The organism is Rhodococcus zopfii NBRC 100606 = JCM 9919, assembly GCF_001895025.1.
GTDB classification, from domain to species: domain Bacteria; phylum Actinomycetota; class Actinomycetes; order Mycobacteriales; family Mycobacteriaceae; genus Rhodococcus; species Rhodococcus zopfii.
In genome coordinates, this window is record NZ_BCXI01000046.1 from 1 (window position 1) to 55801 (window position 55801).

Below are 55801 nucleotides of genomic sequence, written 5' to 3' on the forward strand. Positions count from 1 at the left end.
CTGCGCGATCACGTCGCGGTGGAGATCTCCCCGATCGCCAAGCCGCGGCAGATCTCCGTCGTGCCGGAACTGCCGAAGACCCGGTCCGGCAAGATCATGCGCCGCCTGCTGCGCGACGTCGCGGAAGGTCGCGAACTCGGCGACACGTCCACGCTGGTCGATCCCTCGGTCTTCGAGCCGATCCGCGTTCACCGCTCGCAGGGGTAGTCAGCTCTTGCCGCTTCACCCGATTACCGTGCGTGTCAAACCCTGCTGATGACGGTCGATCATCGATTGAATGGAGAGTCGGTATGCGGATTATCCTGATCGGGCCGCCAGGCGTCGGGAAGGGAACGCAGGCTCATCGGCTGGCAGACATCCTCAAGATTCCCCATATCTCGACCGGAGACCTCTTCCGCAGGCACATCGCGAACAGCAGCAGACTGGGTAAATCCGTCAAGTCGTACGCCGATGCAAGTGAGCTCATCCCGGATGTTGTCGCTGAACGTGTCGTCTCGGAACGACTGTCGAGAGGTGATGCCGCGGAAGGATTCATTCTCGACGGTTTTCCTCGCACACATGATCAAGCGCGTGTCCTCGACGCCATTCTCGAGACCAGGGGAGCCAAGGTCGATCACGCTGTCGAGTTCATACTCGACAATGCGGAACTGACGTCACGACTGCTGTCCCGTGGCCGTGGTGACGATACCGACGCCGTGATTCGGCATCGCCTCAATGTCTATGAGAAGGAACGGGACACGATACTCGGTCACTACGGGCCAGTCGTGGCTGAGCTGGATGCGTCCGGATCGGTTGAGGAGATCGGCGAGCGCCTACTCAGCACTCTGGGGGCTCGGGTCCTTCAAGTACTGGGAGTGCACGGCGCACGTTCGAGCCGGACAGCGGTTTAGTCTGCTCGTCCTCTCGGGTCGACTATTCCTTACCGAGCTTCACCCTTCCTGGGGTACACGTCGAAGGACGCTGAGTCCCCGTCTTTGCGAGCGCTGTTCCTGCGGGTGTTGGGATTTCGATCCGAGTAGTCTCGGCCTGCCGCGTGTCGGCTACCGAGCTGAGCAGCGGAGGAATCGTCAGCACCCACTGGAGCTGGGCTGTCCGTGGCCTTCCTGCCCGGACCCATCTGGAGCAGGAAGGCCACTCACCCCGTTACCGCGGCAGTCCCGGGTAGAGCGGGTACTTCTCTGCAAGTGCCTTGGTGCGGGTTCGTAGTGTGGGAATGTCCGGTTTTGGCTGAAGGGCGTGGGCGACGATGTCGGCTGTCTCGATGAAGTCGAGGGTTTCGAATCCACGGGTTGCGAGAGCAGGGGTACCGAGTCGAACGCCCGATGTCACCAAGGGCGGCCGGGGATCGAAAGGAATGCTGTTCCGGTTGGCGGTGATACCGACTTCGTGGAGGACTCGCTCGGCGGTGATGCCATCGATTTCGGAAGAACGAAGATCCGCAAGGATCAGGTGGACGTCCGTCCCTCCGGTGAGTACGTCGATACCGCTGGCTCGGGCATCCGGGGCTAGGAGCCGATCGGCCACGATACGAGCACCTTCCAAGGTTCGGCGCTGTCTGTCTGCGAAGGGTTCCGTACCGGCAAGCAGGAACGCGGTGGCCTTCGCCGCGATGATATGCATGAGTGGCCCGCCCTGCTGCCCAGGGAACACATTCCGGTTCAGGCTCTTGGCGTAGGTGTCATCCCTGCTGAGGATGAATCCGCCGCGTGGGCCACCGAGAGTCTTGTGGCTGGTGGACGAGACGATATCGGCCACGGGCACAGGATTCGGGTGCAATCCGGCGGCCACCAGTCCAGCGAAGTGTGCCATGTCGACCCACAGGAGTGCTCCGACCTCATCCGCGATCTCGCGAAAGGCCGCGAAGTCGAGATACCTTGGGTAAGCGGACCATCCGGCGATAATGACCTTCGGTCGGTGTGCGAGAGCGAGGTCGCGCACCTGATCCATCTCGATGAGGGACGAGTTTCGATCAAGCCCGTAGGTGACGACGTTGTAGAGTTTGCCGGAGAAGTTCAGTGGCATCCCGTGGGTGAGATGTCCGCCGTGATCGAGCCGGAGTCCGAGGATCGTGTCCCCGGGTTGCGCGATGGCGGACAGTACCGCGGCATTCGCGGTCGCACCCGAGTGGGGTTGAACGTTCGCATACTCCGCTCCGAAGAGCGCCTTTGCGCGTTCGATCGCCAGTTCTTCGGCCACGTCGACAGGCCCGCAGCCGGCGTAGTAGCGGCGGCCCGGATATCCCTCGGCGTATTTGTTGGTCAGCACGCTACCCGCCGATTCCAACACCGATATCGGAGCGAAGTTCTCCGAGGCAATCATCTCCAAGTACGAGCGTTCGCGATCGAGCTCGTCGTCGAGAACCGCTTGGATTGCGGGGTCGATGTGAGCCAATGAGACGTTGAGGTGGTCATTCATGTGAGGCCTTCTTCTGTTGTTGCACAAGTGGTTCACCGTGAACAGCCGGACAGGATGGAGTGGTAGGCGGGCAGGTCGAGTTGCCCGTGCCCCGAGAGACCGATGACAACGGTCTCTTCTCGGCTGGTTCTGTCCAGATACGCAAAGGCTGCGGCCAGCGCGTGAGTGGACTCCGGGGCCGGAACCAAACCCTCGGTGCGGGCCAGGAGAACTCCGGCATGGAATGCCGCATCCTGATGGATCGCAACGGGTTCGACCAGACCCAGGTTCACGACATGACTCAGTGCGGGTGCCATGCCGTGATAGCGGAGCCCGCCGGCATGGATCGGGTCGGGGACGAAGTCGTTGCCGAGTGTGTGCATCTTCATCAGCGGGGTCAGGCCGGAGAAGTCCCCGTGGTCGTATCGGTACTCACCCCGGGTCAGCGAGGGACAGGCGGAAGGCTCCGCTGCAATCACACGTGTCGACGCATCGGCGGTCAACACCTCTCGGAGAAACGGGAAGGAGAGTCCGGCCAGATTCGACCCGCCTCCGGCACAGCCGATCACGACATCTGCGGTAGCTTCCCCTTGCTCGCGGAGCTGGGCGATAGCCTCCTGCCCGATCACCGACTGGTGCAGAACAACGTGATTGAGCACGCTTCCCAATGCGTACCGCACTCGAGGTTCGGCGAGCGCCACCTCGACAGCTTCGCTGACCGCCATGCCGAGGCTGCCTGGCGTGTTCGGGTCGTCGCTCAGAATCGCTCGGCCGGTTGCAGTCTGCGAGGACGGACTCGAATGCACCCGCCCGCCGTACAGTTCCATCAGGTATCGCCGGTAGGGCTTCGACTCGTACGAGGCCCGCACCTGCCAAACCTCGACGTTCAGGTCGAACATCGCCCCCGCGAACGCGAGAGCGCTGCCCCACTGGCCTGCGCCAGTCTCGGTCGTGAGCTTGTCCACTCCTGCCTTCTGGTTGTAATACGCCTGCGCAACAGCCGAGTTGGGCTTGTGACTTCCGACAGGGCTCGCGCCTTCATACTTCAAATAGATGCGTGCACGGGTGTTCAGTGCACGTTCCAGACGTGAGGCGCGCAGCAGTGGGGTAACCCTCCATGACTTGTAGACGTCGCGGATCGGCTCGGGGATCAGGATGAACCTGTCCGTGCTGAGTTCCTGCGCCGCCAATGCCGCCGGAAAGAGGTTCTCGAGTTCGGCGGCGGTCACAGGATCGCCGGTGGCGGGATTCAGATGTGGGGGAATCGGTTCCGGAAGGTCGGCGGCGATGTTGTACCAGTGCGTCGGCACGGCTGCGGCGTCCGGTCGGGCGGGACTGCTTCCGGTGCGATACACGCCGCCGCCCGCCTGCGGTAACGATACCGGTAGGGTGGGAGTAACGTTATCCAAACTCTTCATATATAATGGTAACAGGTGGGTGGGCGTTCCAAATCGCTCTCTCGGGTTCGGACGACCGGCTGTGGCCTTCGACGGAGTTGCCGCTCACTTCCGCTGCTGCTGCTTCCGTAGGCAGTCACCCCGGCGCACGTCGAGGAACGTACTACCGGACGAGGCGGAACAGCGGATCATCCGGTTCGATGCGACGAACCGCGCAGCGCGAGTGCACCATCCGAGTGAGCAGGGTGTCGAGGCCGTCACGGCTTCTCAGCTGGATACCAACCAACGCCGGGCCGGTTTCCCGATTGTTGCGTTTGACGTATTCGAACATAGTGATGTCGTCTTCGGGTCCCAGCACGTCGGCGAGGAAGCGGCGCAGTGCTCCGGGTTGCTGTGGGAAATCGACGAGAAAGTAGTGCTTGAGACCCTCGTGCACCAGCGCGCGTTCGAGGATCTCGCGGTAGCGGCTGACGTCGTTGTTTCCCCCGGATACGACGCAGACCGTCAGCTCTCCACGTTCGGGTGCGACCGAATCCCCAAGGCAGGCGGTGGCGAGGGCCCCGGCGGGTTCGACGATGATTCCGTCGTGCTGATACATGGCCAGCATCTCGGAACAAACACGGCCTTCGTCGACAGTCGTCACTCGTGCAACGTGGTCGCGGATCAGCGGAAAAGTGTGCGAACCCACGGTTCGTACGGCCGCGCCGTCGACGAACGTGTCGACCGATTCCAGTGCCACAGGGCGTCCCGCGCACAGCGCCGCTGTCATCGACGCGGCCCCTGCCGCCTCCACTCCGATCAGTTGTGTCTCGGGAGCATTTTCGGCAGACCATGCCGCTATCCCTGCCAGTAGCCCACCTCCGCCGATCGGAACGATTATCCGATCCGGTAGCTCGCCGAGCTGTTCGACGATCTCACGAGCGATGGTTCCCTGCCCCGCGATGGTGGGCGGCGCATCGAATGCCGGCACCAGCATTGCGCCGCTCGCCCGAGCATGCGCACATGCCGCCTGATACGCCTGGTCGTATGTCTCGCCAGTCACCATGATCTCGACCGCGACACCGCCGAGGATTCGGATGCGTTCGCGCTTCTGACGTGGCGTGTTGCGCGGCACGTAGATTCGGCTGGATAGGCCGAGACGATTGCACGCCCAGGCGACACCTTGAGCATGATTGCCTGCGCTGGCGCAGACCACTCCGACATCCCGGACCTCGTCCTGGATCTGCACTATGAAGTTGTAGGCGCCGCGCAGCTTGTACGAACGCACTACCTGTAGGTCTTCCCTCTTCAGCCAGACTTCCGACCCCGTCATATCCGACAACCGGGCATTTCGCTCGAGTGGAGTACGCCGGATGATTCCCTCGAGGCGCGTTCCCGCTTCATCAACGGCACTGGCGGCAACTGCGAGCATGTGATCATCACGCCTTCGCGTAGGGAGTTCGGGGCGGTTGGGAGGCGTCGTCGTAGTCGGACGATGTCGACACCTCATCTGCACGTATGGACGTCGGCCAGCGTTGCGAGTGCCGGAACGAGTGTTTCGAGTGCGCGGGCCCGGTGCGAATGCCGGTACCTTTCCTCGGTGTCCCACTCGGCGACGGTGCACTCGTGACCGGGCCTTTGGCCGTCCGGGATGAAGATGGAGTCGTAGGGGAATCCGTCGTCGCCTGCCGGCGTCAGGGCCAACCGGCCCGGCCAATGGTCCTCGGCTACGAATTCGGTACCACGAGGATCGACCAATGCGAGTGCTGAAGTGAATTGTGCCGTGCGGTAGGGGTCGGCGACGTCGGAGAGCTGGTCGAGAAGCAGATTCCGGTTGGCGATGAGGTCCTTCCGGTGTCCGGCCCAGTAGGCGGAGAATACTCCGGGGGCGCCGCCGAGTACGTCCACGCATAGTCCGGAATCATCGGCAACAGCCGGCAGGCCGGAATGCGCGGCGGCAATGCGTGCCTTGATGAGCGCGTTGTCACGGAAGCTGAGCCCGTCCTCGACCGGCTCGGGACCATCGTAGGCAACCGGTGTCCACCCCGGCAGGACCAATCCGGTGATGTAGCGGTATTCGGCGACTTTGGTTGCGTTGTGCGTCGCGAGAACGAATGTGTTGTGCTCGGTCATGTACGATTTCCATTGGTCGACAACGAATCTGGACTTGTCTCGGGCTGCTTTGCGACGCGACCCGAGCATGCGGTGCGGTGCCCTGTCGAGGTGGGGGCGGCGGCTCAGTCGTGTCGATTCAGCGCGTCGTCGATCACGGTGAGCGCGTACTCGAGGAGATCGTCGGTGACGTCGAGAGTCGGCAGGAACCGGATGACGTTGCCGTCGCTGCCTGCGGTGATCAGGACCACGCCACGGCGGGCCGCGTGCTCGCTGATCGCCGCGGCGCTACCGGGCAGCGGTTGAGTCGTTCCCGGCCGGGTCAACTCGAAAGCGATCATCGCACCATGCCCGCGGACGTCGCCGATGACGGGGTGGTGTTCGGCGATCCGACGCAGGCCGTCGGTGAGGGTGTTGCCGATTCGGCGAGCAGCGGCGAACTGCTCCTCGTCTTCCAGAAGGTCGAGGACGGCGTGCGCGGCGGCGATCGACACCGGATTTCCACCGAAGGTACCGCCGAGGCCGCCGGTTGCCGCAGCATCCATGATTTCTGCTCGTCCGGTGACCCCGGCCAACGGGAGGCCGGCGGCGATCTGCTTCGCGGTGAGCACCACGTCGGGAACGACGCCGAACAGATCGCTGGCGAACCAAGTCCCGGTCCGCCCGAGCCCGCACTGGATCTCGTCGGCGACGAGGACGACGCCGTTTCGGTTGGTCCATTCCTGCAGGGCAGGTAGGTACCCTTCTGCGGGCACGATGAATCCGCCCTCGCCCTGGATGGGTTCGACAACGAGAGCGGCGAGGTCCGCGGAGCCGACGCGTTCTTCCAGGTACGCAATCGTCCGATCTGCAGCCTGCCGGCCCGTGAGCCCGTCCCGGAACGGATAGGAGTTCGGAACCCGGTGGATATCAGGCGCGAACGGCCCGAAACCGGTCGCGTACGGGACCGCCCGGTGATTCATCGCGAGAGTGAGATTGGTGCGGCCGTGGAACCCGTGGTCCAAGGACGCAACTGCTCGCCGACCCGTATACGCCCGGGCGACCTTGACGGCGTTCTCGACTGCTTCGGCGCCGGAGTTGACGAACATGGTCTTCTTCGCGTGCGACCCGGGTGTCTTCTCGGACAGGCGTTCGGCGAGGCGCACGTATCCCTCGTACGGCGTGATGCCGAACAGGGTGTGGGTGACCCGGTTCAGTTGCGCAGCCGCCGCATCGATGATGCTCTGCTGGTGGTGGCCGACCATGTTGACGCCGGCGCCGCAACCCAAGTCCAGAAACCTGTTGCCATCGACGTCGACGAGCCACGGCCCTTCTGCGTGATCGATATAGATCGGCAGTGCGCTCCCGATTCCGCGCGGCACCGCCGCCGTCTTGCGGCTGTGGAGCTCGCGGCTTTTCGGCCCCGGAACCTCGGTGATCAGCGCAGGTCCTGTCGAGGCGGATGCGGTGCGAAGTGTTTCGGTCATGCGCGTCCTTTCGTGTCTCGGTTCGGCGTTTCGTAGACCTCACGCCGCTGGTCGGTGTGGGTGTTGCCGGTAGCCGGTGAGAAACCGGGCGAAACGGTCCATGGCGTCGGCGAGTACCGGTGGGTGTGGAAGGAAGGCGATGCGTAGGTGGTCGGGGCGAGTCCAGTTGAACGCACGTCCGTGGACGAGCAGGACGTGCTCGGCGTCGAGGAAGTCGAGCACGAGTTGTTCGTCGTCGACGATTCCGTGCACGTGAGGATCGATGCGAGGGAAGGCATACAGACCGCCTCCGGGTTCGTGGCAGGTCACTCCGGGAATCTCCTGCAATAGTCGGACCGCCAGCGCGCGCTGTTCGTAGAGCCGTCCTCCCGGACTCCGGAGCGCGGCGATCGTATCGTCGTGCCGCAACGCCGCGGTGATCGCATGCTGTGCGGGAACGGAGGCGCACATGCGCATCGAGGCCAGTAGGCGCAGTCCTGCAAGGTACCCGTCGTCGGGACTGAACCCGGTAGCGACAACCCATCCGGCTCGATAGCCGGCGACGCGTGAGGTCTTGGACAGTCCCGAGAAGGTGATGCAGGGATGCATGGGCGCAACCTGAGCAGTGCTGATGTGGACGTGCCCGGGGTAGACGATCCGGTCGTAGATCTCGTCGGAGAGCAGGAGGAGCCCGTGCCGGTCAGCGACAGCGGCGATGGCGTCGAGCGTGCGCCGTGAGTACACCGCACCTGTGGGGTTGTTGGGGTTGATGATGACGATCGCCCGGGTGCGGGACGTCACCATGCGTCCCAATTCCTCTGTGTCGGGAGCCCATCCGGCTGTTTCGTCGCACGGGTAGTGTCGGGGTACTCCGCCGGCAAGCACGGTCGACGCCGTCCACAAGGGGTAGTCCGGAGAGGGGATCAGCACCTCGTCACCGGGTTCGAGGAGAGCCTGCAGGGTGAGGGTTACCAGCTCCGAGACGCCGTTGCCGATCAGAATGTCGTCGATACCCGCAGCCGGGAACCCGGGCCGGGCAGCATAGTGGTCCCGGATCGCTTCTCGGGCAGAGCCGAGCCCTTGCGACTCGGAGTAGCCGTGTGCATGGGGAAGCGTGTCCCGGAGTGCGTCGACCACGACCTCGGGCGCCTCGAACCCGAATGGAGCCGGGTTCCCGATGTTCAGGCGCAGGACTTCTTGGCCGCGCCGCTCCAGTTCGGCGGCGCGGTCGTGTACCGGTCCCCGCAGGTCATAGAGGACTCCGTTCAGCCTCGACGACGAGTTCACGATCACTGGGCTATCGGGGGGTGTCACGTGTGTTGTCACAGTCCTGCTCCTGTGTGTGCGGCTGCCACGGCCTTGGCGAGAGCATCGGCCAGCATCTCGGAGGCGTCCGTGTCGAGTTCGTGGACCGTCAGTCGAATGCGTTCGGCACCCGACTCGGTGCCGAGGGCGAAGCTGTCTCCGGTGCGGACTATCCAGCCGCGACGCATCAGCTGCCCGGCGACGGCATGCGCGTCGGCACCGGTACTCACCCAGATATTGAGTCCATCGCCACCGGTGGCGGTGATTCCGCGGTCGCGTAGAAGTTCGACGAATCGTGTGTTCTCTCGGTGATAGTGAACGGCGGCGGCGTGGATTCGGTCCTGCACCGTCTCGTCGGTGAGCAGCGCCTGCACGGTGCGCTGGAGAAGATGGCTCACCCACTTGGTTCCGCCACTGATCTGTACGGCGAACCGATCCGCGGTACCCGGATCGCTCGCCACCAGGGCGACGCGTAGGTCGGGACCGAGGAACTTCGATACCGACCGCACCAGCGCCCACCGCTGATGGGTGCCCGAGACGATGCTGTGGTAGCGGGCCTGGGAAAGGAGTGAGAAGTGGTCGTCCTCGATGACCAGCACGTGCGGATGGTCGGCGAGTGCGTCCTGTAGTTCCGCAGCCCGTGACGGGGTGAGGCTCACTCCGGTGGGATTGTGGGCGCGGGGTGTGCATACGACGGCGCGGGCGCCTGCCTCCAGTGCGGAACGCAATCCGCCGGCGGTCATCCCCTCGTCGTCGACCGGGACGGGAACAGGTCGGTAGCCGGCCCGCCGAACGGCGTTGATGCTGGTGAGGAAGCAGGGATCCTCCAGGGCGACCGCATCGCCATGGCTGAGCGCCTGGGACAGCAGCTTCTCGATCGCGTCGACAGCGCCGCTGGTAACCGTCAGGCGGAACTCGCGCGGCTGATCAGCGGCAAACTGCGACATTGCCCACGCGCCCAGCCCCGGGTCGACTGTGGACTCGCCGTACAGTACCGGTGGAGACGAGGACAGTTGCACCATCGAGGGATCGGGCAGAAGGTTCCGGTCCGGATTCCCGTGGCTGACATCGCGCAGAACTGTGTCCGGCGCAAAGCCTTCCTCGACAAACGTCGGGGGCGGAGCGATCGATGTTCCCGCGCCCCGGTTGGTGATCGCGACACCCGCGACGGCCAGTTGACGATAGGCGGCGACCACGGTGTTGCGGTTCACGCCGAGCGACTTCGCCAGCTCGCGGACCGGAGGCAGTCCGTCACCGGCGTGCAGCGAGCCGGAGTCCACCAGCGCACGCACGCTGCCGGCGATCTCGGCCGCCGTTCTGCCCTCGATTCGCGTCACTTCGAATGTCCTTCCGCCACACCGATCATCGATTTAGCCTAGACCATGTACTGTTTGACCTATGCCAAGTATATCCGATGCGTCGAGTGGGCCCGGGTACCCGCGGGCGGCAACGATCGACGACTTTGTGCGCAACATCGCTTCGGTGCGGGCCCGTATCGCCGCGGCCGCCGAGCGATCGGGTCGCGACACGTCCGACATCCGTTTGCTGCCGGTGAGCAAGACCGTCGGCGAGGACAGAATCCGTCTGGCGGTGCAGGCGGGATGTCGTGAACTCGGTGAGAACAAGGTGCAGGAAGCCAAACGCAAGCAGGGGAACCTTGCCGACCTCGACGTTCGATGGTCGGTCATCGGGCACCTGCAGACCAACAAGGCGCGCGATGTCGCCGCCTTCGCGGCCGAATTCCAAGCCTTGGACAGCCTGCGTGTGGCCGAGGTACTCGACCGCCGTCTCCAGGGGGTTGGGCGCTACCTCGACGTCTATGTGCAGGTCAACACCTCGGCGGAAGAGTCCAAGTACGGACTGGAACCGGCCGACGTGCCGGCTTTCCTCGCCGCACTGCCGCGCTATACGGCGCTGAGGGTCCGAGGTTTCATGACATTGGCCCTGTTCACCGCCGACACGCCCCGGGTCCGTGAGTGCTTTCGGCTTCTGCGCACCCTCCGCGACCGCGCCCGGGACGCCGATCCCGCCCTCATCGGTCCGGGGGAACTGTCGATGGGCATGTCCGGCGACTACGAGGTTGCCATCGAGGAAGGCGCGGACTGTGTTCGTGTGGGTCAGGCGATCTTCGGAGCTCGAGCCACCGCGAACGACCACTACTGGCCCACGTCCACGGAGTGACGATCGCGAGTACCGATCGGGCGATCGATGTCCGCGCCGGCAGTGTGGACGCCCGGCACCTCCGGAAACCCGATCGGCGGACAGGAAGGCCTCGACCACCCGTCGACGATCCCGAGCTCGACCGGACCCGCTGCGTCGCGCCGGACGCGCGGTGCGGAGAATGCGGGGCATGGGACGTACGGAACACGGATATTTCACGGAGGTCGACGGCCGGTTCGTGCCGACCGAGATCGCGATCAGTCCTTGGTCGCCCGACATGATCGTCGGACCGTGCGTGTGCGGGCTGTTCGCCCGGGAACTCGAGAACCGGCACGCGGTCGAGAACTGGGTGCCGTCGCGGCTCACCGTCGACCTGTTCAAACCGGTGCGCACCGACCCGGTGACGGTCGAGACCACGCTCGTGCGCGACGGCAACCGCATCCGGGTGGCCGACGCGCAGATGCTGCAGGGCGACGACGTGGTCGCACGCGCGACCGTCGTGTACCTGCGTCCGTCGGAGCAGCCGCCCGGAACGGTGTGGACCCGCGACGAGCATCCGACGCCACCGCCGGGTCACGCGGACACCACGGCCGGTTTCGCGCCGACCTGGTTCGGCAGCGACGGCCATCCCGACGGCTGGTCGCGGAAACGGTCCGAACATCAGAACTCGAGCCGTAAACGCATGTGGGCAAGACAGTTCCCGGTCATCCTCGGCGAGGAGACGTCGCCGTTCGTGCGAACCGCCATCGTCGGTGAGGGCACGAGCCTGGTCACCAACTGGAGCGAGCGGGGCGTCGGATTCATCAACGCCGACCTCACGCTGACCCTGTCGCGGCTGCCGGTCGGCGCCGAGGTCGGGGTCGAGGCGGATCACCACATCGGTGCGGACGGTGTCGCCGTCGGCACGTCGGTGCTGTTCGACAGTCTCGGTCCGTTCGGCGCCGGCATGGTGGTGGCCCTGGCGAACACCCATCGGCAGGTCGACTTCGGCTGACGGAGTGCCGTACCGACGGGACCCGCCGAGTAGCGGTGGCCTGTGCCTACCCGTCTTCGCCCGCAGCATCCTCGATCGCGACGGTCGCCGCGTGCAGGGTCCCGTCGCACCGGTCGCAGACCAGCCGCGGCAGGAACGGTGCCCCGCATCCCAGGTGCACCGCCTCGAGCGCGGGGCCCTCGGGCGCGTTGAACCATCGTTGTCCCCACGCGACCATGCACGCGATCACGGGGAAGAACGCCAGGCCCTTGTCGGTGAGGTGATAGGTCACCCAATCGGCACGATCGGGATGCGGGCGCGGCGCGAGCACGTCGAGTTCGGTGAACCTCCGGAGCCGGTCGGTGACGACGGCCGGCGGTGCCCCCATCTGTTCGGCGAACTCCCCGAAGCGGGTGGCGCCCAGATGAGCGGATCCCAGCAACGCCGCCGACCAGCGGCTTCCGACCAGTTCCATGGTGTGCGGGACGACGTCCGGGGTGCGGGCCGCGCGCCCGGATCGTCGACGACCGGTCGCCGCGGGCACACACCGCGACCGGTCCCCGCTCGGTCCGGTCCGCACAGTCACGTCGTGCGCGTCGGCCGGCGCTCCGCACGCGTCGCACACGAGCCGCGGCACGAACAACTGGCCGCACGTGGTGTGACGCCGACGCGGCAGACGCGCTCCCGCGTCGGCCGACCAGCGCTGCTCCCACGCCCACATGCTCACGAGCACCGGCCACACGCTGCGTCCGCGCGCGGTGAGCGCGTACTCGTGGCGTACCGGTTCCTGCTGGTAGGCGACCTTCTCGAACAGCCCGGCCTCGGTGAGCCGGCCCAGCCGCGCGGTCAGCACCGCGTGGGAGATGGGGCCGCGCGCGATCCAGTCGCCGTACCGGCGTGCCCCGAGCAGCGCCGAGCGCAGGATCCACAGGTTCCATTCGTCGCCGAGGACCCCGAGGGTCACCGCGAGCGCGTTGTCGCCGCCCGGTTCGAGCGTGGTGAAGGTGGGACCGGGCACCGGGGCAGCCTACAGGCCGATCGTGGTACCCGGACGGTCGTGCTCGCGCCAGCCGGGCAGCGACGAACCGGCGGCCCACGTCGAATGCGTGCCGCTCGAGATCCGCTCGGGTAGTTGCATCCGCGCGACGGGACCGTCGGCGACGTTCCGGGCATCGAACACGAGGCATTCGGAGCGGTCCTCGTTCATGTCGGTGACGAGGGTGACGAGGTAGCCGTCGTCCTCGGATGCCGACCCGATGCGCGGCGCCATCACGGTTTCGCTGCCGAACACGCCGTCGCCGAACGCGTAGCGCTCCTCGTTGCCGGTGAGCACGTCGTGCTTGACGAGGCCGTCGAACAGGAACCAGCCGGGCACGCCCGTCGCGGCGTAGGTGTAGCGGTGCGGCACCCCCGCGTGGTGCGGGTTGATCATCCCGAATTCGGTGATCGACTCGGACAGTCGTTCCTCCTTCACCTGTCCGGTGCGCAGGTTCAGCCGCCACCGGTGCAGGTGGGTGCCCATGCGGTCGAGGGCGAGGGACCGGAACAGCCGCTGGTAGATGGTGCCGGTGCCGTCGTCGGCGGGTTCGGGGTCGCTCTGGTGGAAGCCTTCGAGGACGATCTCGTCGCCGCTCTCGTAGGCGTTGGTCCAGTGCAGGACGTAGGTGGGGGCGGCGTCGAACCACACGATCTCGTCGGAGTTGCCGCGCCGCGGGATCACCCCGAGCCGCATCGGCATGTCGGGGTGGTACTTCGGCACGTACCGGCCGCGTTCGAGCAGCTGCGGCAGCCAGAACAGCGGGCAGTCGTTGAGAATCGCGTAGTTCTCGGTGAAGGCCATGTCGTGCGGCAGGCGCGGGCCGGGCAGTTCCACGTCGACGTAGTGCACCAGCCGGTTCTGCGCGTCGACGACACCGTAATGCATGTACGGCGCGTCGGTGGTGTAGTCGAAGAACAGCATCTCGCCGGTCCGCTCGTCGACCTTCGGGTGCGCGGAGACCCCCGTGGACGGGAATTCTCCGTGCCACGTGGACTTTCCGAGTGTCTCGAGGGTCGTGGGGTCCAGCCGGTACAGCTCGCCGCACTGCCAGAAGCTCGACAGCGCGACCCCGTTGTGGACGGTGATGTCGGTGCTCGATCCGTCCTTCATCCGACCGCGGGCGCCCCAGCCGTCCTGCCGGATCGAGTTCTCGGGGCGCTCGGCGATGCCCGCCCACAGGGGGCCGCCCGCCTCCTGCTCGGCGACGAATCCATCGGTGCGCACGAACCGGTTGCGGTAGAACGCCTTTCCGTCGCGAAATCCGACGGCGTGGATCATGCCGTCGCCGTCGAACGGATGGTAGAGACCTTCGAGGGCGGGATGCGCAGGGTTTTCGGTGTTGCGCAGGTAGACGCCGTCGAGGTCGTCGGGAAGTTCGCCGACGACCGTGAGATCGTCGGCGCGCCACTCGGTGTGCTGGGGCCGCCACGGGCCGGTGCGGTAGGGGTGGTCGTCGTTCTCCGGCAGCGTGGTCAGTGCGCGTCCGAGTACTTCGATGTCCATGCGGATTCTCCCTGCGGTTCTACGATCGGTCGTTTTTCGGCAACGAAACCGGCTGTGGTGGTGGTACTTCCACCGATTTTGAGGGTCGCGGCGCGAGGGTCGCCGGATACCTGGTGGCTGCCCGCGAGCACCACGCCGTCCGCTGTCACCGCATCAGCCTCTCTCGCCGGGAAACGTCCTACTACAGTTAACAGAGTAATAGGGGCGCGGGCAAGCCTGCCCGTGCGCCTTTTCGGCGTCCGGGACCGCCGAGAAGGCACACGGGGGACGACTACAGCAGAGCGGTGACAAGCTCCCGATACGCAGAGTTCGGGAATGTGAACGGGTCCGCGGTGAGCACCTGGATCGCGACTTCGTCGGCCCCGGCCCGGTAGTGCTCCTCGATCCCCGCGACCACGGTGTCGAGATCGCCCCACGGAATCAGCGCGTCCATCAGCCGGTCGCTGCCGCCGCCGGCCAGATCGTCGTCGCCGTAGCCGAGGCGACGAAGGTTGTTGGTGTAGTTCGGCAGCGTCAGGTAGCCGCGCATGTACTCGTGCGCGATCGCGCGAGCGGTGTCCTCGTCGCGCTCGAGCACCACCGCGACCTCGGGTGCCAGGAGCGGGCCGTCGCCGAGGATCTCCCGGGCCTGCGCGGTGTGCTCGGCGGGCACGAAGTAGGGGTGCGCCCCGGCGGACCGCTCGGCGGACAGGGTGAGCATGCGCGGCCCGAGGGCGGCCAGCGCGCGGCGCTGCGCCGGCAACTCCGCGGCATCCAGTGCGTCGAGGTACTCGACCATGCGGCTGTACGGCTTGGTGTAGGTGTTCGCGTTCTTCGCGTCGACGACGGGCGCGTGACTCGTCCCCAGCCCGAGCAGGAAGCGACCCGGATGGTCCCGCTCGAACGTGCGGACAGCCTCGACGGTCACCGCCGGATCGGCGTGCCAGATGCTCAGGATGCCGCTGGCCACACCGAGACGTGTTGTCGCATCCAGTACCTCGCCGTAGACCGACGGCACGCCGTCCCGGAAACCACCCGATGTCCACAGCCGCGAATATCCCAGCTCGTCGAGTTCACGTGCCGCGTCCAGCGCCGCCTCCCGGGTCTGTCGGCCCAGCCAGAACGCGCCACCCCACACACTCACCTGTCGTGTCATGAAACCGACAGTAGCGTCGCGACGGGTCAGGCGAGACCCGACAGCGGCGGCGGCGAGTTCTCGTCGCGCCAGCCGATGGCCTCGACGAGTCGAGCGAGGTCGTAGTCCGGCCCGCCGATGCCGACGGTGAACAGCGAGATCCCCGCGGCGGCGTACTCGCCGGCCTTGTCGAGGCCGGGCCACGGGACGGACCGCTCGATGTCCGGCGCGTGCCGGCCGATTTCGGCGCACCGCTGTTCGACGATCCCCCACTTCTCGACGTGGGTGCCGAGCTCGCCGAAGCTGTGCCAGATGTTCCCGTATTTCGCGACGAGCGGCAGTGTCTTGCGACGGCCGCCCCCACCGATGAGCACCGGGATATGGCGTGTCGGTTGGGGATTCAGCTTGCCGAGCCGCGCGGTGATACGCGGCAGATACTCGGCGAGCAGGTCGAGCCGCGAACCCTTGGTGCCGAACTCGTAGCCGTACTCCTCGTAGTCCTTCTCGAACCAGCCCGACCCGATGCCGAGGATCAGGCGCCCGCCGCTGATGTGATCGACGGTACGGGCCATGTCGGCGAGCAGATCCGGGTTGCGGTAGCCGCCTCCGGTGACGAGCGCACCGATCTCGACGCGTTCGGTCTGCTCGGCCCACGCGCCGAGCATCGTCCAGCATTCGAAATGAGCACCGTCGGGGTCGCCGCTGAGCGGGTAGAAGTGGTCCCAGTTGAACACGATGTCGACGCCGGCGTCCTCGGCGCGCAGTATGGTGTCGCGGATGACGCCGTAGTCGGGCTGGTGCTGGGGCTGGAGTTGAAGTCCGATGCGGATGGGGCGCGTCATGGCAACCACGGTAGGACCCCCGATCGTCCCACGCAGCGGAAACCGGATCAGCCGGTGCGGTCGAGCGCCGCGAACTGCGGCTCGAGACCCCGGAGGAAGGATTCGAGGGCCAGTTCGAAACTGTCGTGATCGATCTCCGCGGCGTGCTCGGCGAGCCGGTGCGCGTCCGACAGGTGGGGGTAGCGGTCGTCGTAGGTGTCGCGGTCGCCGCGGAATCCGCCGGCGAACGACGCGATCGCGGCGCCGAGCACGATGTACTTCACGGATGCGCCGATGAGGGTCGCGGTGCGGGGTGGCCAGCCCGCGCGGGTCAGGCCGCCGTGCACGGCATCCGCCCGGTCGAGAGCACCGGATCGTGTGCCGGGGCTCGAGGCGAGGTACGGAACCATGTTGGGATGCGCGGCCAGCGCCGCCCGGTACGAGCGGGCCCACGTGCGCAGAGCGTCCCGCCAGTCTCCCGCTGCGAAACCGGAGACGTCGACATCGTCGGCGATGACGTTGCCGATGTCGTCGAGCAGCGCGTCCTTGGTTGCGTAGTGGGTGTAGAGCGAGGGTGCACGCACGCCGAGTTCGGTGGCGATCCGCCGCATCGAGACCTCGCCGAGGCCGTGCTCGTCGATCATGCGCAAGGTGGTGTCGCGGATGAGTTGCCGGCTCAGCAGCGGGGTCCGGGGCCGGGCCATCGTCAGCCTCCTCGATGCGGGGACCTGGACATCCTAACAGTGTACGGATTATCGTCGGGTCGACGCGAAGCCGCGCGCGTTCGCGTTCATCACCGCCGGGACGGAAGGCCACAATGCATCTCACGCTCACCGACGAGGAACTCGCATTCCGCGACGAACTACGCACGTTCTTCACCACCGAGATCCCCGCCGAACTCCGCGACCGTGTCGCCACCGGCCGCCCGCTCGGGCGCGACGACATCGTCACCAGCCAGAAGATCCTCAACGCCCACGGCCTGGCCGTGCCGAACTGGCCCGTCGAATGGGGCGGAAAGGACTGGACCTCGGTCCAGCGGCACCTGTGGCTCGACGAACTGCAGCTCGCCTCCGTCCCCGACCCGCTGCCCTTCAACACCGCGATGGTCGGTCCCGTCATCGCCGAGTTCGGCTCCCGGGAGCTCAAGGAACGTTTCCTCCCGGCGACCGCGAACCTGGACATCTGGTGGTGCCAGGGCTTCTCCGAACCCGAAGCCGGATCGGACCTGGCCTCGCTCAAGACCCGCGCGGTCCGCGACGGCGGCGACTACATCGTCAACGGCCAGAAGACCTGGACCACCCTCGCGCAGCACGCCGACTGGATCTTCGCGCTCGTGCGCACCGACCCGAACGCCCCGAAGCGGCAGGCCGGCATCTCGTTCCTGCTCATCGACATGAAGACGCCCGGCGTCACGGTCCGCCCGATCAAGCTGATCGACGGCGGATACGAGGTCAACGAGGTGTTCTTCGAGGACGTGCGCGTCCCGGCGGAGAACCTCGTCGGTGAGGAGAACGCTGGCTGGAGTTACGCGAAGTTCCTGCTCGGCAACGAACGCACCGGGGTCGCGCGGGTCGGCGCCACGAAGGTCCGCATCGCCCGGGCCAAGAAGCTCGCCGCGGAGGTCCGTCTCGGCTCCGGGTCGCTGCTCGACGACCCGCTGTTCGCCGCGCGCGTCGCGGAACTCGAAAATGAACTGCTGGCACTGGAACTGACCCAGCTGCGGGTCGTCGCGAGTTCGGCCGACGGCAAACCGAATCCGGCGTCGTCGCTGCTGAAACTGCGTGGTTCGGAGTTGCAGCAGGCCGCGACCGAATTGCTCGCCGATGTCGCCGGCCCCGATTCGCTGCCGGTCGGTGCCGACGGCATCGACTCACCCGACTGGGCGCAGCGCGCCGCCCCGGTCTACCTCAACAACCGCAAGGTCTCGATCTACAGCGGGTCGAGCGAGGTTCAGCGTCAGATCATCGCCTCCTCCATTCTCGGATTGTGAGCAGCCACCATGAATTTCGAACTCGACACCGAACAGGATCTGCTCCGCAAGACGACCCGCGACCTGCTGTCCGGGGCGTACGACGCGGAAACCCGTAACGCGGTCACCGCGACCGACCGCGGCTGGAACCCGGAGGTATGGCGGCAGTTCGCCGAACTCGGTCTGCTCGGGCTGCCCTTCCCCGAGGAACACGGCGGCATGGGCGCCGGTCCGGTCGAGACGATGGCCGTGATGACCGAGATCGGCCGGGCACTCGCACCGGAACCGCTGCTCGACGCGGTGTACACGCCGGGTGGGCTCGTCGCCGAGGCTGGTACCGACGCGCAGCGCGCCGCGATCCTGCCGCGCGTCGCCGAGGGTGACCTGCTGCTCGCGTTCGCGCACGACGAGCCGGGCAGCCGCTGGCCGTCCACCGGCGTGCGGACCGCCGCGACCCGCACCGGTGATGTCTGGACTCTGACGGGCCGCAAGAACCCTGTGCTGCACGGTGATTGCGCCGACCTGCTCGTGGTGTCCGCGACCCTCCCCGACGGCGGTACCGGACTGTTCCTCGTCGATGCGTCCGCCGACGGCGTGACCCGCACCGCCTACCGCACTCACGACGAACGCCGCGGCGCCCAGCTCGTCCTCGACGGGGTCACCGCCGAGCCCCTCGGTGCGGCCGCCGGCGCAACCGCGATCACCGACGCGACCGGCGCGATCGTCGCCGCGCAGGTGCGCGCGCAGGCCGCGCTGTGCGCCGAGGCGGTCGGCGCGATGCAGGAGGCGCTGCGCCTGACCACGGAATATCTCAAGCAGCGCAAGCAGTTCGGTGCGCCCATCGCCCGATTCCAGGCGCTGACCCACCGCGCCGCCGACATGTACGTGCTGCTCGAGCTCGCCTCGAGCCTGAGCCTGTACGCGACGATGGCACTGTCCGACGGCATCGTCGACCCGGCCATCGCGTCGCGCGCCAAGCTTCAGGTCGGCCGGTCCGCCCGCAGCATCGGGCAGGAAGCGATCCAGATGCACGGCGGCATCGGCATGACCGCCGAGTACCCGGTCGGGCACTACGTGAGCCGGTTGACCGCGATCGAACACACCCTCGGCAGCACCGAGGACCACCTGCGGGTCCTGGCCGGCGCGGTCGCCGATCACGACCGCGTGGATGTCACTGGCGGCTGACCTCGCTCAGGGCGGGTCTCGCGGCAGCAGGGGCCCGAGCGGTCCGAGGTCGATGTTGAGATCTTCGGGAGTCAGGCCGAAATGTTCGCGCAGCTCGTCCATGCGCTGCTCGAGCAGCATCAGCGTGGTGCCGATGCGTTCGATCTGTTCGTCGCTCAGGTCACCCTGGTCGACCCGTCGCAGCGCCTGCCGCTCCATCAATTGGCGGAGGAGCTCGACGAGGGTCAGCACCAGGGTGACCAGACCCCGCTCCACGGATTCGGGATCGGAGTCGATACGCGGTGGCAGCCCGTCGAATTCGGTCACGGCCCCCCGATCTCCTGCTGCTCGGCGACAGCACGGACCGACGAGATCAGGGTGCGCAACGAAATCCGCACCATGTCCACATCCGCTATCGAGAGCACCACGTCACCGACGATGACGACGCCGCCGGCCAGCACCCGGTCGAGCAGGTCGACGAGCGCGATCCGGCGCTCCTCCGGCAGCTCGCTCACGGGTTCCCCCGGTCCACACCGGCGAAGGAATACGGGGGCCACGGACCCGTGAGTTCGAGCTGGAGTCCGTCGAACTGCGTCCGCGCCGCCGCGACCGCGTCGGTGAACTCGTCGCGATGGTCGTTGTCCACAAGATAGGTTCCGTTGAGCACCATCCGGTCTCGCCGTCCACTCAGGGTGGGATCGGTCGCCGCTTGCCGGCGCCCCGCGGCCGAGTGCTGCAGCAGCACCGTGTGGAGGGCCTCGGCGCGTTCCGCCGCGGCGTGCTCGGCGTCGTCCCGAGCGGACAGCTGCGCGCGCCGCCGCTTCAGATACGCGGCGCCCGCACCGGTTCCGCCTGCGGAGCTCGCGGTCGCCGCCTCCACCGCGCCGGTGGCGAGCGCGTCCAGGTCCGCGTACGCCTTCACCCCCCATTCGGTGCGTCCCGCGACGAGGGTGAGCGCCACCTCGAAATCCGCTCGGCGAGCTTCGAGTACGTCGCGAACCCGGTCGTCGTCGCGATACACCGTGGCAAGCCGGAGCGGAATCGCCGCCGCCCGCCGCACCACGGCGGAGACGACGGCATCGTGCGTGCGCGCCACCGCCTCGAGCCAGTCGAGATTCTCGAGGTTGGTGCGCAATGCCTCTTCGCCGAACTCGCCGAGAGGGACCGTGCCGACGACGGCGGTCAGTCCGGCCGCGGTCACGGTCCGGACCGGCTCCCGGGCAACCCCGGTCACGTCGTGCACGGAATCCTCTGCGAGATCGGCGCCCGTCACCGCGTACACCCACACGCCGTGATCATCGGTCATCGTCGGTCACCTCGGCATCCTCGACCTCGGCGTCCTCGACCCCTGCATCCTCGACCCCTGCATCCTCGATCTCGGGGGGATCGGCGACCGGTTCCCTCGTCCGTCCGGCCTCGAGTTCGGCGATCCGGTCCCGGAGCTTGCGATTCTCGACTTCGAGATCCTGTTGTGCTCCTTCGATACTCGCGCGGTGGCCCTTGCTGCTCAGCCACGGGTCGGTCTCCCACCAGTCGATGCCGACGGCCTTGGCCGTCTCCAACGACGCGATCACCAGGCGGAGTTTGATGGTGAGCAGTTCGATGTCGAGCAGATTCACCTGGATGTCACCGGCGATCACCAGGCCCTTGTCGAGGACCCGCTCGAGGATATCGCCGAGATTCGTCGACTGATGGCCCCCACCGTAGGGCTGAGGTGACGGGGAGCCGCCGCCCACCACGGTCATGTCCTACCTCCCTTGCCGAGATCGGTGCTGCCCCGTCCGTAGCGTTTGGTTCTGCGGTAGGACAACAGGTTTCCGTCCGGATCCAGCTCCACTTCGTACAGTGCGAGCATGTCCGCCGACGACGGGATGCGCCGGTCCTCGATCACCTCGATCTCGACCGTCCACCCGTCGTCCCCCGGCTCCACGGACGTGGCCCCCTGCACCTCCTTCGTCGTCAGTTCGGAGAGATGCTCGATCGCGATGCGCGCCACCTCGCCCGCGGACAAGGGTGGTAGGGATTCGGGCTCGCGGGCGCCGTCGGAGTCCTTGCGGGTTGATCGTTCGGCCATCGTGGTCCCCTTCCTAGATCGGCGGGGCGCCGGTGTCCGGCCGGATCATCCGGTTGAGGACAGCCTGTTGCGCCGCGGCCTTCTCGTCCTCGGTGATGTGCCCGGCGGCGGCCGCCTCGTCGATCTCCTCGAGCTCACGGCGGATGGCGGCCGGATCGTGCAGTTGCTGCTCGACCTGATCCTGGATGACTTCACCGAGCCACAGGACGGCCCGGATCGGTGCAATCGGCAGCGTGAAGATGGACGAGATCAGGCCCACGGCTCAGTCCTCCGGTGCGCGTTTCATCACGAAGTCGTACGCGGCCATCGGCCCGAGCAGGTCCATCTCTGCCCGGCCCTCCCATTCCTGCGCGAGGGAACGCACGATGTCCTCGAGATCGCCCTGCCGGGACAACTCGATGAGCACCGCGACGTGCGCGGCGTCTTCGTCGTGCGTCGGCTGACGGACGTTCACCATCGGCTCGAGGTCCTCGAGCGCGTCGACGACCCGCTGGGTGTCTTCGGTTCGTTTGGCTTCGATCGACTGGGTGATGATTTCGCCCAGAGCCATACGCGCGTCGCGGGTTGCGTCCTCGGGTTTGTCGCGGATCTCGTCTCGCAACCGTGCAGCGTCGGCGTTCTCGTCGAGAATCTCACCGAGCACGGTCTTTTCGACGTAGCGTGCCTTGACGACGAACTGCGCCCGACCCTCGAGTTCGTTCAGCGCCGCTTCGAACTCGTCGCGATGGGCGTCGAGCAGCTCCTCGGATACAGCGTCCTCGTCCGACAGCACCGCCCCGAACCGGAGCGGTAGCACCGGTGCGACGGCGGCGGTACCGTCCAGCAGTTCCGCGTGGGCTTTGAGGTCGTCCGGGGTGCCGAGCGGCCGGTCGACCGGGATTTCGCTGATCAAAGCAGCGATCTCGCCGCTCCGTACGACAGAGACCTCACTCGGGGGGGCGCCGACACCGGTGGCGTGCGATTCCGTTTCCACATCCCCCGGGACGATGCCGTAGACGTAGATGCCCGTGGTGCCGGAGATGCCCTGTTCCTCCGGGGTGCGTGCGTCCTCGGACGTGTCGGTCATCGCTCCTCCCCTCGTTTCGACGATCGCGGCGCGTGCTGGCGCTTGTCTTCGACATCGCCGAGAAAATCGGCGACCTTCTCACTGGCTGCTTCCAGCGCGCCCTTCGTCTTGTGCTTCGCGCCGCCCGAGGTGATGTCACCGACGAGATCGGGCAGGCCCTTCGGTTCGTTGTCGGCGATCTCCAGACGGTTCACGGCTTCGGCGAAACGCAGGTAGGTGTCGACGCTCGCCACCACGATGCGGGCATCGATCGTCAGCAGTTCGATGCCGACGAGGGAGACCCGCACGAACGCGTCGATCACGAGACCCTTGTCCAGAATGGTGTCGATGACTTCGGCGAGCCCGGACGAATTCGGGCGCGCCATCGTGCCGCCGCCACCGCCGCCACCGCCGCCGGCAGGTTGGATGGTCATTTCCTGGCTCCTCGACTCGTGCCGGACGTGGGTCGTGCCCTGCCGCTCCGAGCGGGGGCCCGCCGGCGAACCGGGGGTGCTTCCTCGGCTTCGTCCTCCTCCGGCTCCTCCTCGTCGGCTTCGTCTTCCTCGTCTTCGGGCTCGAAAGCCTCGGCCTCTTCGTCCTCGGTCTCTTCGTCCTCGGGCTCGAAATCCTCGTTGTCGTACTCGTCTTCGTCGTACTCGTCCTCTTCCTCAGGTTCCTCTTCCTCGGGCTCCTCTGCGGATTCGTCCTGCTCGTCGTACCCTTCGTCCTCTTCCTGTTCTTCCTGCTCCTCCTGGCGAGCCGTCTCGTCGTCCTTGACCACCTTGCTGTCGCGGATCTCGCCGTGCCACCCTTCGATCTCGTCGGGATGCAGGATGCTCTCGGTCATGACGTGACGCTGGAAGTGCTTGAGTTCCAATCTGGCCCGCCGTCCCACGGCTCGCCACAGGTTGGCGGTCTTCTCGAACAGGCCGCGCGGGTGGTACTCGAGCACCAGAACGATCCGGGTGAGATTCTCGGTGATCTCATGGAAGGTCACCGCGCCGTCGATGTAGCCCTTGCCACCCTTGGAACGCCACACGATCCGCTCGAACGGAACCTGTTCGAGAATCGTCGATTCCCAGTTCCGGCGCGACCAGAAGACCTTGCCGGTCCACTGCAGCTTTTCGTCGGCGGCCTGTTCGACCTGTTCGACCTTCTTCATGAACTTCGGCCAGTCCGCGAACTGGGTCCACTGGTCGTAGGCGAGCCGGACGGGCACTCCGACATCGATCTGCTCGACGATATTGGTGAGCTTGATCTTCTTGCCGCCCGAGCCTTTCCGGCCGCCGCCCCCGAAGGACTTCTTCACGTCCTGGAACTTCTGTTTGGCCGTACTCTTGACGCCTTCCAGGCCGGCGCTCATGGCGGCTTTCAGCGGCGAAGCGCCTTGGGAGAGCTTCTCGACACCGGTCACCGCCGACAGCAGGCCGGTATTACCGGTGCCCTCGGCATACTCGTGCAGCCGGCCGGCCGTCCCGGTGATCTTGCCGGCGACGGTGTCCATCGCCTTTTCGGTGACCGTTCCGGCCAGGTTCTGGAGCGAATTCTGCAGGTGCCCGGTCGGTGTGGCCGCGCCGGCCGTCTTCTGCGCCGTATCGGTCGCCGCCTTGCCGGCTCGGCCCGCTGCACCGGTCGCGGTCTTTCCGGCCTTCCCCGCCGCACCGGTCGCGGCCTTACCCACTTTCCGAGTGGTATCGGACAATGCCTTGGTCATCTGATGTTCGGCGCGGATACTTCCTCGTTCACGAGGGAGAGGAAGCGCCGTCCTCCTTCCGGTATGTGGTGTCGGGTAAACCTTGTCGGTGGTGTCGGTTAGCGTGCCGGGCATGGGGACCGAGGTGGTGCGCTACAACTACCGGCTGCGGCCGGGCACCACCGCCGAACGCGCCCTGCTCGAGGAGTGGCATCGCTGCCGGTTCCTGTGGAACGAAGCCGTCCACCAGTCCACGACCGGCGCGAAACCGACGTTCGCGAAACTGAGCAAGCAGCTGACCGAAGCCCGAGCCCGCTCGTCGTGGCTGCGGAAGGGCTCCCAGGTCGCCCAGCAGCAGACGCTGCGCACCTACGCGCAGGCGTTGGACGCCTCGTTCACGGTCAAAGGCCGGGGCCGGCCTGGCTTCAAGGCGCGGAAGAAAACGTTGCCGTCGCTCGAATACACCCGTCGCGGGTTCCGGATCCACGACGGCCGGTTGGTGTTGCCCAAAGGCGTGACGATTCCGGTGGTGTGGTCGCGGGCACTGCCGTCGGGCCCGTCGAGTGTGCGCATCACCCGAGATTCCCTCGGGCATTGGTATGCCTCGTTCGTGGTGACCCGTGAGGCCGAGCCGATCCCGGTCGCCGACGAGAGCAGTGGTGTCGGGATCGATTGGGGCGTGGCGCGGACCGCGACGGCCACCGAGGAGCGGTTCGATCTGCCGCATGCCGGGCACCGGAGGCGGTGTGCGGCGGAGTTGGCGAAGGCTCAACGGAAGATGGCCCGTCGGCGTCGCGGGAAGGGACACCCGCCCTCGAGGGGCTACCGGCGGGCCCGCAAGACCGCGGTGAAGGTGCACAAGAAGGCGGCCCGGCAGAACCGGCACGACGGCCGGATCTGGGCCAAGGCCATCGTGGACGCGCACCATCTGATCGCGGTGGAGGACTTCAAACCCAGGTTCCTGGCGAAATCCACCATGGCGCGCAAGGCCGCGGATGCCGCGGTCGCGACGGTGAAACGGGAATTGATCGAACGCGGCAGGCGGGCCGGCCGGAAGGTGGTGTCGGTGCGGCCCGCGTACACGAGCATGACGTGTTCGGGGTGTTTCGCGAGAGCCAAGCAACCTCTCGGACTCGAGGAACGGATTTTCCGGTGCTGGGCGTGCGGGCACACCGCGTGCCGGGATCGGAACGCTGCCAGAGTGATTCTGGCTGTGGCGGAGCGTGGCCACACCGGTGTCGACGACGTAGGTCACTGGGATCCGCCTCCTTCGGGTGGTGGTTCCGGTGCGGTCTGAGCCGGGAATCTCCTGCCTTCAGGCAGGAGAGGCGTTAACGGGCTCAACTCCTCGTACGCCGCACCGGGGCGCGTCCGGACGCCGGAGCCTCGGCCCGGCTGCTGCGCCGCCGTGGCTTGGGCGCTTGTTCGTCGTCGTCCTCATCGGCCTTCTTCCGGCCAGGGGCCGAGCGCGATCGGGCCGGGGAGGCACCCTCGGAGGTCCGGCGGCGGGGTGCGGGCCGCTTCTTCGCGGGTTTCCGCTCGGCCTCGGGCTCGGCGTCCTCCGTGTCCTCCTCGCCTGTCTCCTCCTCGGCGGTGTCCTCTTCCGAGGTGCCTTCTTCGTCGGTGGGTTCGTCCTCGTAGGCTCCCTGCTCGTCCTCGTCGTACTCGTCCTGAGGTTCCTCGGAGCCCTCGTCCTCGGCCCGGCCGCCGCTCTTGCCGCGTCGCAGACCCCCGCCCTGCTGGAGCCGCTCGTTGAGCGAGTCGATCTGATTGCTCGCAGCGGTGACGGCCGCGGCGCGTGCCGCGCCGAGCAGTTCGCCCCGAACGGATTCGGTGATCTTGCTCAGTTCCGGTGACGACCCCAGAGCGGAAGCACCGCGCTTCATCAGTTCCTGAGGGGTACCGGGGAGGCGTCCACTCAGCCCCGCACCCGCCAGCATCAGGGCGAGTCGCATCTTGTGGGTACGTCCGAGCATGTAGCCGATGCCGACCCCCACGGCAATTCGTGCTCCACCCTTCATGGCCATCTCCTTCGGCTGCGACCCGTCCGTCCGGACGAGTCAGCGATCGAAACTCTGCGGGCGTTCGCCTGCACGTGGGACTGGAGTAACCTGCGTCACAGTTCGCGAAACATCCATCTCGAGTTGATCTTCGGCGGGGCAGTGCGGACCGATCGGTTTGTTCCCGTCCGTTTTCCCTGCCGGTGAAGGGGGGTACACCCCCACTGTCGGACAACGACCGAGTGCGGTCGTGGAACTCGCGGCCACGGAACAGGAGCGGGTCATGGCTCACCTCACGAACACGATCAAACACAGTGCCGAGGCTGCCGCCGGAAAGGCGAAGCAGACACTGGGGCGGTGGACCGGAAACCGGCGCGCCGAGGACAAGGGCTCCCGGCAACATTTCGTCGCCGAGTCGAAAAAGCTGGGAGACAAAGTGATTCACGCGGCGGGGCAGGGTCGATCGCGGCTGCGGCAGTGGAGACACCGTCGCTCCGACATGCCCTGACCGCCCTGGGAACTACACCGCTGTCACTCGCACGCGGCGAAACCGCAGGCACGCAACGCGAACGCCGCTTCGGGCCCGATGATCTCGCCCGCCAGTGTCAGGAATCGGTCGACGAACGCCGCCCCGTGCGCCGGGTCGGCCGCATCGTCCGGATCCGACGGGTCGAGATGGTGCGCGAGCTCGTGCAACACCACCAGTTCCCGGAACGCCCACGCCGTGTTCGCCCGGTGCTCCGGCAGCGCGATGACCGCACAATCGCTCTCGTAGTGGGCGGCGGTGTTCCCGGCGCGCGCCCGCACCCGCACCCGCACGGTGGCGCGCGGCCATCGGTCCCGCACCCAGTTCAAAGCCAGCACCGCATCCAGATAGGCCTGCACCGACTCGATCGACGCGAACCGGCGCTCCACCGGCAGCGTCACCTGGGATCCGGCGATCTCCACCACCCGGATGCCGCGCTCGTCGGCGCGGTCGAACATGCGGCGCACCAGCGACTCGGCCTCGTACACCGCCGCCCGCTGCGAATCCCGGCTCGATCTCATGGGCGGATCCTCCGCGGTGTCATCGGGTCAGCCTCCGGCCTCCGGACGGCAACTCCGGCGCCGTCCCCAACCGCGCCTGCCGGCCGGCGCGGTCCCCGGCCCGCTGCGCGTCCGACGACTGCGCGGTCGCCGCCCGGTTGCCGCGCCAGCTTCCCCGCGCCTGCGACGTGCTGCGATAGAAGTCGCGCAACTCGAGCTGTTTGTCGCGCAACACCAATTCGGTGCCCGGCACCGCGACCTCTGCTTCCTGCTCGGTCTGCTGTTTCGTCTCGGCCAGTCGCGCCCCGATCCGCGCCGCGAACGCCGACTGGAAGTTCAGGCGCGCGGTCACCCCGGCGACGGGCCTGCGCACCCGCGTGCGCACCCGCCGCCCCCCGCGCTGCTCGACCACCGTGCGCACCGTCGTCTCGTCCCGGTAGCTGCCTGCGCGCAGGTACGCGTCCGATGCCCGCACCATCTGCACCAGCAGCGACGAGTACAGCGTCTCGCACACGTCGATGTCGTCGGCGAACCCGTACGCGTAGATGACGGTGGAGGTGGCGGTGATGTCGCACTGCACATCGTTGGCGGCGGCGATCGCCAGGAACAACTGCGCGTAGGTGCGCAGTCCCTTCTTCCCGGTCTCCCCGATCGTGATGAGCCGCTGCACCGGCGTGACCCGGCGTTCCCGGGACGCGGTGTGGGCCCGCGCGACCGCGAGATCCACGGCCGACGCAGTCGCCAGACGTTGCGCCGCCGCGAGGAACGCGTCGGCTTCGTGCTGGTTGTCGGTCGATTCCGCCTGGCGGAGCAGGCCGCCGATACGGGTCAGCATCCGGTCGGAACTCACCGACAGAGAATAGGCGTGTTCGGCTTTGTCGCCTATTCTCTCGTGCCATGGCCTCAGTGACCTTCGACAGGACGACCTGCCTGTTCCCCGGCTCGACCACGCCGGCGGTCGACGCATTGGATCTGAAGATCGAGGACGGGGAGTTCCTCGTGCTGGTCGGCCCGTCGGGTTGCGGCAAGTCCACGTCGCTGCGCATGCTCGCCGGTCTCGAGCAGGTTCACAGCGGCCGCATCCTCATCGGCGACACGGACGTCACCGCGCAGGACCCCAAGCAGCGGGACATCGCGATGGTGTTCCAGAACTACGCGCTGTACCCGCACATGTCGGTCGCCGAGAACATGGGGTTCGCGCTCAAGCTCGCGAAGACCCCGAAGGCGGAGATCCGCGAGCGTGTCGAGGAGGTCGCGAAGATGCTCGACCTCGAGCAGTTCCTCGACCGCAAGCCCAAGGCACTGTCCGGCGGACAGCGTCAGCGCGTCGCGATGGGCCGCGCCATCGTCCGGCAGCCGCAGGTGTTCCTCATGGACGAGCCGCTGTCGAACCTCGATGCGAAGCTGCGCGTGCAGACCCGCACCCAGATCGCGCAGCTGCAGCGGCGCCTGGCCACGACCACCGTGTACGTCACCCACGACCAGGTCGAGGCCATGACCATGGGCGACCGGGTCGCGGTTCTCGAGAAGGGCATCCTGCAGCAGTGCGCGTCGCCGCGGGTGCTCTACAGCAAGCCCGTCAACGTGTTCGTCGCCGGATTCATGGGTTCGCCGGCGATGAACCTGTTCACACTGCCGGTGTTCGATCGCGGCGCCATCCTCGGCGAGACGTACGTGCCGATCCCGCGGGACGTCGTCGGCCAGGTGCACGAGACCGAGGTCGTCGTCGGGATCCGGCCCGAGCACATCCAGATCACCGACTACGGCCTCGCGATGGACGTCGACGTCGTCGAGGAACTCGGTTCGGACGCGTATGTGTACGGCCGCGCGTACGTCGCGGGCCGCTCGCAGCAGATCGTGGCGCGCGGCGACTGGCGGAGTCCGCCGCAGAAGGGCGAGCGCATCTACCTGAACTTCGATCCGGAGCAGGTGCACGTGTTCTCCACACAGGACGGTCGCCGGCTCGGCTGAGCGCGGTCGACGACACGCGGGACATGACCGATTCAGGATGAGAGCAATATCCCCTTTTCCCGGTCTCGCGTGCCAGAGTAGGTGCCGGTGTCGGCGGCCGCAGGCTCGCCGACGACGAGTTTTCCGATCCGAACGGGAGTAATCCATGGTTCTGAACACGAAGGCGGTCCGCCGGGCCGCGGTCGCTGCGTCGGCGGCGTCGCTGCTGGTCCTGACGGCCTGTTCGTCCGACGACGGCTCGAGCAGCGACAGCGGCTCGGCGTCCGCGGCCGGCGACGGGCGCGGTCCGATCACCATCGTCGAGGGTCAGGATCCCCTGAACGCGGCGCTCGAGAACATCATCGCCGACTGGAATGCCGAGCATCCGGACGAGACGGTGACCTTCAAGCCGCTGGCGAAGGAAGCCGACGACCAGTACGACGACATCGCCCAGCGCATGCAGGCGAAGAGCGACGAGTACGACCTCGTCGCCGTCGACGTCACCAACACCGCCGAGTTCGCCGCCAACGGCTGGCTGCTGCCGCTCGAGGACGACTACGCGATCGAGACCGACGGCCTGCTGCCCGCGACCGTCGAGTCGGGCACCTACAACGGCACCCTGTTCGCGGCCCCGAAGAACACCAACGCCGCGTTCCTGTACTACCGCACCGATCTCGTCGACAAGGCCCCCGCCACGTGGGCGGAACTGCAGGCGGAGTGCCCGAAGGCCGTCGAGGCGGGCATCGACTGCTACCTCGGCCAGTTCAAGAACTACGAGGGCCTGACGGTCAATGTCACCGAAATCGTCAACGCCTTCGGCGGCAGCTTCGTCGCCGAGGACGGTCTGACCCCGTCGATCGACGACAAGACCGGTGAGGGTCTGCAATTCATCGTCGACCGCTTCGCGGACGGCACGATCCCGGCGGCCGCGCAGACCTACACCGAAGGTGAGTCGCAGACCGCGTTCGGCGACGGCAAGGCCCTGTTCCTGCGCACGTGGCCGGGCTTCTACACCGACGGCGAGTCCTCGTCGATCGCCGGCAACTACGGCATCGCGGTTCTCCCCGGTGTCGACGGGCCGGGCGTCTCCACCCTCGGCGGCTACAACGTCGGCATCAGCGCGTTCTCGGATGCGCCCGCGACCGCGCGTGACTTCCTCGAGTTCATGCAGACCCGCCAGTCGCAGACCTACTACGCAGAGGTCGGCGGCGCGCCGGTCCTCGCCGAGGTCTACGACGACCCGGCGATCCTCGAGCAGTTCCCGTACTTCGCGACGTTGAAGGAAGCGCTCGAGAGCGCGAAGCCGCGTCCGTCCTCGCCGTACTACTCGAACGTGTCGAAGGCGATCTCCGACAATTCGTACGCGGCGATCCGGAACGAGAAGTCCGTCGAGCAGGCGCTCGCCGACATCAAGGCCGGCATCGAAACCGCCGGCAACTGATCCACTAGGAGCAGTACCCATGGCAGAACCGCAGGTCCATGCTGGTCACGAAGGTCGCCGACCGGCTCCCGCGGATCCGCCACACGATACCGCGGTCGGGACCGAGGACACCGGTCCCGACCGCGGTCGTGTGCACGGACGGCACCGGGCGCCCGCACCTCCGGAGCCGAGCGCGCCCGCACCGAAGCAGCGACGCCGGATCCCTCCGTGGGTGTTCGTGGCGCCGTCCCTCGTCGTGCTCGCCGTCATCATCCTGTACCCGCTCGGGCGGGCGGTGTGGATGTCGCTGCACGGTGATGCGAAGAAACTCGATCCCGAAACCGGCCGGTTCGTCGAGGGCGGTTTCGTCGGCATCGAGAACTACGTGCGGTGGATCACCCAGTCCTGCGGTACCGCCACCGGCTCGATACCGTGTCCGCCGGGGACCCTCGGTTCCCAGTTCTGGGGCTCGATCTTCAACACGTTCTTCTTCACCGTCGTCACCGTCTCGCTCGAGACGGTCATCGGTTTCGCGATGGCGATCGTGATGGCGAAATCGTTCCGCGGCCGCGGGTTGCTCCGCGCGTCGGTGCTGGTGCCGTGGGCGATCCCGACCGCTGTCACCGCGAAGTTGTGGTTCTTCATCTTCGCGAACGACGGCATCGCCAACAAGATGCTCGGCACGGACATCCTGTGGACGGCGGACCCGTGGCCGGCCCGGTTCGCGATCATCGTGGCGGACGTGTGGAAGACCGCGCCGTTCATGGCGCTGCTGATCCTCGCCGGCTTGCAGATGATTCCGGCGGACGTGTACGAGGCCGCCAAGGTCGACGGTGCGAACGCGTGGCAGCGCTTCAAATTGATCACGTTGCCGCTGGTCAAACCGGCGCTGATGGTCGCGATCCTGTTCCGCACGATGGACGCGCTGCGCATGTACGATCTGCCGGCCATCATGATGGGCTCGAACCCCGCGACCTCCACGATCTCGGTGCTCGTCGTCGAACAGATGCGTCAGGGTGCGAACTCGGCGTCCGCGCTGTCGACGATCACGTTCCTCATCATCTTCGCGGTCGCGTTCGTCCTGGTGCGGTTCCTCGGCGCCAACGCCGTGCAGACGCAGGAGGCACAGCGGAAGGGAGACGTCGGATGAGCAGTCCCGGTACAGGCAGTACGAAGGTGCGCTCGGCCGGCACGTATGCCGGGGTGATCCTCATCGTCCTGTGGGGCCTGGCGCCCTGCTACTGGATGATCGTCACCGCGCTGCGCGACCCGTCCGAGACGTTCAGCACGTCGCTGTGGCCCGAGAATCCGACCCTGCAGAACTTCGCCGACGCACTCGACCCCGATGCGAAGGTGAACTTCTCCCGCGCGCTGCTCAACAGCGTGATCATCGCGGGGGCGACCACCGCGGTCGCGCTGCTTCTCGGTGTGTTCACCGCCTACGCGCTGTCCCGGTTCGACTTCCGGGGCAAGTACTTCGTCACCGGCATCATCCTGGGTGCATCGATGTTCCCGGTGGTGGCGCTGGTGACGCCGCTGTTCCAGTTGTTCACCGACATCGGCTGGATCGGCAGCTACCAGGCGCTGATCATCCCGAACATCTCGTTCGTGCTGCCGCTGACGGTGTACACGTTGACCTCGTTCTTCGCGGAACTGCCGTGGGAACTCGAGGAGGCCGCCCGGATGGACGGCGCGACGCGCGGGCAGGCGTTCCGGTTGGTGATGTTGCCGCTCGCGGCGCCGGCGATGTTCACCACCGCGATCCTGGCGTTCATCGCGACCGTCAACGAGTACCTGCTGATGTCGCAGCTTTCCAACGAGAAGACCGCGCCGGTGACGGTCGCGATGGCACGGTTCACCGGCACCGACCCGTACGTGACGCCGTACGCGTCGATCATGGCCGGCGGCACGCTGGTGATGGTGCCGCTGGTGATCATGGTGTTGATCTTCCAGCGTCGCATCATCGCGGGTCTGACCGCGGGCGGCGTGAAGTCGTGAGGCGGGTGCCCCGGCGGCAGCGGCTCGAGATGCTGCTGGGGTTCCTGACCGTGTTCACGGTGATGGCGCTGATCGCCGCGGTCGCGGAACTGTGGTCGCCGGCGCCGGGCGTCGTCCCGGCGCTGGTGTTGCTCGGGTTCGCGATCGCGTGGGGTTTCGCGTTCCGTGCCTGGCGGCGGAGCGGGCCGTAGCCCGGTGCGTCCTTCGGGTGGCTGGTGACCGCCGAAGGACGCACGGTCCGGCCTGTTGCGGCAGACTCCGTACCATACGAACGACAGGGTGCGATGATCGGTCGAGCCCGGATTCCGCCAGAAAGTAGCCCGTGTGAGTTCTTCGTCGACGCCGACACCCCGACCTGCCGCCCCCGCCACCACGTCACGGGGGTGGCGCCTTGTCCGTTACCTGGTGCTCGCCGTCGTGGCGCTTCTGGTGATCGTGCCCGGCGTCGGTTTCGCGGTGGCGTACACCTCGGTCGACGTTCCGCGTCCCTCGGACATGAAGAACGACCAGGTCGCGACGATCTATGCGGCCGACGGCAGCACGGTGCTCAGCACGGTGGTGCCGCCCGAGGGCAATCGCACCGAGGTCGACATCGAGGATGTTCCCGAGCACGTCCGCAACGCGGTGCTCTCCGCGGAGGACCGCAACTTCTACAGCAACCCGGGTTTCTCCGTCTCCGGGTTCGTGCGGGCAGCGCGCGACAACGTGATGGGCAAGGACACCGCCGGCGGTGGCTCGACGATCACCCAGCAGTACGTGAAAAACGTGCTGGTCGGCGCGGACCGGACGATCACCCGCAAGATGCGGGAGCTGGTCGTCTCCACCAAGATGGCCCGGCAGTGGTCGAAGGACGAGATCCTGCAGGCCTACCTGAACACAATCTATTTCGGTCGCGGTGCGTACGGCATCGCGGCGGCCTCGGAGGCGTACTTCGGCAAGCCCGTCGGTGAGCTGTCGGTGTCGGAGGGCGCGGTGCTCGCCGGGGTGATCCAGAGCCCGTCGTCGCTGGATCCGGAGTTCAACCGGTCCGCGATCGAGGCCCGCTGGACGTACGTGCTCGACGGCATGGTCGAGATGGGCGCGCTGGACGCCGGTGAACGCGCCGGGCAGCGGTTCCCGCAGACGGTGCCGGCGAACCAGCTTGCCCAGAAGAACGACTCGACCGGTCCGGAGGGTCATCTGCAGACCCAGGTGCTGCGTGAACTGTCCGCCGCGGGCATCAGCGAGCAGGCCCTGAACACCGAGGGTCTGCGGATCACCACGACGATCGACCCGGTCGCGCAGCAGTCGGCGATCGACAGCGCGCGCAGCGCCCTCGAGGGGGAGGACGAGAACCTGCGGACCGCGGTGGTCTCGATCGATCCGCGCACCGGTGCCGTGCGCGCCTACTACGGCGGCGAGGAGGGCGCGGGCTTCGACTTCGCGCAGGCGCCGCTGCAGACCGGTTCCTCGTTCAAGGTGTTCGGTCTGGTTGCGGCGCTGCAGCAGGGCATCGGCCTGAACGCGCGCTACGACAGTTCCCCACTGCGGGTCGGCAACATCGAGATCGGCAACGTCGAGGGTGAGTCGTGCGGCAAGTGCACGATCGCCGAGGCGCTCAAGCGGTCGCTCAACACGAGCTTCTACCGGCTGATGATGTCGCTGGACAACGGGCCGCAGGCGATCGCCGACGCCGCGCACGACGCCGGCATTCCCCTGACCATTCCGGGAGTGGAGGGGACGACACTGAGCCACGAGGGAGGCGAACCCGAGGGCGGAATCGTGTTGGGGCAGTACCAGTCCCGCGTCATCGACATGGCGTCGGCGTACGCGACGCTCGCGGCGTCCGGCACCTTCCACGAGCCGTTCTTCGTGCAGCGGGTCGAAACGGCAGACGGCGACGTGCTCCTCGACCGCCCCGCCTCTCCCGGCGAATCCCGGCTCGATCCGGCGGTCGCCGACAACGTCACGCAGGCCATGATGCCGATCGCCGCGTACTCGCGCGGTCACGCGCTGGCCGGTGGCCGGCCGTCGGCGTCGAAGACCGGCACGACCCAGCTCGGCGACACCGGCCTGAACAAGGACGCCTGGATGGTCGGGTACACGCCATCGCTGTCGACGGCAGTGTGGGTCGGTACCCCGAACGGGGAGGCCATCATCAGCAGCTCGGGCGGATCCATCTACGGTTCGGGCCTGCCGTCGGACATCTGGAAGGGCACGATGGACGGTGCGCTCGAGGGCACCGAGGTCGAGAGCTTCCCGTGGCCGGAGCCGATCGCCGGCCAGGCCGGTGTGCCCGCCGACGCGGGGATCAGCGAACCGACCACGACCGGTCCCCCGCTGCCGCAGCTGCAGTTGCCGGAGCTGCCGCCGATCACGCTGCAGGCGCCGCCGGTGAACATCCCGGACGTGCCGATCGAGCTGCCACAGCAGATCGAGGTGTTCCCGGGCGTCACGATCAACATCCCCGGCTGACGGCTCCCGCGCGCGGCGCGGTCCTCACATCAGGACGGCCCGCAGCGTGCGCACGGCGAAGTCGACGACGTCGTCGACCGTGACCGACGGTTCGGTGGTGCGGTCGATCGCGACCGATTCGACCATCGTCCACCAGCCGCACACCTTGATGGTGGTGGCGGTGCTCGCCTCGGTGCCGGTGGCGTCGAGGATCCGCGCGGCCATGGTCGTCTTGACGTTCTCGTGGATCTCCCGGATCTGCGGGTCGTAGCCGAATCCGCCGTGGAACAGCGTCTGGTAGTTCTGGCCGTGCCGGTCGATGAACGAGACGAACGCCCGGACGACACCGCGGAGCGGGTCGTCGTCGCCGGGGTCCGGCACGGCGGCGCGGAGCAGCCGGCGGGCGGCCGCGCCCACGACCGCGGCGTAGTAGTCCTGCTTGGTCGGGAAGTAGCGGAAGAGCAGGCCGCGGGAGATGCCGGCGATCTCGGCGACCCGGTCGACGGACAGCGCGTGGATGGGGCGTGCGGCGAGTTCCTGCAGGCCTATGGCCACGAGCTGCCGTTTGCGTTCCTCCGGAGGCAGTCGCCGCCGGGGTGCGGGCTGCGGGTGCGCTTGTCGTGCTGGGGTCACCCCGATAGTCTAACTGAGCATTGCTCATTTAGAGTTCGACGGAGGAACCCATGGATTTCGCACAGTCGGAACGTTCCCGCGACTATCTCGAACGTCTGCGCACCTTCATCGCCACGGAGGTCGAACCTGTCGAACAGCGGCTGCGGGCGGCGCGCGTCGAACCGTTCGCGCAGCGCGGCGACAGCTCCGGGCAGGACACCTGGTCGGTGGCTCCCGAATTCCGGGAACTGCAACGCAAGGCCAAGGAACAGGGCCTGTGGAATCTGTTCCTCCCGGACGCCGAGCTCGGCGCCGGCCTGTCGAACGTCGAGTACGCACCGCTCGCCGAGGAGATGGGACGCTCCCCCTTCGCGTCCGCGGTCTTCAACTGCGACGCCCCGGACACCGGGAACATGGAGGTCCTCTACCACTACGGCAGCGCCGAGCAGAAGGACCGCTGGCTGCGTCCGCTGCTCGACGGGGAGATCCGCTCCGCGTTCTGCATGACCGAACCCGACGTCGCGTCGTCCGACGCGACCAACATGGCCGCGACCGCGATCGTGGAGGGCGACGAGGTCGTCCTCAACGGCCGCAAGTGGTGGAGCACCGGTATCGGCCACCCGGACTGCAAGGTACTGATCTTCATGGGCCTCACCGACCCGGAAGCTCACAAGTACCAACGACATTCGATGGTGCTCGTGCCGATCGACGCGCCCGGCGTGAAGGTCGAACGAATGCTGTCCACAATGGGCTTCTACGACGAGCCCGGCGGACACGGCGAGGTGTCGTTCACCGACGTACGTCTGCCGCTGGACGCGATCATCGCCGGACCGGGCCGCGGATTCGAGATCGCACAGGGCCGCCTCGGGCCGGGACGTGTCCACCACTGCATGCGGCTGATCGGCCTGGCGGAACGCACCCTCGAACTCGCCTGCCGCCGCGGCCTGGAACGGGTCGCCTTCGGTAAGCCGCTGGCCAACCTCGGCGGCAACCGCGAACGCATCGCCGACGCCCGCATCGCCATCAACCAGCTGCGTCTGCTCGTCCTGAACACCGCGTGGCTGCTCGACACCCAGGGCCTGGCCGGAGCCCGCTCCGCGGTGTCCGAGATCAAGGTCGCCACCCCGCGCGTCGTGCAGCAGATCGTCGACTTCGCCATCCAGATCCACGGTGGTGCAGGTCTTTCCGACGACTTCCCGCTGGCGGGCGCCTGGACGGCCGCACGCGCACTGCGGCTCGCGGACGGGCCCGACGAGGTGCATCAGGGTCTCGTGGCCCGCTTCGAACTCGGCAAGTACAACTAGAGGGGATCTCGTGAGCAGCCTTCCCGACAACGCCCGGCCCGTCCGCGACGAGGACAGCTTCGACGTCGCCGCAGTCGCCGCGTGGCTCACCGAGCACGCCGGCATCGCCGGGGTGCCCGAGGTGCGCCAGTTCGCCGGTGGCGCATCGAATCTCACCTACCTGTTGCGCTACCCCGATCGCGATCTGGTGCTGCGACGGCCGCCGGCCGGTGCCAAACCGTCGTCCGGGCACGACATGGCCCGCGAGCACCGCATCCAGTCGTTGCTCGCGCCCGTGTACCCGCACGTGCCGGCGATGATCGGGTTGTGCACCGATCCGTCCGTGCTGGGCAGCGACTTCTACGTCATGGAGAAGGTCGAGGGCACCATCCTGCGCACGGCCCCGTCGGCGGATCTCGGGCTCACCCCGGAGAACACGCGGGACCTGTGCCTGCGGGTGATCGACCTGCTCATCGAGCTGCACGGCGTCGACCCGGAGACGTCCGGTCTCGCCGAATTCGGTCGCGGCTCCGGCTATGTGGCGCGTCAGGTCGCGGGGTGGACCAAGCGGTTCGCGGCGGCGCACACCGACAACGTCCCGGACTTCGCCCGGGTGACGTCGTGGCTCGCCGCGAACCAGCCCGCCGACATCGCGTCCCGGGTGATCCACGGCGACTTCCGGCTCGACAATGTCGTTCTCGGCGACGATCTGACGCCGCGTGCCGTGCTGGACTGGGAGCTCGCCACGATCGGCGACCCGCTGATGGACCTCGGATCGAGCCTCGCGTACTGGGTGCAGGCCGACGACCATCCGATGATGCTGGCCACCAAGCGGCAGCCGTCGGACCTGCCGGGCATGCTCACCCGTCGCGAGATCGTCGAGTACTACGGGCAGCGCACCGGTCTGCCCGTCGACAACTGGGGCTTCTACGAGGTGTTCGGGTTGTTCCGGCTCGCGGTGATCGCGCAGCAGATCTACTACCGGTTCCATCACGGGCAGACGACCAACCCGGCGTTCGAGAACTTCTGGGTGGCCGTGGGATACCTGGACACGCGCTGCAACGAACTGATCGACACCCTGGAGGGGAAGTAAGTGGGCAAGGGCAAGGGCACGACACGCCGGAACATCCTCATCACGGGCGCGAGCTCGGGACTCGGCCGCGGGATGGCACGTGAATTCGCCTCGCGCGGACGCAATCTCGCGCTCGCCGCCCGCCGCACCGAGCGGCTCGAGGAGCTGCGCGACGAACTGCTCGCCGCGCACCCGCAGATCACCGTCGCGATCCGCAGCCTCGACGTGGACGTGCACGACGACGTCTTCCGCGTCTTCCGGGAGTTCGACGACGAGCTCGGCGGTCTCGACCGGGTCGTCGTCAATGCCGGGCTCGGCAAGGGACAACCGTTGGGCACCGGCTACTTCCACGCGAACGTCGCGACCGCCCGCACCAACTTCCTGGGTGCGCTCGCGCAGAGCGAGGCGGCGCTCGAGCTGTTCCGGCCGCGCAATGCCGGTCACCTGGTGCTGATCTCGTCGGTGAGCGCGATGCGGGGTATGCCCCGCAACCTCACGACCTACGCGGCGTCGAAGGCGGCGGTCGGGGCGCTCGGTGAGGGTATGCGCGCGGACCTCGCGCAGACCGGCATCGACGTCAGCACGATCTTCCCCGGTTTCATCCGGTCGGAGATCAACGAGAAGGTGAAGAAGGTGCCGTTCATCGTCGACACCGAAACCGGTTGCCGTGCACTGGCTGCGGCCATCGAGAAGGAACCGAACAAGGCGTATGTCCCGGCCTGGCCGTGGACTCCGGTCGCCTACGCGATGAAGGTGCTTCCGTTGTCCGTCGTCGCGAAGATGGCCTGAAACGGATGACGGGAACCTTCACCCGGTCAGGCCGGATGAAGGTTCCCGTCACCGTTGGGATTTCGGGGCGCTACGCCTCGATGATGAAGGCCTCGAGCTCGGCGCGAGCCTTGTCGTCGGCCATCTGGACCGGCGGGGACTTCATCAGGTACGCCGACGCCGGGAGGATCGGGCCACCGAGGCCGCGGTCCTTGGCGATCTTCGCGGCGCGGATGGCGTCGATGATGATGCCCGCGGAGTTCGGCGAGTCCCAGACCTCGAGCTTGTACTCGAGGTTCAGCGGGGCATCGCCGAACGCGCGACCCTCGAGGCGGACGTACGCCCACTTGCGGTCGTCGAGCCACTCCACGTAGTCCGACGGGCCGATGTGGACGTTGCGGTCGTGGACCTTGCCGGCCAGCGGGCCGTTGAGGTTCGACGTCACGGCCTGGGTCTTGGAGACCTTCTTCGACTCCAGGCGCTCACGCTCGAGCATGTTCTTGAAGTCCATGTTGCCGCCGACGTTCAGCTGGTAGGTGCGGTCCAGCACGACGCCGCGGTCTTCGAACAGCTTCGCCATCACGCGGTGGGTGATGGTCGCGCCGACCTGGCTCTTGATGTCGTCGCCGACGATCGGGACACCGGCCGCCTTGAACTTCTCGGCCCACTCCGGGTCGGAGGCGATGAACACGGGCAGCGCGTTGACGAACGCGACGCCGGCGTCGATGGCGCACTGGGCGTAGAACTTGTCGGCCTCCTCGGAGCCCACCGGCAGGTAGGAGACGAGGACGTCCACCTGCGCGTCCTTGAGGACCTGCACGACGTCGACGGGCTCGGCGTCGGACACCTCGATGGTCTGCGCGTAGTACTTGCCGATGCCGTCGAGGGTCGGGCCCCGCTGGACGGGAACGTCGAGCGGCGGAACGTCGGCGATCTTGATGGTGTTGTTCTCCGACGCCAGGATCGCCTCGGACAGGTCGAACCCGACCTTCTTGGCGTCGACGTCGAACGCGGCGACGAACTTGACGTCGCGAACGTGGTAGGAACCGAACTTCACGTGCATCAGGCCGGGAACGGTCGCGGTCTCGTCCGCGTCCTTGTAGTACTGCACGCCCTGGACCAGGGACGAGGCACAGTTCCCCACGCCCACAATGGCCACGCGCACCGAGGTGTTGTTCTCACCCATGGTCGGGTTCTCCTTCTTTCTTGCTGGGTGCTGTCGACTGCTCGGCGGCGATCAGTTCGTTGAGCCAGCGGACTTCGCGTTCGCTGGATTCGAGACCGAGCTGGTGGAGCTGACGGGTATAGCGGTCCAGAGTGCCGCTTGCCCGTCCGATTGCGTCGCGGAGCCCTTCTCTGCGCTCCTCGACCTGGCGGCGCCTGCCCTCGAGAATCCGCATCCGCGCTTCGGCGGGGGTGCGGCTGAAGAAGGCGAGGTGCACGCCGAATCCGTCGTCGGTGTAGTTCTGCGGTCCCGTGTCGGCAACCAGCTCGGTGAAACGCTCCCGGCCGGCGGCCGTCAGTTGGTACACGCGGCGGGCCCGCCTGACGGTGCCGGGCACTCCGGAGTCCTCCTCGATGAGGCCGTCCGCCTGCATGCGACGCAGCGTCGGGTAGAGGGAACCGTAGGAGAAGGCGCGGAACGCGCCCAGCAGCCCGGTCAATCGTTTGCGCAGCTCGTAACCGTGCATCGGGGACTCGAGAAGCAGCCCGAGGATTGCCAGTTCGAGCAAAGGGGTTACCTCCTCGACTCTCCCGATCGAACAACCGACGTGATACGACGCGGAACTATATCGCACCGATATATACGACGATACTCCGATCCGATACGTACATCAGGCGGTCCGCACATCGGAGACTTTCGACGGCGAGCGCCGGCCGTCACCGGCACGCGACGTGACCGGGCTCCTCGTTCACCGGTATCCGCGCAGGACGGACCCGTCGAAGGCCGCTTTCAGATATCCGTTCCCGCGGTCGTTGCCGAAGTCGACATAGAGGTTCATCGTGGGGGTACCGTCGTCCCGGATGATGACGTGGGTGACCGTGCCGTCCGGTGCGCCCAGCAAGTCGGGGGCGCGAACGAGCAGGTCGTCCAGCGCGGCGGCGTCGATCAGAGCCGCATCGAAATCCCGGTAGCCGGAGAACCGCGACGACGTCGGCGTGCTCGACCGCTGCCAGCCACCGTCGAATCCGTAGGACACGATGCGGTCGGGCGCGTCGGGTAGCGCACGACCCGCGACCGCCCGTTTCGGATACAGCGCGAGTTCGTACGCGACCGTGTCACCGAACTCCGCACGCAAGCCGTCGACGACCTGACGGAAGCCGCCGGGTTCGAGCGGGCGTACCGCCTCCACGAGCGGATCGGCCACGATCGGTCCGGCGTCGGTTGCGGACCCGGAGGCCCCGTCGGCCGGTGCGGTCTCGCCGGCAGGCGCCGCCGACGGGGGTTCCGGAGAATCGCCCGCGCTCGAGACCGCGACCGCACCGCCGATCACGACGGCCACGGCTGCGACGACCCCGGCAAGTGTCCGCACCCGTCGCGTCCGGGACGTCGTCCCGGCACGAGGCGTGACCTCGTCGGGAACCGGTGGTTGCAGGTCGCGGACCAGGTCGGCGAGCTCCCGCAGCGTCTTCGCGGACTGGGCCCGGGCCACGAACTCGCGGTGCTCGGATGCGTCGAGCTGACCGTCGGCGTATGCCAGGTCGAGCCGGGCGCAGGTGTTCACACGATCGATGTCGCGTGCCCTGGTCTGCGGCGTCTGTCGAGGGGACACCGGTGCAGAGTAGTTCGCCCCGGACGAGCGGGGAGAAACCGTCACGCAGCACACACCCCCACCACTTCGACGGGACCCGCACGTACTCTGGAACCCGTGCGAACACAGCGGCAGGTGGTGGACTACGCGTTGCAGCGGCGGTCGCTGCTCGCCGAGGTCTACTCGGGGCGACGCGGTGTCGCGGAAGTCTGCGACGCCAGCCCCTACCTGTTGCGGGCCGCGAAGTTCCACGGCAAGGGCAGCGACGTGGTCTGCCCGATCTGCCGGAAAGAGCAGCTCACGATCGTCTCGTGGGTATTCGGCGAGAAGCTCGGCCAAGTGTCCGGGTCCGCCCGAACCGCCGAGGAACTCGACCGCCTGGCAGCCAGCCAGGAGGCGTTCTCCGTCCACGTGGTCGAGGTGTGCCGCACCTGCAGCTGGAACCATTTGGTCCAGTCCTATGTCGTCGGCGCGGAACCTGCGCCGACGCGACCACGACGCCGGTCGACGGGGCAGAACCGTCGAACCGCCAGCGAGTGAGCCAGGACGCCCGGTCACGTGATCGATCGCTGCCCGAATGTAACGCTGTCCGCTGTGAAACCCGACGATGTTGTCGGGTGTCCCCCGACGTGAAACGAGGACGTGTCGTACCGCGTCCGCGCAACCGGTTGGAGATGAGTACGTGAGTTCCCCTGACAACGATCCACAGGTCGATCGGCCGATTCCGCCGCGCCGGACCGGCCCTGCCGATCCGCGCCAGCAGCGGGCCCCGGGACCGGGACCGGCCGGGGGATCCGCTCAGGGACGGCCGCTGCCGCCTCAGCCCGGCCAGGGGCGGCCGTACCCTCCGCCGCCGTATCCGGGACAGCCCGGCCCGCGCGCGGGTGGGCCCCCGGGCCAGCCGCCGATGCGGAACCCGATGCCCCAGAATCCTCAGCACCCCCAGAATCCCCAGCAGCATCCCCGTAGCGGACCGATCCCGCAGCAGCAGTACCCGCGCAGTGGACCGATCCCGCAGCAACGGCCACAGCCGTTCGCGCCGGGGAACCGCCCGCAGGCGGGTCCCGTGCCGCCTGCCGGCGCCCAGCGGCCCGACGGTGGTCAGCCGCCGGCCGACCGGACCCGGCGCATCCAGCAGGACCCCGATCGGCAGGCCACAGCAAACCGGCAGGCCCCGTCACGTCCCGCGGGCACCCCTCCGGGTGGACGTCCGCCGACTCCGCCGCCGACCGCCCGTGGCGGCAACGGCGGGAACGGGAGCGGCGGCGGTAAACGCGGCAAGAGCGGCAAGTCGTCGCGGTGGCGCACTGTCCGGCGAATCGGTTACGTGGCGGTCGCGCTCGGCCTGATCGTGCCGATCCTCACGTTCATGGTCGCCTATGTCGTCCAGGACGTGCCCCGGCCCGGCGATCTCAAGACCAATCAGGTCGCCACGATCTACGCGTCGGACGGTTCGACGGTCATCACGAAGGTGATCCCGCCCGAAGGAAACCGCACCGAGGTGCAGCTCGACGAGATCCCCGAGCACGTCCGCAACGCCGTGCTCGCCGCCGAGGACCGCAATTTCTACACGAACCCCGGCTTCTCGGTCAGCGGCTTCGTGCGCGCCGCCCGCGACAACGTTCTGGGCAGGGAGAGCGCGGGCGGTGGCTCGACCATCACCCAGCAGTACGTCAAGACCGCACTCGTCGGGTCCGAGCGCACGCTCACCCGAAAGATGAAAGAACTCGTCCTGTCGTCGAAGATGGCCAACCAGTGGCCGAAGGACGACATTCTCGCCGCGTACCTCAACACCATCTATTTCGGTCGCGGCGCGTACGGCATCGCCGCGGCTTCCAATGCCTACTTCGGTAAGCCGGTGAGCGCGTTGAGCGTCGAGGAAGGCGCCGTGCTGGCGTCGTCGATCCAGCTGCCGTCGCTGCTCGACCCGGAGCAGAACCCCGAGGGCGCTCAGGCGCGCTGGAACTATGTGCTCGACGGAATGGTCACGGCCGGAACCCTCAACGCGCAGGACCGTGCCGGTATGAAGTACCCCGCCTACGTGCCGCTCGCCGAACTCGACAACGGCGACCAGACGACCGGCCCGGACGGCCTGCTCAAGAACCAGGTGCTGCAGGAGTTGTCTGCGGAGGGAATCAACGAGCAGCTCCTCAACACCGAGGGCCTCGAGATCACCACGACGATCGACCCGCAGGCGCAGGCCGCGGCTCTCGACGCGGTCCGCACGACCATGGAGGGCGAACCGGAGGAACTGCGCACCGCCGTCGTGTCCGTGGATCCGCAGACCGGCGCCGTCCGGGCGTACTACGGCGGCGAGAGCGGCATCGGATTCGACTTCGCGCAGTCCGGCCTGCAGACCGGATCCTCGTTCAAGGTGTTCGGTTTGGCCGCGAACCTCGATCAGGGCAAGCCGCTGTCGACGACCTACGACAGCGGTCCGCTCACCGTGAACGGCATCAAGATCGGCAATGTCGAGGGTGAGCAGTGCGGCCAGTGCACCATCGCCGAGGCGTTGAAGCGGTCGCTGAACACCAGCTTCTACCGGATGATGCTGTCGATGGACAACGGTCCGCAGGCCATCGCGGACATGGCGCACAAGCTCGGTATCCCGGAGGAGATCCCCGGCGTCGGGGAGACACTCACGGAACCGGGCGGTGCCGGCCCGAACTACGGCATCGTCCTGGGGCAGTACCAGTCCCGCGTCATCGACATGGCCTCCGCGTACGCGACCCTCGCCGCGTCCGGTACCTACCATCAGCCGTACTTCGTGCAGAAGGTCGTCACCGCGGACGGCAACGTGCTGCTCGACCGCGGCTCGCCCACCGGTGAGAAGGTCGTCGACGACGCGGTCGCCGACAACACCACAGCCGCGATGCAGCCCATCGCCGCATATTCCAACGGGCACGCACTCGCCGGTGGACGCCCGTCGGCATCGAAGACCGGCACCGCCCAGCTCGGCGACACCGGGTCCAACAAGGACGCCTGGATGGTCGGATACACGCCGTCGCTGTCCACGGCCGTGTGGGTCGGCACCGAGCAGGGTCTGCCGCTCGAGAACAGTTGGGGCGGCATGATCTACGGCTCTGGCCTGCCGTCCGACATCTGGAAGGCGACGATGGACGGCGCACTCGAGGGAACGGACGTCGAGAAGTTCCCGACCCCCGAGCCCATCGCCGGTGTGGCCGGTGTGCCTGCCTTCACCGCCGAGGTCACGGCCGTGCCGACGACCACCACGGCACCGGAGTCGAGTCGCACGGTCCCGTCGTTGCCTGAGGTCCCGGAGATCACGACGCGCAACGTCGAGATCCTGCCGGGCGTGACGATTCAGCTGCCCGGTGTGGCGCCGCAAAAGCCGACCACCACCCCGCAGCGGCCCGGCCGGGAAACGCAGACGACGCCCGAAGAGGACACCCCCGGCTTCGGAACCGGGACGGATACGGGCAGCGAGCCGGGCACGGAGGCGACCGTCGAGGAAGCCGTTCCGGTTCCGGGTGGGCAGGTCGACCAGCAGAGGCCCGGCGGCGCGCTACCCGGAAGGTAGCCTCACGTCCGTGAGCGAGAAGGCAGCGACCGGCAGGCCGACCGGGGCGAAGGCGAAAGTCGTGTCACCGGCCCCGCTCGCACCCGACCTTCACTCGGCGGACTGGCGCGACACCCCCGGATGGAACGATCCGATGGTGTCGCGCCTGTCCACCGCGATCGGCGGCCCCGTCGGCCGGTACGCGCTGCTCGGCCGCACCCGCTTCTTCACTCCCCTGCGGGTACTGCTGCTCCTGGCCGTGGTGTTCCTCGCCTTCGGCTGGTTCACGAAGGCCGCGTGTATCCAGCAGGCGCCGCTCGGCCCGAACGGAGAACTCGGACTCGATTGGCGCGGCAACCGCCAGTACGTCGCCATGTGCTACTCGGATGTGGTGCCGCTGTACGGGGCCGAACGCCTCAACGAGGGCGCGTTCCCGTACGCCACGTCGTGGGAGGAACCCGCCGCCGACGGGGGAACCCAGGTCCGGTACATGGAATATCCGGTGGTCGCCGGTCTCTACCAGTACGTGTCGATGCGGGTCGCGAAGGCGTGGGACTCCGCGTCGTGGCTGCCCGGTGGTCTGCAGGTGGCGATCTACTTCAACGTCGTCGCGCTCGGCCTGGCGATGGCGTGGCTCGTGACGGTGTGGGCGACGGCGTTGTCCGCCGGCCGCCGCATCTGGGATGCTGCCCTCGTCGCGGCCTCACCGCTGGTGATCGTGCACGCTTTCACCAACTTCGACGCCCTCGCGACCGCGTGCGCCGCCGGTGGTCTGCTCGCCTGGGCGCGTCGGCGGCCGGTGCTCGCCGGTGTTCTCCTCGGACTCGGTGGCGCTACGAAGCTGTATCCGCTGTTGCTGCTGGGACCGCTGTTCCTGCTGTGTCTGCGCGCGGGCAGGATCCGCGTCTTCGGGCGGACCGCGGCGGCCGCCGCAGCGGCATGGCTGGCGGTGAACCTGCCGATCATGCTGCTGTTCCCGCGCGGATGGGCCGAGTTCTTCCGGCTCAACACCGAACGCGGCGCCGACCCCGACTCGATCTACAACGTGGTGCGTTCCCTCACCACGTGGTCCGGGTGGGATGCGGCGACGTTGAACTCGGTGTCGCTGGTGCTGTTCGCGGCCGCATGCGCGGCGATCGCATGGCTCGCCCTCACCGCCGCGCGCCGGCCACGGCTCGCCCAGCTGTGCTTCCTCGTGGTCGCGGCCTTCCTGATCACCAACAAGGTCTGGAGCCCGCAGTATTCATTGTGGCTCGTGCCGCTCGCGGTGCTCGCGCTGCCGCATCGCCGGGCGCTGCTTGCGTGGATGGCGATCGATGCGCTCGTGTGGGTTCCCCGCATGTACTACTACCTCGGCACCGCGGACAAGGGGCTACCCGAACAGTGGTTCACCGTCACCGTCCTGATCCGGGACGTGGCGGTGCTGGCGCTCTGCGCCGCGGTGATCCGGCAGATCCGCAATCCCTCCGAGGACCTCGTCCGCTACGGATTCGTCGACGACCCGATCGGTGGGGCCGTCGACCAGGCTCCGGACGCGTTCCCGCCCTGGCTACCGCGGGTGTTGCGGCCCCGGGCGGACCACGATTCACCCTCGAAGTCATCCGAAGGGACGACGCGGATCGTGGGTGTCGCGCCCTAGTCTCGACGGAAACGTGAGGAGGCGCTGTGGAAGGGAATCACCGCGGCTCGTCGGGGAAGGCGACGAGCGGATCCGCTCCGTGTGAGCTCGCGTGGGCGATCGCCCGCGGCGACTCGTCCGCGATCCCGGCCCTGTTGCGCGTCCTCCACCCGCCGGTGTCGGCCTATTGCCGGGCCCGCGCCCGCGACGGTGGAATTTCCTTCGCCGAAGCCGACCGGCTCGCTCTCGCCGCGTGCCGGACGGTGCTCTCCGAGCTCTCCTCGCCCGCGGGTGCGAATCGGAACTTCGCGACCCTCGTCTACGAGATCGTGTCCGGCGCCGTCGATCGCGCCATCGACGGGACGTCCCTCGACACCGCGGCGCACCTGCGGCGGGAAGTGCTGATCGTGCGCACCATCGTCGGGCTCGACTCCGAACAGACCGCGGCCGTACTGGGCATCAGTCTCGGCCGGGTCCGGCTGGAACAGCATGCCGCATTGCAGTCTCTGCGCGCGGCATGAGGGTGGCGCGACGTTACCCTTGCGCGCTGTGACGGTTGTCTTGTAGTCGTCGGACCGCCCACGCCGAGCAGCGCCGGACGAGGATGCTGCGGCGGCTCGTCGGCGCCCTCGCAGTGGTGTCGGTGGTCGCGGTGACGGCCACGGTCGCCGCGGTCTCGTCGGGGTTGCAGGCGAACAGCCAACGCGCCGAGGCGCAATCGGCACGTGACGAAGCGATGTCCCGGCAGTTCGCAACGGTGTCCGCGCAGTTGCGCAACGTCGATCCCGCGCTGGCGTCGCAGCTCGCGGTCGCCGAGCTGCCGGCCGCCGCGGACGGCGAGCTGTACTCCCTCGAGTTCGGCCCCGGGGGAGACAGGCTGGCCGTCGGCGGCCAGGGCGGTGGACGCCTGTGGGACGTGCGCGATGCGGCGACTCCGCGGATCCTGTCCGAGTCGGCGGACGCGGATCGGGTGATCTACGGATTCGCGTTCGACCCCAACGGGACTCGGCTCGTGGCCGGCGACGCCACCGGCCACGTGCTGCGCTGGAACATCGATGCCGTAACCGCCGCGGCGCTTCCGAGATCGAACAGCCCGGTGCCGGACCGGTATTCGTCGCATCCTCCCCGGACGGGAGAACTTTGGCATCGCTGGGCCGCCAGGCATCGATGCGGTTGTGGGACACCGGTGGATGGAACGCGGAGATGACGCCGCGCTTCGATCTGCCGCCGGACGGCTCGACGGTGCACCACCTGAACGTGACGTTCTCGCCGGACGGTCGCACTCTCGCGTCCGGAACGACACGTCGCGAGGTGGCCCGGTGGTCGCTGGCCGGCGACGCGGTACCGGTTCCGCTGCCGCCGCTCACCGGATTCTCCAGTTACGTCAACGATGTCGCCTTCCTGCCGGGGGGCGGACCGGACTGTCTCGTGCGATAGTGGATCACCGATACCGAGGCCGCGACGGCCCGACTGTGCGAGACCGCCGGATCCGCGATCGGAGGACGAGTGGGAACGATTCCTGCCCGGTGTTCCCTACCGGAATCCCTGTGCCGGACAAGGCTGGTGACAATCCCGTTGCAGACACGGCTCGCCCCGGCCGGGAGGCGAGCCGTGTCGGTCCGACAGGGGTTTTCGCGACCGTCAGTAGCTCGACGACGATGCCGCGACGGCGAACAGGACCACGTAGAACAGGATGACCACGGCCCAGATCGCGACCGCCCCCACGGCGGACCAGATCGCGAACTTCTTGGCATCCGCGGCCGCCTTGTGGGCCGCGTCGAACTGCCCCTGTGCCCACAGCGTATTGACAGAATTGGCCTTGACGATCGACACGATCCCGAGTGGCAGGCAGCACAACACCGTGGTGAGGATGCCCCAGACCAGGTTGTTCTCGGGCGGCACCCCGAACTGGGGAGCCGCCGGGTACTGCCCGTAGCCGTAACCGTAGCCGCCGGGTGCGGCCTGCGGGTTGTACCCTTCCGGATTGTTCGGCGGGTACTGCGGATACTCGTTCATGTCGATCCTCGCTCGTCGGCCGGACGTTCGGTCTGTTCCGGACCCGGAGCGTGAATTAAACCAGTTCGAACCGGAATTCGCAGTACGCGCATCGGGCACGGGTGGGCGCGATCCGGTGGGCGCACCTGCGTCGTCGACCGGTGCTTCACACCCGCAGGGACGAGAACGGCTCCACGGGAATGTTGCGAATCGCGAACCAGCACACGACGATCACCAGCACGATCTGCGGCGACCGCCGCCACTGGTGCCACTGAACGTAGCGCCGGTCGCGTACCCGTCCCAGGGTCCACACCGCGAACGACCACACCAGGATCAGCACCGCGAGCACACCCACGGCGTTGTACCGCAGCGCGGTCGGAACATCGAGGTGCAGAAGCGAATACAGCATGCGGGACGAACCGCAGCCGGGACACCAGATTCCGAAGAGTGCGCGGGTGGGACACGGCGGGATCGGCCCGCCCGGCGTGGTGGGGTCGGCCCACACCACACCGGCGCACACGCACGCGGACAGGGCCGCGACCCCGGCGGGGGCGGTGAGTCGGGTCAGCGTGCTGCGCATGGTCGTGGCCCTCAGGTGCGTGGATTCGGATCCTCGGGACTCCCCCGGGTTCTCAGGGTTGTGCGGAACTGTCGGCGACCCGGGCCTCGAGGCGGGCGCGGGCGGCCGGCCAGTCGTCGTCGATCATGGCGAACAGTGCGGTCGTGCGCCAGCTTCCGTCGCGTCGGCGGCGATGCTTGCGCAGCAGCCCCTCGAACTCGGCGCCGAGTTTGGCGATGGCGCCGCGCGAGTGGGCGTTGCGTTCGTCGGTGTGCCATTCCACGCGCACCGCGCCCAGCTCCTCGAAGGCGCGGCGCAGCAACAGCAGTTTCGATTCCGCGTTGATGCCGGTGCCCTGCGCGGAGCGCGACAGCCACGTGTGCCCGATGACGAGTTTCCGGTGGGCGGGATCGATCAGGTAGTAGGACGTGGTACCCACCACCGCGCCGGTGCGGGTGTCGACGATCGCGTACGGCAGCCGATCGGTGTCGGCGATCGCAGTCCGCACGAATGCTTCGGCGTCGGCGAGTTCCCGGATGATCACCGAGGTCCACCGGAAGATCGCTTCGGCATCGTCGACGGCCGCGAGCAGCCCGGGTGCGTGCTCCGGGGTGAGCGGCTCGAGCCGGACTCGGGTGCCTTCCAGAGTGGGCTGCCGATACCAGGATTCGCTCATCGGACACGTCCAGTGGTCGTCATCGGACTGGGCCTTTCGGGATTCGGTGCGGGGGCGCGCATTCGCAGCGGTGCGCGCGCGAACACGACGAAGAGTACGACCAGCAGGATCGCGCGTCCCCACACGCCCGCCTGGGTGAGCAGCAGCGCCGTGGTCATGTCGCGCTGGCCGCCGGTGGCGGCGAACCAGAGGAACACGCCGATGCCGATCGCGACGTCGGCGACCAGGTACGCGGCGACGAGGGACCAGCGGATCCGCACGAGCACCAGCAGCGGCAGCAGCCACAGCGTGTACTGCGGGGAATGCACCTTGTGCAGCAGCAGGAACCCGCACAGCATCGACCCGCCGATCGCGATCCACGGGTACGTGCCCTCCCGACGGTAGCGCCGCCACCCGATCACCAGCGCCACCGCGAACGACCCGCAGATCAGCAGCGGCGACAGGAGGGCCACGAGACCGTTGTAGGCGGGGGTGACATCGGTGCCCTCGTAGCCGCCGAGCAGCGGGCGCAACCCCCAGAACCAGATCGAGTTGCTCGTCGAATCCGCCGCGCGGTTGCTCTGGAACTCGAAGGACGCGCGCCAGCCCGTGTAGCCGAGCAGCGCGAACGGCAGGTTGACGGCGACGACGGTCGCGGCACCCGCGGCAGCCACCGCCACGGCCCCCTTTACATCGAAGCGGGTAGCCGTCGTGTCGCGGTCCGTCGTGTCGCGGTCGGTGTGATCGCCCCGGGTGAGGATGTAGGCGACGAGCGTCAGCAGGAATATCCCCGGATAGAGCTTCAGGCAGAAGCCGATGCCCAGCAGCACCGCGGCGATCACCCCGCGGGTCCGCAGCGACCAGCGTCTCGTGGCGACGATCGCGATCGCGCCCACCGTCGTCGCGACGACCGGCAGGTCCCAGTTGAGGAACGCGTAGAGCACCAGCGGCGGCGTCACCGACCACAGCAGCGCGGCCCAGCCGGCGAGCCGGCCCAGCAGCCACGCGGTGAGCAGACCGAACGGCGCCAGCAGCAACACCGACCAGAACAGGAACTCCGCGTCGTTGTGGGCGGGGACGGCGCCCAGCCACATCAGCACACCGCTGAGCACGGGATATTCGACGGTGCCGCCGACGAGGTGGCCGGCGGCGGTGATGTCGCCGTCCAGGAACGGGAAGCGATGCAGGTTGATGTCCCGTCCGATCCACAGTTGCTGGATGTCGGAGTAGCAGACGTCGGCGTCCTTGACGGATTCGAAGCGCACGGTGCGGCCGAGCTCGTCGAACAGCGGTCCGGCACAACGTGCCTTGTTGAGGTAGCCCAGAACGAGCGTGACCGCGCACAGCAGGACGGCGACGAGCGCGGGGGTCCGGGTGCTCGTGCGCATGTTCCTCACCCTAGGTGAATTTCGCTGGTCAGGGCGGGGTCATGTACCCTTCTTGGGTTGCTGACGCAACGACCCTCCTGTCACGGATCGTCCGTGACCGTTCACAGTCCATGGGAGGTGATGAGGTCTTATGCGTCATTACGAATTGATGATCATCCTGGACCCCAGCCTGGATGAGCGCACTGTCGCTCCCTCGCTGGATACGTTCCTCAACGTGATCCGCCAGGAAGGCGGCAAGGTCGACAAGGTCGACGTGTGGGGTAAGCGTCGTCTCGCGTACGAGATCGCCAAGAACAGCGAAGGCATCTACGCGGTGGTCGACATCAGCGCGACGCCTGCTGCCGTTGCGGAGCTGGATCGCCAGCTCGGCCTGAACGAGTCGGTGCTCCGCACCAAGGTTCTGCGCAACGACAAGTGATCCTGTCGGCGCCTGACCGTAGGCTCGGGCGCATCAGGACTCCACACACAGCAGGAGGAACCACATGGCAGGCGATACCGTCATCACCGTCATCGGCAATCTGACCGCCGATCCCGAACTGCGTTTCACCCCGGCGGGTGCTGCGGTCGCGAACTTCACCGTCGCGTCCACGCCCCGTGTCTTCGACCGTCAGTCCAACGAATGGAAGGACGGCGAGGCTCTGTTCCTGCGCTGCAACATCTGGCGTGAGGCAGCGGAGAATGTGGCCGAAAGCTTGACCCGTGGCTCGCGCGTCATCGTGCAGGGCCGGCTCAAGCAGCGCAGTTACGAGACGCGTGAAGGCGAGAAGCGCACTGTCGTGGAGCTCGAGGTCGACGAGATCGGCCCTTCGCTCCGTTACGCGACGGCCAAGGTCACCAAGGCCGGCCGTGGTGGGGGCGGCGGTGGCTTCGGTGGTTCCTCCGGCGGATCGGGCGGCGGGCGTGCAAGCGCCACCGCGAGCACCGGCGGCGACGACCCGTGGGGCAGCGCCCCGCAGGCCGGCTCGTTCGGTGGTCCCGGGGACGACGAGCCCCCGTTCTGATCCGACCTCGATCGGAACATCCAGAAATTACGGAGAACGACCATGCCTAAGCCGCCTGCGCGCGACAAGGTTTTGAAGAAGAAGGTCTGCACCTTCTGCAAGGAAAAGAACGTGCAGATCGACTACAAGGACACGACGCTGCTGCGCAAGTACGTCAGCGACCGCGGCAAGATCCGTGCTCGCCGTGTCACCGGCAACTGCGTGCAGCACCAGCGTGACGTCGCTGTTGCTGTCAAGAACTCGCGTGAGGTCGCACTGCTTCCTTACGTTTCGACGGCTCGCTGAGGAAAGGGAGGAACCGATGAAGCTCATTCTCACTGCTGACGTTGACAACCTCGGTGCGCCTGGCGACACCGTCGAGGTCAAGGACGGCTACGGCCGCAACTACCTGCTGCCCCGCGGTCTGGCGATCGTTGCCACCCGTGGCGCGCAGAAGCAGGTCGAGGGCATCCGTCGTGCCCAGGAAGCGCGCGCTGTGCGCGGCCTGGATCACGCCAAGGAGCTCAAGGAGGCCATCGAGGGCCTCGAGAGCGTCTCGCTGAGCGTCAAGACTGCCGGCGACTCGGGCAAGCTGTTCGGCTCGGTCACCGCCGCCGACGTTGCCGGTGCCATCAAGGCTGCCGGTGGCCCGGTCGTCGACAAGCGCATCGTCGAGCTGCCCAAGGCTCACATCAAGGCGACGGGCAAGCACATCGTCGTCGTGAAGCTGCACCCGGACGTCACCGCGAAGTTCACCCTGAACGTCGTCGGCGCCTGATTCCGGCTCCCGAAGAGCCCCGCGCACAGAGTGCGCGGGGCTCTTCGCCGTCTATCCACAGCCCCTGTGGATAGACGGGCTCGGATGTGACCTGCGGCATATCGTTTCGGGAACGAAGCAGCGAACACGCCCGGTGCGCGACACGCCGAAATCGTCGTTGTCCACAGCTGTGAAAAGCAATTTTCGGTCCATGACCTGCGTCTATTTGAAGTGTGAGATGCGTTGTCCCCAGCTTCTCCACAATAGGTGCACAAGCTTGTCCTCCCGTTTCCACATTTCATCCACAGATATGTGCACAACCCGATTTGGATCGGCGCATCGAAGTCCCTAACGTCGAGCGCGCCTGCACCGTGTATGTCGGTGGGGGCGAGTAGAACGTGGGTATGGACATACGCGTCGACCACGCCCTACCGAACGTGGTACGCGGATGGGGAAGGATGGCATCGCGTGGCTGTTGTGGACGATCGAGGCCATTCCGACTATCCGCCGCCGGAGGAACCGGGCGGAGACTTCGGTCGGCAACCTCCGCAGGACATGGTGGCCGAGCAGTCCGTACTCGGCGGCATGCTGCTCAGCAAGGACGCCATCGCCGACGTTCTCGAGGTGCTGCGCCCCGGCGACTTCTACCGGCCCGCCCACCAGGTCGTCTACGACTCGATCCTCGACCTCTACAGCCGTGGTGAACCGGCCGACCCGGTGACGGTGTCCGCCGAACTCGACCGCCGCGGCGAACTCAAACGTCTCGGCGGTGCCGCCTATCTGGTGACCCTGACCCAGACGGTGCCCACTGCCGCGAACGCCGGCTATTACGCCGAGATCGTCGCCGAGAAGGCCGTCTTGCGCCGCCTCGTCGAAGCGGGCACCCGCATCGTCCAGTACGGCTACGCGGGCGCCGAAGGCCAGGACGTCGCCGAGGTCGTCGACCGCGCCCAGGCCGAGATCTTCGACGTCGCCGAGCGTCGCACCACCGAGGACTTCGTTCCCCTCGAAGAGTTGCTGCAGCCGACGATGGACGAGATCGACTCCATCGCCAGCCGCGGCGGTATCTCCCTCGGTGTTCCCACCGGATTCGCCGAACTCGACGAGCTCACCAACGGCCTGCACGCCGGTCAGATGATCATCGTCGCCGCCCGTCCCGGCGTCGGTAAGGCCCTCGCGCTCGACACTCCCCTCCCCACCCCGGATGGGTGGACCACGATGGGCGAGGTCGCGGTGGGCGATCTGCTGCTCGACGCCCACGGCGCACCGACCCGCGTGGTCGCCGCGACCCCGGTCATGACCGGCCGTCCCTGCTACGAGGTCGAGTTCTCCGACGGCACCGTCGTCGTCGCCGACGAACAGCACCAGTGGCGTACGGTCGCCGGGATCCGCACCACCGGGGAGCTGGCCGCGACCGTCGCGGACGGTCACCTCGTCGCCAACAGCGCGGCTCTGCATCTTCCCGACGCGGACCTGCCGGTCGCGCCGTTCACGCTCGGTGCGTGGCTCGGGGGGCCGTCCGAGGATCCGGACCTGCACATGCGGATGGAAGGCGAAGGCGACTTCGCCGGCGAGCTGATGACGCTCGGCGCCCACATCCCCGAGGTCTATCTGCGCGCCTCCGAGCGACAGCGCCGCGACCTGCTCGCCGGAGTCCTCGACGCCGGGGGCACCGTCGAGGCCGACGGCACCGTACGTTTCGAGAGCGACTGCCCGCGCCTGCTCGACGGCATCGCCGAACTGCTCGCCGGACTCGGCTACACCCACACCCTCGACGCCGGTTCGGTGTCCTTCGTCGCCGACGACGACGTGTTCGTGCTGCCGAGCAAGGCACTGCAGCACAAGGAGAATCGTCGCGCCGTCGCGCAGGAACGCCGCGTCGTCGCGGTGCGGCCCGTCGCGTCGGTGCCGGTGCGGTGCGTCGAGGTCGACGGTGAACACCTGTACCTCGCCGGCCGATCGATGATCCCCACCCACAATTCGACGCTCAGCATGGACTTCATGCGGTCGTGCTCCATCAAGCACGGCATGGCGTCGGTCATCTTCTCCCTGGAGATGGGCAAGACGGAGATCGTCATGCGTCTGCTCTCCGCAGAGGCGAAGATCAAGCTCGGCGACATGCGGTCCGGCCGCATGACCGACGACGACTGGACGCGTCTGGCCCGGCGGATGAGCGAGATCAGCGAAGCCCCTTTGTTCATCGACGACTCCCCCAACCTGACGATGATGGAGATCCGCGCAAAGGCGCGGCGGCTCAAGCAGAAACACGACATCCGTCTCATCGTCATCGACTACCTGCAGCTGATGTCGTCCGGCAAGAAGGTCGAGTCGCGTCAGCAGGAGGTCTCCGAATTCTCGCGTAGCCTCAAGCTTCTCGCGAAGGAACTCGAGGTTCCGGTCGTCGCGGTGTGTCAGCTCAACCGTGGTCCCGAGCAGCGCACCGACAAGAGGCCGCAGGTCTCGGACCTCCGCGAGTCCGGCTGCCTTCCCGCGAGCACTCGAGTGCTGCGGGCGGACAACGGCTGCGAAGTCACCCTCGGCGAGTTGCTCGCGAGCGGTGAACAGCCCGAGGTGTGGTCGCTCGACGAGCGTATGCGCATGGTCGCCCGGCCGATGGTCAAGGTGTTCCCGTCCGGCCGCAAGGAAGTGTTCCGGCTGACGCTCGACTCCGGCCGTCAGGTCGAGGCCACCGCGAACCATCCGTTCCTCACGGTCGACGGCTGGATCCCGCTCGGCGAGCTGATGGCCGGCGAGCGCGTCGCGGTGCCCCGTGCCCTGCCTGCTCCGCTCGAGATCGTCGAACTGTCCGACGACGAGGTGTTCGACC

General features: G+C 67.4%; 60 protein-coding genes (1 of these 60 cut by a window edge). 28 read left to right on the forward strand and 32 right to left on the reverse strand.

What is annotated here, in order from left to right:
• The coding region (locus RZ1_RS24330) for an AMP-binding enzyme (RefSeq protein WP_445009302.1) at positions 1-207 on the forward strand (207 nt) is incomplete at its 5' end.
• 83 nt (positions 208-290) lie between these two features.
• On the forward strand, positions 291-890 hold the full coding sequence (locus tag RZ1_RS24335) for an adenylate kinase (protein WP_072815088.1): 600 nt from the start codon (positions 291-293) through the stop codon (positions 888-890).
• Positions 891-1143: 253 nt separating this feature from the next.
• On the opposite strand, the gene glyA is transcribed toward RZ1_RS24335, so the two are convergent.
• The 7 genes from glyA to RZ1_RS24370 form a co-directional block, all read right to left on the reverse strand.
• Positions 1144-2415 carry a serine hydroxymethyltransferase gene (gene glyA, locus RZ1_RS24340; RefSeq protein ID WP_072815089.1) on the reverse strand — a complete coding sequence of 424 codons (1272 nt, stop codon included), beginning with the start codon at positions 2413-2415 and terminating at the stop codon, positions 1144-1146.
• 32 nt (positions 2416-2447) lie between these two features.
• Entirely contained in the window at positions 2448-3749 is a 1302-nt protein-coding gene (locus RZ1_RS24345) for a TrpB-like pyridoxal phosphate-dependent enzyme (protein WP_072815090.1), read from the reverse strand.
• 205 nt (positions 3750-3954) lie between these two features.
• A complete protein-coding gene (gene ilvA / locus RZ1_RS24350) occupies positions 3955-5202 on the reverse strand; it encodes a threonine ammonia-lyase IlvA (RefSeq protein WP_072815091.1) in 1248 nt (415 codons plus the stop codon).
• A gap of 74 nt (positions 5203-5276) precedes the next feature.
• Complete coding sequence (locus tag RZ1_RS24355) at positions 5277-5903, reverse strand: non-canonical purine NTP pyrophosphatase (RefSeq protein WP_072815092.1); 627 nt, start codon at positions 5901-5903, stop codon at positions 5277-5279.
• Between the two features lie 104 nt (positions 5904-6007).
• Complete coding sequence (gene gabT / locus RZ1_RS24360; protein WP_072815093.1) at positions 6008-7348, reverse strand: 4-aminobutyrate--2-oxoglutarate transaminase; 1341 nt, start codon at positions 7346-7348, stop codon at positions 6008-6010.
• 39 nt (positions 7349-7387) lie between these two features.
• A complete protein-coding gene (locus RZ1_RS24365) occupies positions 7388-8614 on the reverse strand; it encodes a pyridoxal phosphate-dependent aminotransferase (protein ID WP_238071752.1) in 1227 nt (408 codons plus the stop codon).
• Positions 8615-8649: 35 nt separating this feature from the next.
• A complete protein-coding gene (locus RZ1_RS24370; protein WP_174565239.1) occupies positions 8650-9969 on the reverse strand; it encodes an aminotransferase class I/II-fold pyridoxal phosphate-dependent enzyme in 1320 nt (439 codons plus the stop codon).
• A 61-nt stretch (positions 9970-10030) separates the two neighbouring features.
• On the opposite strand from RZ1_RS24370, the gene RZ1_RS24375 reads away from it, so the two are divergent.
• Positions 10031-10813 (forward strand): YggS family pyridoxal phosphate-dependent enzyme, encoded by a 783-nt coding sequence (locus tag RZ1_RS24375; RefSeq protein WP_072815096.1) that lies wholly within the window; start codon positions 10031-10033, stop codon positions 10811-10813.
• Between the two features lie 169 nt (positions 10814-10982).
• On the forward strand, positions 10983-11786 hold the full coding sequence (locus tag RZ1_RS24380) for an acyl-CoA thioesterase domain-containing protein (protein ID WP_072815097.1): 804 nt from the start codon (positions 10983-10985) through the stop codon (positions 11784-11786).
• Positions 11787-11832: 46 nt separating this feature from the next.
• Here RZ1_RS24380 and RZ1_RS24385 read toward each other — a convergent pair whose 3' ends face one another.
• From RZ1_RS24385 to RZ1_RS24405, 5 genes are all read right to left on the reverse strand, one after another.
• Positions 11833-12783 (reverse strand): winged helix-turn-helix transcriptional regulator, encoded by a 951-nt coding sequence (locus RZ1_RS24385; protein ID WP_072815098.1) that lies wholly within the window; start codon positions 12781-12783, stop codon positions 11833-11835.
• A gap of 9 nt (positions 12784-12792) precedes the next feature.
• Positions 12793-14307 (reverse strand): carotenoid oxygenase family protein, encoded by a 1515-nt coding sequence (locus RZ1_RS24390; protein WP_072815099.1) that lies wholly within the window; start codon positions 14305-14307, stop codon positions 12793-12795.
• 271 nt (positions 14308-14578) lie between these two features.
• On the reverse strand, positions 14579-15442 hold the full coding sequence (locus RZ1_RS24395; RefSeq protein ID WP_218020486.1) for an LLM class F420-dependent oxidoreductase: 864 nt from the start codon (positions 15440-15442) through the stop codon (positions 14579-14581).
• A 26-nt stretch (positions 15443-15468) separates the two neighbouring features.
• Complete coding sequence (locus RZ1_RS24400) at positions 15469-16263, reverse strand: LLM class F420-dependent oxidoreductase (protein WP_072815101.1); 795 nt, start codon at positions 16261-16263, stop codon at positions 15469-15471.
• 47 nt (positions 16264-16310) lie between these two features.
• Complete coding sequence (locus RZ1_RS24405) at positions 16311-16946, reverse strand: TetR/AcrR family transcriptional regulator (RefSeq protein ID WP_072815102.1); 636 nt, start codon at positions 16944-16946, stop codon at positions 16311-16313.
• Between the two features lie 113 nt (positions 16947-17059).
• Between RZ1_RS24405 and RZ1_RS24410 the strand changes: the two genes are divergently transcribed.
• Entirely contained in the window at positions 17060-18232 is a 1173-nt protein-coding gene (locus RZ1_RS24410; protein ID WP_072815103.1) for an acyl-CoA dehydrogenase family protein, read from the forward strand.
• Between the two features lie 9 nt (positions 18233-18241).
• Positions 18242-19396: an acyl-CoA dehydrogenase family protein gene (locus RZ1_RS24415; RefSeq protein WP_072815104.1), complete on the forward strand. Its 1155-nt coding sequence runs from the start codon at positions 18242-18244 to the stop codon at positions 19394-19396.
• A gap of 6 nt (positions 19397-19402) precedes the next feature.
• Here the strand turns inward: RZ1_RS24415 and RZ1_RS24420 are convergent, their stop codons facing one another.
• From RZ1_RS24420 to RZ1_RS24460, 9 genes are read right to left on the reverse strand one after another with little or no spacing between them, the layout of a single operon-like run.
• Positions 19403-19702: a gas vesicle protein K gene (locus tag RZ1_RS24420; RefSeq protein ID WP_072815105.1), complete on the reverse strand. Its 300-nt coding sequence runs from the start codon at positions 19700-19702 to the stop codon at positions 19403-19405.
• Entirely contained in the window at positions 19699-19890 is a 192-nt protein-coding gene (gvpJ, locus tag RZ1_RS24425) for a gas vesicle protein GvpJ (RefSeq protein ID WP_072815106.1), read from the reverse strand. Before gvpJ (RZ1_RS24425) ends, RZ1_RS24420 begins: the two co-directional genes overlap by 4 nt.
• Positions 19887-20681, reverse strand: coding sequence for a GvpL/GvpF family gas vesicle protein (locus RZ1_RS24430; protein WP_072815107.1), 795 nt, complete (start codon positions 20679-20681; stop codon positions 19887-19889). Before RZ1_RS24430 ends, gvpJ (RZ1_RS24425) begins: the two co-directional genes overlap by 4 nt.
• Positions 20671-21120: a gas vesicle protein gene (locus RZ1_RS24435; RefSeq protein ID WP_083583893.1), complete on the reverse strand. Its 450-nt coding sequence runs from the start codon at positions 21118-21120 to the stop codon at positions 20671-20673. The genes RZ1_RS24430 and RZ1_RS24435 overlap by 11 nt, the downstream gene beginning before the upstream one ends.
• The gene (locus RZ1_RS24440) at positions 21117-21449 is read right to left on the reverse strand and encodes a gas vesicle protein GvpO (protein ID WP_072815108.1); all 333 of its coding nucleotides are present in this window, start codon (positions 21447-21449) and stop codon (positions 21117-21119) included. Before RZ1_RS24440 ends, RZ1_RS24435 begins: the two co-directional genes overlap by 4 nt.
• A gap of 13 nt (positions 21450-21462) precedes the next feature.
• Positions 21463-21708: a gas vesicle protein GvpG gene (locus tag RZ1_RS24445; RefSeq protein ID WP_072815109.1), complete on the reverse strand. Its 246-nt coding sequence runs from the start codon at positions 21706-21708 to the stop codon at positions 21463-21465.
• A 3-nt stretch (positions 21709-21711) separates the two neighbouring features.
• Positions 21712-22515 (reverse strand): GvpL/GvpF family gas vesicle protein, encoded by an 804-nt coding sequence (locus RZ1_RS24450; protein ID WP_072815112.1) that lies wholly within the window; start codon positions 22513-22515, stop codon positions 21712-21714.
• Positions 22512-22928 carry a gas vesicle protein GvpJ gene (gvpJ, locus tag RZ1_RS24455; RefSeq protein WP_174565240.1) on the reverse strand — a complete coding sequence of 139 codons (417 nt, stop codon included), beginning with the start codon at positions 22926-22928 and terminating at the stop codon, positions 22512-22514. Before gvpJ (RZ1_RS24455) ends, RZ1_RS24450 begins: the two co-directional genes overlap by 4 nt.
• Complete coding sequence (locus RZ1_RS24460; RefSeq protein WP_072815113.1) at positions 22925-24208, reverse strand: SRPBCC family protein; 1284 nt, start codon at positions 24206-24208, stop codon at positions 22925-22927. Before RZ1_RS24460 ends, gvpJ (RZ1_RS24455) begins: the two co-directional genes overlap by 4 nt.
• Positions 24209-24320: 112 nt before the next feature.
• On the opposite strand from RZ1_RS24460, the gene RZ1_RS24465 reads away from it, so the two are divergent.
• A complete protein-coding gene (locus RZ1_RS24465) occupies positions 24321-25484 on the forward strand; it encodes an RNA-guided endonuclease InsQ/TnpB family protein (protein ID WP_072815114.1) in 1164 nt (387 codons plus the stop codon).
• 43 nt (positions 25485-25527) lie between these two features.
• On the opposite strand, the gene RZ1_RS24470 is transcribed toward RZ1_RS24465, so the two are convergent.
• A complete protein-coding gene (locus RZ1_RS24470) occupies positions 25528-26208 on the reverse strand; it encodes a hypothetical protein (protein WP_072815160.1) in 681 nt (226 codons plus the stop codon).
• A gap of 229 nt (positions 26209-26437) precedes the next feature.
• On the opposite strand from RZ1_RS24470, the gene RZ1_RS24475 reads away from it, so the two are divergent.
• Positions 26438-26695: a CsbD family protein gene (locus tag RZ1_RS24475; protein WP_072815115.1), complete on the forward strand. Its 258-nt coding sequence runs from the start codon at positions 26438-26440 to the stop codon at positions 26693-26695.
• A gap of 23 nt (positions 26696-26718) precedes the next feature.
• Here RZ1_RS24475 and RZ1_RS24480 read toward each other — a convergent pair whose 3' ends face one another.
• Complete coding sequence (locus RZ1_RS24480; protein ID WP_072815117.1) at positions 26719-27234, reverse strand: TIGR04338 family metallohydrolase; 516 nt, start codon at positions 27232-27234, stop codon at positions 26719-26721.
• A gap of 19 nt (positions 27235-27253) precedes the next feature.
• Complete coding sequence (locus RZ1_RS24485; protein ID WP_072815118.1) at positions 27254-28063, reverse strand: DUF2786 domain-containing protein; 810 nt, start codon at positions 28061-28063, stop codon at positions 27254-27256.
• Positions 28064-28110: 47 nt separating this feature from the next.
• On the opposite strand from RZ1_RS24485, the gene RZ1_RS24490 reads away from it, so the two are divergent.
• The 6 genes from RZ1_RS24490 to RZ1_RS24515 all read left to right on the forward strand — a co-directional run bounded on the left by RZ1_RS24490 (position 28111) and on the right by RZ1_RS24515 (position 35035).
• Complete coding sequence (locus RZ1_RS24490; protein ID WP_072815122.1) at positions 28111-29184, forward strand: ABC transporter ATP-binding protein; 1074 nt, start codon at positions 28111-28113, stop codon at positions 29182-29184.
• 145 nt (positions 29185-29329) lie between these two features.
• Complete coding sequence (locus RZ1_RS24495; RefSeq protein ID WP_072815124.1) at positions 29330-30604, forward strand: ABC transporter substrate-binding protein; 1275 nt, start codon at positions 29330-29332, stop codon at positions 30602-30604.
• A 19-nt stretch (positions 30605-30623) separates the two neighbouring features.
• On the forward strand, positions 30624-31733 hold the full coding sequence (locus tag RZ1_RS24500; protein WP_072815125.1) for a carbohydrate ABC transporter permease: 1110 nt from the start codon (positions 30624-30626) through the stop codon (positions 31731-31733).
• Entirely contained in the window at positions 31730-32581 is an 852-nt protein-coding gene (locus RZ1_RS24505) for a carbohydrate ABC transporter permease (RefSeq protein ID WP_072815127.1), read from the forward strand. The genes RZ1_RS24500 and RZ1_RS24505 overlap by 4 nt, the downstream gene beginning before the upstream one ends.
• On the forward strand, positions 32578-32772 hold the full coding sequence (locus RZ1_RS24510) for a hypothetical protein (RefSeq protein WP_072815129.1): 195 nt from the start codon (positions 32578-32580) through the stop codon (positions 32770-32772). The genes RZ1_RS24505 and RZ1_RS24510 overlap by 4 nt, the downstream gene beginning before the upstream one ends.
• Before the next feature lie 133 nt (positions 32773-32905).
• Positions 32906-35035 (forward strand): transglycosylase domain-containing protein, encoded by a 2130-nt coding sequence (locus RZ1_RS24515; RefSeq protein WP_072815132.1) that lies wholly within the window; start codon positions 32906-32908, stop codon positions 35033-35035.
• Positions 35036-35059: 24 nt separating this feature from the next.
• Here RZ1_RS24515 and RZ1_RS24520 read toward each other — a convergent pair whose 3' ends face one another.
• Entirely contained in the window at positions 35060-35647 is a 588-nt protein-coding gene (locus RZ1_RS24520) for a TetR/AcrR family transcriptional regulator (RefSeq protein WP_072815134.1), read from the reverse strand.
• 50 nt (positions 35648-35697) lie between these two features.
• Between RZ1_RS24520 and RZ1_RS24525 the strand changes: the two genes are divergently transcribed.
• From RZ1_RS24525 to RZ1_RS24535, 3 genes are read left to right on the forward strand one after another with little or no spacing between them, the layout of a single operon-like run.
• A complete protein-coding gene (locus RZ1_RS24525) occupies positions 35698-36930 on the forward strand; it encodes an acyl-CoA dehydrogenase family protein (protein WP_072815136.1) in 1233 nt (410 codons plus the stop codon).
• 10 nt (positions 36931-36940) lie between these two features.
• Positions 36941-38002: a phosphotransferase family protein gene (locus RZ1_RS24530; RefSeq protein WP_072815138.1), complete on the forward strand. Its 1062-nt coding sequence runs from the start codon at positions 36941-36943 to the stop codon at positions 38000-38002.
• A complete protein-coding gene (locus RZ1_RS24535) occupies positions 38003-38770 on the forward strand; it encodes an SDR family oxidoreductase (RefSeq protein ID WP_072815140.1) in 768 nt (255 codons plus the stop codon).
• A 70-nt stretch (positions 38771-38840) separates the two neighbouring features.
• Here the strand turns inward: RZ1_RS24535 and RZ1_RS24540 are convergent, their stop codons facing one another.
• From RZ1_RS24540 to RZ1_RS24550, 3 genes are all read right to left on the reverse strand, one after another.
• A complete protein-coding gene (locus tag RZ1_RS24540; RefSeq protein ID WP_072815142.1) occupies positions 38841-39935 on the reverse strand; it encodes an inositol-3-phosphate synthase in 1095 nt (364 codons plus the stop codon).
• On the reverse strand, positions 39928-40482 hold the full coding sequence (locus tag RZ1_RS24545) for a PadR family transcriptional regulator (protein ID WP_072815143.1): 555 nt from the start codon (positions 40480-40482) through the stop codon (positions 39928-39930). Before RZ1_RS24545 ends, RZ1_RS24540 begins: the two co-directional genes overlap by 8 nt.
• A 180-nt stretch (positions 40483-40662) precedes the next feature.
• Positions 40663-41523 carry a DUF1707 SHOCT-like domain-containing protein gene (locus RZ1_RS24550; protein WP_072815162.1) on the reverse strand — a complete coding sequence of 287 codons (861 nt, stop codon included), beginning with the start codon at positions 41521-41523 and terminating at the stop codon, positions 40663-40665.
• Between the two features lie 96 nt (positions 41524-41619).
• Between RZ1_RS24550 and RZ1_RS24555 the strand changes: the two genes are divergently transcribed.
• From RZ1_RS24555 to RZ1_RS24580, 6 genes are all read left to right on the forward strand, one after another.
• Positions 41620-42042, forward strand: coding sequence for a DUF5318 domain-containing protein (locus tag RZ1_RS24555; protein ID WP_072815145.1), 423 nt, complete (start codon positions 41620-41622; stop codon positions 42040-42042).
• A 379-nt stretch (positions 42043-42421) separates the two neighbouring features.
• Positions 42422-45043 (forward strand): transglycosylase domain-containing protein, encoded by a 2622-nt coding sequence (locus tag RZ1_RS24560; protein WP_244899384.1) that lies wholly within the window; start codon positions 42422-42424, stop codon positions 45041-45043.
• A 10-nt stretch (positions 45044-45053) separates the two neighbouring features.
• Positions 45054-46661, forward strand: a complete 1608-nt coding sequence (locus RZ1_RS24565) for a glycosyltransferase family 87 protein (RefSeq protein ID WP_072815164.1) — start codon at positions 45054-45056, stop codon at positions 46659-46661.
• Between the two features lie 26 nt (positions 46662-46687).
• Entirely contained in the window at positions 46688-47161 is a 474-nt protein-coding gene (locus RZ1_RS24570; RefSeq protein ID WP_072815146.1) for a hypothetical protein, read from the forward strand.
• Between the two features lie 83 nt (positions 47162-47244).
• Positions 47245-47847 carry a hypothetical protein gene (locus RZ1_RS24575; RefSeq protein ID WP_072815148.1) on the forward strand — a complete coding sequence of 201 codons (603 nt, stop codon included), beginning with the start codon at positions 47245-47247 and terminating at the stop codon, positions 47845-47847.
• Positions 47844-48077 (forward strand): hypothetical protein, encoded by a 234-nt coding sequence (locus tag RZ1_RS24580; protein WP_072815149.1) that lies wholly within the window; start codon positions 47844-47846, stop codon positions 48075-48077. Before RZ1_RS24575 ends, RZ1_RS24580 begins: the two co-directional genes overlap by 4 nt.
• Positions 48078-48281: 204 nt before the next feature.
• Here RZ1_RS24580 and RZ1_RS24585 read toward each other — a convergent pair whose 3' ends face one another.
• The 4 genes from RZ1_RS24585 to RZ1_RS24600 form a co-directional block, all read right to left on the reverse strand.
• Complete coding sequence (locus RZ1_RS24585; RefSeq protein ID WP_072815150.1) at positions 48282-48656, reverse strand: CD225/dispanin family protein; 375 nt, start codon at positions 48654-48656, stop codon at positions 48282-48284.
• 145 nt (positions 48657-48801) lie between these two features.
• Complete coding sequence (locus RZ1_RS24590) at positions 48802-49215, reverse strand: DUF2752 domain-containing protein (protein WP_072815151.1); 414 nt, start codon at positions 49213-49215, stop codon at positions 48802-48804.
• Positions 49216-49267: 52 nt separating this feature from the next.
• Positions 49268-49870, reverse strand: coding sequence for a GNAT family N-acetyltransferase (locus RZ1_RS24595; protein WP_072815152.1), 603 nt, complete (start codon positions 49868-49870; stop codon positions 49268-49270).
• Positions 49867-51237: a glycosyltransferase 87 family protein gene (locus RZ1_RS24600; RefSeq protein ID WP_072815153.1), complete on the reverse strand. Its 1371-nt coding sequence runs from the start codon at positions 51235-51237 to the stop codon at positions 49867-49869. The genes RZ1_RS24595 and RZ1_RS24600 overlap by 4 nt, the downstream gene beginning before the upstream one ends.
• Positions 51238-51367: 130 nt before the next feature.
• On the opposite strand from RZ1_RS24600, the gene rpsF reads away from it, so the two are divergent.
• The 5 genes from rpsF to dnaB form a co-directional block, all read left to right on the forward strand.
• Positions 51368-51655 carry a 30S ribosomal protein S6 gene (gene rpsF, locus RZ1_RS24605; protein WP_072815154.1) on the forward strand — a complete coding sequence of 96 codons (288 nt, stop codon included), beginning with the start codon at positions 51368-51370 and terminating at the stop codon, positions 51653-51655.
• Positions 51656-51719: 64 nt separating this feature from the next.
• Positions 51720-52238, forward strand: a complete 519-nt coding sequence (locus tag RZ1_RS24610) for a single-stranded DNA-binding protein (RefSeq protein WP_072815155.1) — start codon at positions 51720-51722, stop codon at positions 52236-52238.
• A 42-nt stretch (positions 52239-52280) separates the two neighbouring features.
• Positions 52281-52523: a 30S ribosomal protein S18 gene (rpsR, locus tag RZ1_RS24615; RefSeq protein WP_068161227.1), complete on the forward strand. Its 243-nt coding sequence runs from the start codon at positions 52281-52283 to the stop codon at positions 52521-52523.
• Positions 52524-52539: 16 nt separating this feature from the next.
• The gene (rplI, locus tag RZ1_RS24620) at positions 52540-52995 is read left to right on the forward strand and encodes a 50S ribosomal protein L9 (protein ID WP_068161231.1); all 456 of its coding nucleotides are present in this window, start codon (positions 52540-52542) and stop codon (positions 52993-52995) included.
• A 447-nt stretch (positions 52996-53442) separates the two neighbouring features.
• Positions 53443-55801, forward strand: partial view of a replicative DNA helicase gene (gene dnaB, locus RZ1_RS24625; RefSeq protein ID WP_218020487.1) — the 5' portion only. It continues 836 nt past the right edge of the window; the window shows 2359 of its 3195 coding nt (coding positions 1-2359); the start codon lies at positions 53443-53445; the stop codon falls past the right edge of the window.

Excerpts from the sequence above, each read along its gene's own strand:
- RZ1_RS24335 (WP_072815088.1), top strand. The coding sequence starts at position 291 with ATGCGGATTATCCTGATCGGGCCGCCAGGCGTCGGGAAGGGAACGCAG.
- glyA (WP_072815089.1), bottom strand. The coding sequence starts at position 2,415 with ATGAATGACCACCTCAACGTCTCATTGGCTCACATCGACCCCGCAATC.
- ilvA (WP_072815091.1), bottom strand. The coding sequence starts at position 5,202 with ATGCTCGCAGTTGCCGCCAGTGCCGTTGATGAAGCGGGAACGCGCCTC.
- RZ1_RS24355 (WP_072815092.1), bottom strand. The coding sequence starts at position 5,903 with ATGACCGAGCACAACACATTCGTTCTCGCGACGCACAACGCAACCAAA.
- gabT (WP_072815093.1), bottom strand. The coding sequence starts at position 7,348 with ATGACCGAAACACTTCGCACCGCATCCGCCTCGACAGGACCTGCGCTG.
- RZ1_RS24375 (WP_072815096.1), top strand. The coding sequence starts at position 10,031 with ATGCCAAGTATATCCGATGCGTCGAGTGGGCCCGGGTACCCGCGGGCG.
- RZ1_RS24380 (WP_072815097.1), top strand. The coding sequence starts at position 10,983 with ATGGGACGTACGGAACACGGATATTTCACGGAGGTCGACGGCCGGTTC.
- RZ1_RS24390 (WP_072815099.1), bottom strand. The coding sequence starts at position 14,307 with ATGGACATCGAAGTACTCGGACGCGCACTGACCACGCTGCCGGAGAAC.
- RZ1_RS24395 (WP_218020486.1), bottom strand. The coding sequence starts at position 15,442 with ATGACACGACAGGTGAGTGTGTGGGGTGGCGCGTTCTGGCTGGGCCGA.
- RZ1_RS24400 (WP_072815101.1), bottom strand. The coding sequence starts at position 16,263 with ATGACGCGCCCCATCCGCATCGGACTTCAACTCCAGCCCCAGCACCAG.
- RZ1_RS24405 (WP_072815102.1), bottom strand. The coding sequence starts at position 16,946 with ATGGCCCGGCCCCGGACCCCGCTGCTGAGCCGGCAACTCATCCGCGAC.
- RZ1_RS24410 (WP_072815103.1), top strand. The coding sequence starts at position 17,060 with ATGCATCTCACGCTCACCGACGAGGAACTCGCATTCCGCGACGAACTA.
- RZ1_RS24415 (WP_072815104.1), top strand. The coding sequence starts at position 18,242 with ATGAATTTCGAACTCGACACCGAACAGGATCTGCTCCGCAAGACGACC.
- RZ1_RS24430 (WP_072815107.1), bottom strand. The coding sequence starts at position 20,681 with ATGACCGATGATCACGGCGTGTGGGTGTACGCGGTGACGGGCGCCGAT.
- RZ1_RS24435 (WP_083583893.1), bottom strand. The coding sequence starts at position 21,120 with ATGACCGTGGTGGGCGGCGGCTCCCCGTCACCTCAGCCCTACGGTGGG.
- RZ1_RS24440 (WP_072815108.1), bottom strand. The coding sequence starts at position 21,449 with ATGGCCGAACGATCAACCCGCAAGGACTCCGACGGCGCCCGCGAGCCC.
- RZ1_RS24450 (WP_072815112.1), bottom strand. The coding sequence starts at position 22,515 with ATGACCGACACGTCCGAGGACGCACGCACCCCGGAGGAACAGGGCATC.
- gvpJ (WP_174565240.1), bottom strand. The coding sequence starts at position 22,928 with ATGACCATCCAACCTGCCGGCGGCGGTGGCGGCGGTGGCGGCGGCACG.
- RZ1_RS24460 (WP_072815113.1), bottom strand. The coding sequence starts at position 24,208 with ATGACCAAGGCATTGTCCGATACCACTCGGAAAGTGGGTAAGGCCGCG.
- RZ1_RS24465 (WP_072815114.1), top strand. The coding sequence starts at position 24,321 with ATGGGGACCGAGGTGGTGCGCTACAACTACCGGCTGCGGCCGGGCACC.
- RZ1_RS24470 (WP_072815160.1), bottom strand. The coding sequence starts at position 26,208 with ATGAAGGGTGGAGCACGAATTGCCGTGGGGGTCGGCATCGGCTACATG.
- RZ1_RS24480 (WP_072815117.1), bottom strand. The coding sequence starts at position 27,234 with ATGAGATCGAGCCGGGATTCGCAGCGGGCGGCGGTGTACGAGGCCGAG.
- RZ1_RS24490 (WP_072815122.1), top strand. The coding sequence starts at position 28,111 with ATGGCCTCAGTGACCTTCGACAGGACGACCTGCCTGTTCCCCGGCTCG.
- RZ1_RS24495 (WP_072815124.1), top strand. The coding sequence starts at position 29,330 with ATGGTTCTGAACACGAAGGCGGTCCGCCGGGCCGCGGTCGCTGCGTCG.
- RZ1_RS24500 (WP_072815125.1), top strand. The coding sequence starts at position 30,624 with ATGGCAGAACCGCAGGTCCATGCTGGTCACGAAGGTCGCCGACCGGCT.
- RZ1_RS24505 (WP_072815127.1), top strand. The coding sequence starts at position 31,730 with ATGAGCAGTCCCGGTACAGGCAGTACGAAGGTGCGCTCGGCCGGCACG.
- RZ1_RS24525 (WP_072815136.1), top strand. The coding sequence starts at position 35,698 with ATGGATTTCGCACAGTCGGAACGTTCCCGCGACTATCTCGAACGTCTG.
- RZ1_RS24540 (WP_072815142.1), bottom strand. The coding sequence starts at position 39,935 with ATGGGTGAGAACAACACCTCGGTGCGCGTGGCCATTGTGGGCGTGGGG.
- RZ1_RS24560 (WP_244899384.1), top strand. The coding sequence starts at position 42,422 with ATGCCCCAGAATCCTCAGCACCCCCAGAATCCCCAGCAGCATCCCCGT.
- RZ1_RS24575 (WP_072815148.1), top strand. The coding sequence starts at position 47,245 with ATGCTGCGGCGGCTCGTCGGCGCCCTCGCAGTGGTGTCGGTGGTCGCG.
- RZ1_RS24580 (WP_072815149.1), top strand. The coding sequence starts at position 47,844 with ATGACGCCGCGCTTCGATCTGCCGCCGGACGGCTCGACGGTGCACCAC.
- RZ1_RS24585 (WP_072815150.1), bottom strand. The coding sequence starts at position 48,656 with ATGAACGAGTATCCGCAGTACCCGCCGAACAATCCGGAAGGGTACAAC.
- RZ1_RS24590 (WP_072815151.1), bottom strand. The coding sequence starts at position 49,215 with ATGCGCAGCACGCTGACCCGACTCACCGCCCCCGCCGGGGTCGCGGCC.
- RZ1_RS24595 (WP_072815152.1), bottom strand. The coding sequence starts at position 49,870 with ATGAGCGAATCCTGGTATCGGCAGCCCACTCTGGAAGGCACCCGAGTC.
- RZ1_RS24600 (WP_072815153.1), bottom strand. The coding sequence starts at position 51,237 with ATGCGCACGAGCACCCGGACCCCCGCGCTCGTCGCCGTCCTGCTGTGC.
- rpsF (WP_072815154.1), top strand. The coding sequence starts at position 51,368 with ATGCGTCATTACGAATTGATGATCATCCTGGACCCCAGCCTGGATGAG.
- RZ1_RS24610 (WP_072815155.1), top strand. The coding sequence starts at position 51,720 with ATGGCAGGCGATACCGTCATCACCGTCATCGGCAATCTGACCGCCGAT.
- rpsR (WP_068161227.1), top strand. The coding sequence starts at position 52,281 with ATGCCTAAGCCGCCTGCGCGCGACAAGGTTTTGAAGAAGAAGGTCTGC.
- rplI (WP_068161231.1), top strand. The coding sequence starts at position 52,540 with ATGAAGCTCATTCTCACTGCTGACGTTGACAACCTCGGTGCGCCTGGC.